The organism is Wolbachia endosymbiont (group B) of Gerris lacustris (assembly GCF_964028355.1).
Lineage (GTDB): Bacteria > Pseudomonadota > Alphaproteobacteria > Rickettsiales > Anaplasmataceae > Wolbachia.
Genome location: NZ_OZ034761.1, coordinates 807,401 through 865,071, shown reverse-complemented (window position 1 = coordinate 865,071; position 57,671 = coordinate 807,401). Strand labels below are relative to the sequence as shown.

56 protein-coding genes and 4 pseudogenes (2 of these 60 running past the window's edge) are annotated in these 57,671 nt (G+C 34.0%); 34 read left to right on the top strand and 26 right to left on the bottom strand.

Features of this window, described 5'->3' with window-relative positions; translation table 11 throughout:
* The 4 genes in view from ABWU62_RS04420 to clpB are tightly spaced (at most 27 nt apart) and all read right to left on the bottom strand, a layout consistent with a single transcriptional unit that may run on beyond the window.
* Positions 1 to 968 carry the 5' portion of a PleD family two-component system response regulator gene (locus ABWU62_RS04420; protein ID WP_353287667.1) on the bottom strand. Its footprint begins 409 nt before the window's first position, so only the first 968 of its 1,377 coding nucleotides appear in the window; its start codon is at positions 966 to 968; the stop codon falls past the left edge of the window.
* Positions 940 to 1,230: a hypothetical protein gene (locus tag ABWU62_RS04415; protein ID WP_353287666.1), complete on the bottom strand. Its 291-nt coding sequence runs from the start codon at positions 1,228 to 1,230 to the stop codon at positions 940 to 942. Before ABWU62_RS04415 ends, ABWU62_RS04420 begins: the two co-directional genes overlap by 29 nt.
* Before the next feature lie 4 nt (positions 1,231 to 1,234).
* Positions 1,235 to 5,869 carry an NAD-glutamate dehydrogenase gene (locus tag ABWU62_RS04410; RefSeq protein WP_353287665.1) on the bottom strand — a complete coding sequence of 1,545 codons (4,635 nt, stop codon included), beginning with the start codon at positions 5,867 to 5,869 and terminating at the stop codon, positions 1,235 to 1,237.
* Positions 5,870 to 5,896: 27 nt separating this feature from the next.
* Complete coding sequence (gene clpB, locus ABWU62_RS04405; protein ID WP_353287664.1) at positions 5,897 to 8,449, bottom strand: ATP-dependent chaperone ClpB; 2,553 nt, start codon at positions 8,447 to 8,449, stop codon at positions 5,897 to 5,899.
* A 347-nt stretch (positions 8,450 to 8,796) separates the two neighbouring features.
* Here clpB and ABWU62_RS04400 point away from each other — a divergent pair, with 347 nt between their 5' ends.
* A complete protein-coding gene (locus ABWU62_RS04400) occupies positions 8,797 to 9,060 on the top strand; it encodes a hypothetical protein (RefSeq protein ID WP_353287663.1) in 264 nt (87 codons plus the stop codon).
* Between the two features lie 221 nt (positions 9,061 to 9,281).
* Here ABWU62_RS04400 and ABWU62_RS04395 read toward each other — a convergent pair whose 3' ends face one another.
* Positions 9,282 to 9,440 (bottom strand): hypothetical protein, encoded by a 159-nt coding sequence (locus ABWU62_RS04395; RefSeq protein ID WP_353287662.1) that lies wholly within the window; start codon positions 9,438 to 9,440, stop codon positions 9,282 to 9,284.
* On the opposite strand from ABWU62_RS04395, the pseudogene ABWU62_RS04390 reads away from it, so the two are divergent.
* The 7 genes and pseudogenes from ABWU62_RS04390 to ABWU62_RS04360 all read left to right on the top strand — a co-directional run.
* Positions 9,434 to 9,742: pseudogene (locus tag ABWU62_RS04390) on the top strand (IS630 family transposase); the annotation flags it as partial. The gene ABWU62_RS04395 and the pseudogene ABWU62_RS04390 sit on opposite strands and share 7 nt — an antisense overlap.
* 83 nt (positions 9,743 to 9,825) lie before the next feature.
* A protein-coding gene (locus ABWU62_RS04385; RefSeq protein ID WP_353287090.1) for an IS630 family transposase occupies positions 9,826 to 10,831 on the top strand; the annotation gives its coding sequence in 2 pieces (ribosomal slippage) (positions 9,826 to 10,287 and positions 10,289 to 10,831; 1,005 coding nt in all).
* A 28-nt stretch (positions 10,832 to 10,859) separates the two neighbouring features.
* Positions 10,860 to 11,600 (top strand): hypothetical protein, encoded by a 741-nt coding sequence (locus ABWU62_RS04380; protein ID WP_353287661.1) that lies wholly within the window; start codon positions 10,860 to 10,862, stop codon positions 11,598 to 11,600.
* Positions 11,601 to 11,629: 29 nt separating this feature from the next.
* Entirely contained in the window at positions 11,630 to 12,310 is a 681-nt protein-coding gene (gene pyrF / locus ABWU62_RS04375; RefSeq protein WP_353287660.1) for an orotidine-5'-phosphate decarboxylase, read from the top strand.
* A 783-nt stretch (positions 12,311 to 13,093) separates the two neighbouring features.
* A protein-coding gene (locus ABWU62_RS04370; protein ID WP_353287151.1) for an IS630 family transposase occupies positions 13,094 to 14,099 on the top strand; the annotation gives its coding sequence in 2 pieces (ribosomal slippage) (positions 13,094 to 13,555 and positions 13,557 to 14,099; 1,005 coding nt in all).
* A gap of 144 nt (positions 14,100 to 14,243) precedes the next feature.
* Positions 14,244 to 15,407, top strand: coding sequence for a phage major capsid protein (locus tag ABWU62_RS04365; protein WP_353287659.1), 1,164 nt, complete (start codon positions 14,244 to 14,246; stop codon positions 15,405 to 15,407).
* Positions 15,408 to 15,546: 139 nt separating this feature from the next.
* The gene (locus tag ABWU62_RS04360; protein WP_353287658.1) at positions 15,547 to 15,885 is read left to right on the top strand and encodes a hypothetical protein; all 339 of its coding nucleotides are present in this window, start codon (positions 15,547 to 15,549) and stop codon (positions 15,883 to 15,885) included.
* Positions 15,886 to 16,133: 248 nt separating this feature from the next.
* Here ABWU62_RS04360 and ABWU62_RS04355 read toward each other — a convergent pair.
* Positions 16,134 to 17,139, bottom strand: a protein-coding gene (locus tag ABWU62_RS04355) for an IS630 family transposase (RefSeq protein ID WP_353287090.1) whose coding sequence is annotated in 2 segments (ribosomal slippage) — positions 16,134 to 16,676 and positions 16,678 to 17,139 — 1,005 coding nt in all. Because the reading frame shifts where the segments join, the coding sequence is not laid out codon by codon here.
* Positions 17,140 to 17,355: 216 nt separating this feature from the next.
* Between ABWU62_RS04355 and dapB the strand changes: the two genes are divergently transcribed.
* The 3 genes from dapB (at position 17,356) to ABWU62_RS04340 (ending at position 19,220) form a co-directional block, all read left to right on the top strand.
* Positions 17,356 to 18,150, top strand: coding sequence for a 4-hydroxy-tetrahydrodipicolinate reductase (dapB, locus tag ABWU62_RS04350; RefSeq protein ID WP_353288161.1), 795 nt, complete (start codon positions 17,356 to 17,358; stop codon positions 18,148 to 18,150).
* On the top strand, positions 18,147 to 18,905 hold the full coding sequence (gene pstB / locus ABWU62_RS04345) for a phosphate ABC transporter ATP-binding protein PstB (protein ID WP_353287657.1): 759 nt from the start codon (positions 18,147 to 18,149) through the stop codon (positions 18,903 to 18,905). The genes dapB and pstB overlap by 4 nt, the downstream gene beginning before the upstream one ends.
* 66 nt (positions 18,906 to 18,971) lie before the next feature.
* Positions 18,972 to 19,220: a hypothetical protein gene (locus tag ABWU62_RS04340; protein ID WP_353287656.1), complete on the top strand. Its 249-nt coding sequence runs from the start codon at positions 18,972 to 18,974 to the stop codon at positions 19,218 to 19,220.
* On the opposite strand, the gene ABWU62_RS04335 is transcribed toward ABWU62_RS04340, so the two are convergent.
* A protein-coding gene (locus tag ABWU62_RS04335; RefSeq protein WP_353287646.1) for an IS630 family transposase occupies positions 19,217 to 20,222 on the bottom strand; the annotation gives its coding sequence in 2 pieces (ribosomal slippage) (positions 19,217 to 19,759 and positions 19,761 to 20,222; 1,005 coding nt in all). The genes ABWU62_RS04340 and ABWU62_RS04335 overlap by 4 nt on opposite strands.
* Here ABWU62_RS04335 and ABWU62_RS04330 point away from each other — a divergent pair.
* Genes ABWU62_RS04330 through ABWU62_RS04320 form a run of 3 tightly spaced genes read left to right on the top strand, consistent with a single transcriptional unit; the run spans position 20,216 to position 22,058 of the window.
* Complete coding sequence (locus tag ABWU62_RS04330) at positions 20,216 to 20,338, top strand: hypothetical protein (RefSeq protein WP_353287655.1); 123 nt, start codon at positions 20,216 to 20,218, stop codon at positions 20,336 to 20,338. The genes ABWU62_RS04335 and ABWU62_RS04330 overlap by 7 nt on opposite strands.
* A gap of 23 nt (positions 20,339 to 20,361) precedes the next feature.
* A complete protein-coding gene (locus ABWU62_RS04325) occupies positions 20,362 to 20,796 on the top strand; it encodes a hypothetical protein (RefSeq protein ID WP_353287654.1) in 435 nt (144 codons plus the stop codon).
* A 29-nt stretch (positions 20,797 to 20,825) separates the two neighbouring features.
* Positions 20,826 to 22,058: an IS256 family transposase gene (locus tag ABWU62_RS04320; RefSeq protein WP_353287648.1), complete on the top strand. Its 1,233-nt coding sequence runs from the start codon at positions 20,826 to 20,828 to the stop codon at positions 22,056 to 22,058.
* Between the two features lie 504 nt (positions 22,059 to 22,562).
* On the opposite strand, the gene dxr is transcribed toward ABWU62_RS04320, so the two are convergent.
* Complete coding sequence (gene dxr, locus ABWU62_RS04310; protein ID WP_353287653.1) at positions 22,563 to 23,735, bottom strand: 1-deoxy-D-xylulose-5-phosphate reductoisomerase; 1,173 nt, start codon at positions 23,733 to 23,735, stop codon at positions 22,563 to 22,565.
* Between the two features lie 27 nt (positions 23,736 to 23,762).
* On the bottom strand, positions 23,763 to 24,257 hold the full coding sequence (locus ABWU62_RS04305) for a hypothetical protein (RefSeq protein ID WP_353287652.1): 495 nt from the start codon (positions 24,255 to 24,257) through the stop codon (positions 23,763 to 23,765).
* Between the two features lie 325 nt (positions 24,258 to 24,582).
* Between ABWU62_RS04305 and ABWU62_RS04300 the strand changes: the two genes are divergently transcribed.
* From ABWU62_RS04300 to ABWU62_RS04285, 4 genes are all read left to right on the top strand, one after another.
* Positions 24,583 to 26,019: a hypothetical protein gene (locus ABWU62_RS04300; protein WP_353287651.1), complete on the top strand. Its 1,437-nt coding sequence runs from the start codon at positions 24,583 to 24,585 to the stop codon at positions 26,017 to 26,019.
* A 55-nt stretch (positions 26,020 to 26,074) separates the two neighbouring features.
* On the top strand, positions 26,075 to 27,334 hold the full coding sequence (proS, locus tag ABWU62_RS04295) for a proline--tRNA ligase (protein WP_353287650.1): 1,260 nt from the start codon (positions 26,075 to 26,077) through the stop codon (positions 27,332 to 27,334).
* Positions 27,331 to 27,705 carry a holo-[acyl-carrier-protein] synthase gene (locus ABWU62_RS04290; RefSeq protein ID WP_353287649.1) on the top strand — a complete coding sequence of 125 codons (375 nt, stop codon included), beginning with the start codon at positions 27,331 to 27,333 and terminating at the stop codon, positions 27,703 to 27,705. The genes proS and ABWU62_RS04290 overlap by 4 nt, the downstream gene beginning before the upstream one ends.
* A 127-nt stretch (positions 27,706 to 27,832) precedes the next feature.
* Positions 27,833 to 29,065, top strand: a complete 1,233-nt coding sequence (locus ABWU62_RS04285) for an IS256 family transposase (RefSeq protein WP_353287648.1) — start codon at positions 27,833 to 27,835, stop codon at positions 29,063 to 29,065.
* A 37-nt stretch (positions 29,066 to 29,102) separates the two neighbouring features.
* Here the strand turns inward: ABWU62_RS04285 and ABWU62_RS04280 are convergent, their stop codons facing one another.
* The 3 genes from ABWU62_RS04280 to ABWU62_RS04270 are packed head-to-tail and all read right to left on the bottom strand — an operon-like array spanning position 29,103 to position 30,627.
* Positions 29,103 to 29,837, bottom strand: coding sequence for a hypothetical protein (locus tag ABWU62_RS04280; protein ID WP_353287647.1), 735 nt, complete (start codon positions 29,835 to 29,837; stop codon positions 29,103 to 29,105).
* A gap of 57 nt (positions 29,838 to 29,894) precedes the next feature.
* Complete coding sequence (locus tag ABWU62_RS04275; protein ID WP_007302803.1) at positions 29,895 to 30,284, bottom strand: phage tail tube protein; 390 nt, start codon at positions 30,282 to 30,284, stop codon at positions 29,895 to 29,897.
* Complete coding sequence (locus ABWU62_RS04270) at positions 30,259 to 30,627, bottom strand: DUF3168 domain-containing protein (protein WP_353288160.1); 369 nt, start codon at positions 30,625 to 30,627, stop codon at positions 30,259 to 30,261. Before ABWU62_RS04270 ends, ABWU62_RS04275 begins: the two co-directional genes overlap by 26 nt.
* A 29-nt stretch (positions 30,628 to 30,656) precedes the next feature.
* Between ABWU62_RS04270 and ABWU62_RS04265 the strand changes: the two genes are divergently transcribed.
* Positions 30,657 to 31,662, top strand: a protein-coding gene (locus ABWU62_RS04265) for an IS630 family transposase (protein ID WP_353287646.1) whose coding sequence is annotated in 2 segments (ribosomal slippage) — positions 30,657 to 31,118 and positions 31,120 to 31,662 — 1,005 coding nt in all. Because the reading frame shifts where the segments join, the coding sequence is not laid out codon by codon here.
* Between the two features lie 14 nt (positions 31,663 to 31,676).
* On the opposite strand, the pseudogene ABWU62_RS04260 reads toward ABWU62_RS04265, so the two are convergent.
* Positions 31,677 to 31,766 (bottom strand): annotated as a pseudogene (locus tag ABWU62_RS04260) (DUF3168 domain-containing protein); the annotation flags it as partial.
* A gap of 307 nt (positions 31,767 to 32,073) precedes the next feature.
* On the opposite strand from ABWU62_RS04260, the gene ABWU62_RS04255 reads away from it, so the two are divergent.
* Positions 32,074 to 32,866, top strand: a protein-coding gene (locus tag ABWU62_RS04255) for an IS5 family transposase (RefSeq protein ID WP_353287093.1) whose coding sequence is annotated in 2 segments (ribosomal slippage) — positions 32,074 to 32,337 and positions 32,339 to 32,866 — 792 coding nt in all. Because the reading frame shifts where the segments join, the coding sequence is not laid out codon by codon here.
* Positions 32,867 to 33,223: 357 nt separating this feature from the next.
* Here the strand turns inward: ABWU62_RS04255 and ABWU62_RS04250 are convergent.
* A protein-coding gene (locus ABWU62_RS04250) for an IS630 family transposase (RefSeq protein WP_353287090.1) occupies positions 33,224 to 34,230 on the bottom strand; the annotation gives its coding sequence in 2 pieces (ribosomal slippage) (positions 33,224 to 33,766 and positions 33,769 to 34,230; 1,005 coding nt in all).
* On the opposite strand from ABWU62_RS04250, the gene ABWU62_RS04245 reads away from it, so the two are divergent.
* The gene (locus ABWU62_RS04245) at positions 34,224 to 34,370 is read left to right on the top strand and encodes a hypothetical protein (RefSeq protein WP_353287645.1); all 147 of its coding nucleotides are present in this window, start codon (positions 34,224 to 34,226) and stop codon (positions 34,368 to 34,370) included. The two genes, ABWU62_RS04250 and ABWU62_RS04245, sit on opposite strands and share 7 nt — an antisense overlap.
* A 69-nt stretch (positions 34,371 to 34,439) precedes the next feature.
* Here ABWU62_RS04245 and ABWU62_RS04240 read toward each other — a convergent pair.
* Both ABWU62_RS04240 and ABWU62_RS04235 read right to left on the bottom strand, forming a co-directional pair.
* Positions 34,440 to 34,487, bottom strand: a pseudogene (locus ABWU62_RS04240) (hypothetical protein); the annotation flags it as partial.
* Between the two features lie 226 nt (positions 34,488 to 34,713).
* Positions 34,714 to 35,008, bottom strand: a pseudogene (locus tag ABWU62_RS04235) (hypothetical protein).
* Between the two features lie 686 nt (positions 35,009 to 35,694).
* Here ABWU62_RS04235 and dut point away from each other — a divergent pair.
* Positions 35,695 to 36,156 carry a dUTP diphosphatase gene (gene dut, locus ABWU62_RS04230; protein WP_353287644.1) on the top strand — a complete coding sequence of 154 codons (462 nt, stop codon included), beginning with the start codon at positions 35,695 to 35,697 and terminating at the stop codon, positions 36,154 to 36,156.
* 74 nt (positions 36,157 to 36,230) lie between these two features.
* On the top strand, positions 36,231 to 36,770 hold the full coding sequence (locus ABWU62_RS04225) for a hypothetical protein (protein ID WP_353287643.1): 540 nt from the start codon (positions 36,231 to 36,233) through the stop codon (positions 36,768 to 36,770).
* Positions 36,771 to 37,011: 241 nt separating this feature from the next.
* Here the strand turns inward: ABWU62_RS04225 and nusB are convergent, their stop codons facing one another.
* Genes nusB through yidC form a run of 3 tightly spaced genes read right to left on the bottom strand, consistent with a single transcriptional unit; the run spans position 37,012 to position 39,591 of the window.
* Entirely contained in the window at positions 37,012 to 37,479 is a 468-nt protein-coding gene (gene nusB, locus ABWU62_RS04220) for a transcription antitermination factor NusB (protein ID WP_410542190.1), read from the bottom strand.
* On the bottom strand, positions 37,476 to 37,904 hold the full coding sequence (locus tag ABWU62_RS04215) for a 6,7-dimethyl-8-ribityllumazine synthase (protein WP_353287642.1): 429 nt from the start codon (positions 37,902 to 37,904) through the stop codon (positions 37,476 to 37,478). The genes nusB and ABWU62_RS04215 overlap by 4 nt, the downstream gene beginning before the upstream one ends.
* Positions 37,882 to 39,591 (bottom strand): membrane protein insertase YidC, encoded by a 1,710-nt coding sequence (gene yidC, locus ABWU62_RS04210; protein WP_353287641.1) that lies wholly within the window; start codon positions 39,589 to 39,591, stop codon positions 37,882 to 37,884. Before yidC ends, ABWU62_RS04215 begins: the two co-directional genes overlap by 23 nt.
* Before the next feature lie 113 nt (positions 39,592 to 39,704).
* Between yidC and ABWU62_RS04205 the strand changes: the two genes are divergently transcribed.
* Positions 39,705 to 40,229, top strand: coding sequence for a TIGR02281 family clan AA aspartic protease (locus ABWU62_RS04205; RefSeq protein ID WP_353287640.1), 525 nt, complete (start codon positions 39,705 to 39,707; stop codon positions 40,227 to 40,229).
* Positions 40,230 to 40,262: 33 nt separating this feature from the next.
* On the opposite strand, the gene ABWU62_RS04200 is transcribed toward ABWU62_RS04205, so the two are convergent.
* A protein-coding gene (locus ABWU62_RS04200) for an IS630 family transposase (RefSeq protein ID WP_353287090.1) occupies positions 40,263 to 41,268 on the bottom strand; the annotation gives its coding sequence in 2 pieces (ribosomal slippage) (positions 40,263 to 40,805 and positions 40,807 to 41,268; 1,005 coding nt in all).
* Between ABWU62_RS04200 and ABWU62_RS04195 the strand changes: the two genes are divergently transcribed.
* The 3 genes from ABWU62_RS04195 to ABWU62_RS04185 all read left to right on the top strand — a co-directional run bounded on the left by ABWU62_RS04195 (position 41,262) and on the right by ABWU62_RS04185 (position 42,525).
* On the top strand, positions 41,262 to 41,429 hold the full coding sequence (locus tag ABWU62_RS04195; RefSeq protein WP_353287639.1) for a hypothetical protein: 168 nt from the start codon (positions 41,262 to 41,264) through the stop codon (positions 41,427 to 41,429). The genes ABWU62_RS04200 and ABWU62_RS04195 overlap by 7 nt on opposite strands.
* A 97-nt stretch (positions 41,430 to 41,526) precedes the next feature.
* Positions 41,527 to 42,319, top strand: a protein-coding gene (locus ABWU62_RS04190; RefSeq protein ID WP_087740684.1) for an IS5 family transposase whose coding sequence is annotated in 2 segments (ribosomal slippage) — positions 41,527 to 41,790 and positions 41,792 to 42,319 — 792 coding nt in all. Because the reading frame shifts where the segments join, the coding sequence is not laid out codon by codon here.
* Between the two features lie 71 nt (positions 42,320 to 42,390).
* Entirely contained in the window at positions 42,391 to 42,525 is a 135-nt protein-coding gene (locus ABWU62_RS04185) for a hypothetical protein (RefSeq protein WP_353287638.1), read from the top strand.
* A 33-nt stretch (positions 42,526 to 42,558) separates the two neighbouring features.
* Here ABWU62_RS04185 and ABWU62_RS04180 read toward each other — a convergent pair whose 3' ends face one another.
* The 3 genes from ABWU62_RS04180 to dnaA all read right to left on the bottom strand — a co-directional run bounded on the left by ABWU62_RS04180 (position 42,559) and on the right by dnaA (position 45,313).
* Positions 42,559 to 42,825: a hypothetical protein gene (locus ABWU62_RS04180; protein ID WP_353287637.1), complete on the bottom strand. Its 267-nt coding sequence runs from the start codon at positions 42,823 to 42,825 to the stop codon at positions 42,559 to 42,561.
* Between the two features lie 75 nt (positions 42,826 to 42,900).
* A complete protein-coding gene (gene secF, locus ABWU62_RS04175) occupies positions 42,901 to 43,773 on the bottom strand; it encodes a protein translocase subunit SecF (RefSeq protein ID WP_353287636.1) in 873 nt (290 codons plus the stop codon).
* A 157-nt stretch (positions 43,774 to 43,930) separates the two neighbouring features.
* Positions 43,931 to 45,313, bottom strand: coding sequence for a chromosomal replication initiator protein DnaA (dnaA, locus tag ABWU62_RS04170; RefSeq protein WP_353287635.1), 1,383 nt, complete (start codon positions 45,311 to 45,313; stop codon positions 43,931 to 43,933).
* 326 nt (positions 45,314 to 45,639) lie between these two features.
* Between dnaA and ABWU62_RS04165 the strand changes: the two genes are divergently transcribed.
* Positions 45,640 to 46,377 (top strand): glutamine synthetase, encoded by a 738-nt coding sequence (locus tag ABWU62_RS04165; RefSeq protein WP_353287634.1) that lies wholly within the window; start codon positions 45,640 to 45,642, stop codon positions 46,375 to 46,377.
* Between the two features lie 3 nt (positions 46,378 to 46,380).
* Here the strand turns inward: ABWU62_RS04165 and ABWU62_RS04160 are convergent, their stop codons facing one another.
* Entirely contained in the window at positions 46,381 to 46,947 is a 567-nt protein-coding gene (locus tag ABWU62_RS04160; protein ID WP_353287633.1) for a hypothetical protein, read from the bottom strand.
* A 161-nt stretch (positions 46,948 to 47,108) separates the two neighbouring features.
* Here ABWU62_RS04160 and ABWU62_RS04155 point away from each other — a divergent pair, with 161 nt between their 5' ends.
* From ABWU62_RS04155 to ubiA, 5 genes are all read left to right on the top strand, one after another.
* Positions 47,109 to 50,183 carry an efflux RND transporter permease subunit gene (locus ABWU62_RS04155; protein WP_353288158.1) on the top strand — a complete coding sequence of 1,025 codons (3,075 nt, stop codon included), beginning with the start codon at positions 47,109 to 47,111 and terminating at the stop codon, positions 50,181 to 50,183.
* Positions 50,184 to 50,270: 87 nt separating this feature from the next.
* On the top strand, positions 50,271 to 51,824 hold the full coding sequence (gene nusA / locus ABWU62_RS04150) for a transcription termination factor NusA (protein ID WP_353287632.1): 1,554 nt from the start codon (positions 50,271 to 50,273) through the stop codon (positions 51,822 to 51,824).
* Between the two features lie 7 nt (positions 51,825 to 51,831).
* A complete protein-coding gene (gene infB / locus ABWU62_RS04145; RefSeq protein WP_353287631.1) occupies positions 51,832 to 54,153 on the top strand; it encodes a translation initiation factor IF-2 in 2,322 nt (773 codons plus the stop codon).
* Between the two features lie 9 nt (positions 54,154 to 54,162).
* A complete protein-coding gene (locus ABWU62_RS04140; RefSeq protein ID WP_353287630.1) occupies positions 54,163 to 54,513 on the top strand; it encodes a ribosome-binding factor A in 351 nt (116 codons plus the stop codon).
* A gap of 3 nt (positions 54,514 to 54,516) precedes the next feature.
* Positions 54,517 to 55,404: a 4-hydroxybenzoate octaprenyltransferase gene (gene ubiA / locus ABWU62_RS04135; protein ID WP_353287629.1), complete on the top strand. Its 888-nt coding sequence runs from the start codon at positions 54,517 to 54,519 to the stop codon at positions 55,402 to 55,404.
* A 481-nt stretch (positions 55,405 to 55,885) separates the two neighbouring features.
* Here ubiA and ABWU62_RS04130 read toward each other — a convergent pair whose 3' ends face one another.
* On the bottom strand, positions 55,886 to 56,446 hold the full coding sequence (locus tag ABWU62_RS04130) for a latrotoxin-related protein (RefSeq protein WP_353287628.1): 561 nt from the start codon (positions 56,444 to 56,446) through the stop codon (positions 55,886 to 55,888).
* 198 nt (positions 56,447 to 56,644) lie between these two features.
* On the opposite strand from ABWU62_RS04130, the gene ABWU62_RS04125 reads away from it, so the two are divergent.
* Positions 56,645 to 57,650 (top strand): IS630 family transposase gene (locus ABWU62_RS04125; RefSeq protein WP_353287151.1). Its coding sequence is split into 2 segments (ribosomal slippage): positions 56,645 to 57,106 and positions 57,108 to 57,650, totalling 1,005 coding nucleotides; the frame shifts between segments, so codons are not numbered across the junction.
* On the opposite strand, the gene ABWU62_RS04120 is transcribed toward ABWU62_RS04125, so the two are convergent.
* Positions 57,613 to 57,671 carry the final stretch of an ankyrin repeat domain-containing protein gene (locus ABWU62_RS04120; RefSeq protein WP_353287627.1) on the bottom strand. It continues 715 nt past the right edge of the window, so only the last 59 of its 774 coding nucleotides appear in the window; the start codon falls outside the window, past its right edge; the stop codon is at positions 57,613 to 57,615. The genes ABWU62_RS04125 and ABWU62_RS04120 overlap by 38 nt on opposite strands.

Below are 57,671 nucleotides of genomic sequence, written 5' to 3'. Positions count from 1 at the left end.
TCTTTTTCCAAAGAATCCTTAACAATATTTCTTAAGTGTGCATCAAAATATCTTCTATTATAACAGTTAGTTAATGGATCCTTTATAGACATCTCCACATTATTAAATAAATTCATTCTCAAGGCATCTTGATATCTTTTGCGTTTCACTTGCGAATTAACCCTAGCTATTAATTCACTCTCATCTAAAGGTACTGTTAAATAATCATTAGCACCTACATCAAGTGCCTTTACTAAATTGCTTTTATCATAATCTTCAGAAAGGATCAGAATTGGTGTATAACGTGTTTCTACTTTACTACGAAACTTAGAACACAAACGTAGGCCGTCAGTTTTTGAAAATTGCATGTCAGAAATAATCAGGTCGTAATTATCCTTAATACCAACCTTCAATGCTTCTTTTGGATCGTGCAGTATTTTAATTGATCTGAAGCGTTGCTTTAGAACATTATGTATCTGCTCTGCTTGAAAGGTGTCTTCATCTACAACAAGTATGTTAGCATCAAAAATCTGATTAGAATAATCCATAATACTGCTTTCTGCTACTCCACCAATCTCAGCATTAGTTTCTCCTCTCAAGCACAACTCATCTATTATCATCTTTAAGCGTACAAGAGACTTAATTCTTGCAGATAAAGCAGTTTCATCTATCGGCTTAGTTAGAAAGTCATCCGCACCAGCATTAATTCCTTGCACTCTATCATGAGTGTCATGCAGCGCAGTTACCATAATTATTGGAATATAAGTCGTTAAGGGATCATTCTTTAGCTGCTTACAAACCTCAAAACCACTCATTTTTGGCATCATGACATCAAGTAAGATAATATCTGGCTGCTGTTCCGCTACTAAATCTATCGCCTCCTCGCCATCATGAGCTACAATAACTGTATAGTATTCTGCTTTTAGCTGAGCCTCCAAAAGCTTAACATTAGATGGTATATCATCTACTACTAGGATTTTTGCTGTCATTTTTTGTATTATCTACATTGTAAGTAGGATAAAGCTTGCCATCTTCACCAATTATGTAATTGACTTTTTTAACGTTATGCTCTTCATATAATTCTTTAATTCCAGTATCCTTCAACAATTTCCTAACTCTTGATTTTACAACCACAAAATACCTATATATATTTTTAATAAGATTAAGAAATACAGGTACTTTACTTTTATCAAGAACAATTATACTCACTAAAGCTACAACTAAAATTTCTGAAAGACCTATATTAAACATTTTCCTATGAAGCAAGTACTTTAACTCTCCTGATTATGAGTATTAATTTACTCAAATCAAGTTTAGAAGCAACCATCTCATCTAAAAAACTATTGTAACGTTCTATATCATCCTTATCATTAAGAACCCAAGTTTGTACATGATTATCAGCAGCTTTTATAACTTTAACGGCTAGCTTATGATGATAATTGCTTAAATCATCCAATAAGTCATTTATTAAGCTGCGATCCCAATAGGAAGAATGGCTTTTCATCTTGACAGCAAATGTTCTAATCATATAGAATTTTAGTAGCGACTTTAATTCAAAGTATATTCTACCAGCTTCAAAAATAGATAAAGATGTCTGTTCAGCAATAGATATAACGTCCAGCGCATAAATAAGAATACGTAGATCAGCAACTCTTTTTGCTAGATCTTTATTTATGTTAAGCTCTATCAAAGAGGTTAATCCATGATTATAGATCTTTAATAGGCGATCATCTAAAATATCATGGCCTAAAGTTTCAATTGTACCCCTAAATTTTGTAATATCATCTAGCTCTGCAAGATTAAGCTCACCAAGATTTTTTACTAACCAAAATGATACTCTACCAATAAATTTTTGCACGCTTCTCACTACTTGCAAGTACGAATCTGCATCAATTTTTCCATCTAATTCATCAATTCCCTGCCAAAGGCTATTTAAATTATATAGGTGATTAATAACAATATATATGTTAACTGCTTCATATACTTTAATGCCAGTACTCTCAACCAAATTATTAATAAATATACAGCCCATCCTATTTATTACATCATTTGCAATGCAAGTGGAAATAATTTCCCTGCGAAGTTGGTGTTTCAATATGGAATCCTTGAACTCTGTTACCATCTTTTGTGGAAAGTAATTTAGTAAGTAATCACGGCACAAGAAATCTTTTTCAGGTAGCTCAGAGTATATAATTTCATTTTTTATTGCTGTTCTTGAATAAGACATCAGAACAGAAAGCTGAGGAGAACTGAAGCCTTCTAACATTCTCGCTACCTCTTCTTCATCTGGAAGAAATTCTACATCTCGATTTAATAAACCAGATTTCTCTAAATTGAGTAATAATCTATGGTGCTGTTCCAATCTTTCTTTAGCTTGCAAGCACTCAAGGAGCAATGCTTTTGTTTCAATCCTATTATGGTTTTCAAGTACCTTAAATGCAACTTCATCTATCATGCTAGCCAGTATTTCATTCCTTTTTTCTAAGGAAATTTTCCTTCCTTTCATAAAAGCAATTTTGATATTAACTTCAAGGTCAGAACATATTACTCCTGCTGAATTATCAACAAAATCTGCATTGATATACCCACCTATTTTAGCATACTCTACCCTTCCAAGCTGTGTGCAACCAAGATTGCCGCCCTCTATAAACATAGAAGCTCTAATATCCTGACCATTTACTCTCAACTCATCGTTTGCTTTATCACCAACTATGCTATGGCTTTCACTCTTTGCCTTGACAAATGTACCAATTCCTCCATTCCATATGAAGTCCACTTTTGCTTTTAGCAGATATCGGATCAAGTCATTTGGAGATAACATATCTTCCGTTATATCAAAGCACTTTTTCATTTCTTGAGAAATATTTACTTGCTTGCTGCTACGCTCAAATACTCCTCCACCCTTAGAAATCAAATCTTTGTTATAATCCATCCAAGTTGAAAATGGTAACTCAAAAAGGCGTTTACGCTCTGCGAAACTCTTTTCTGCATCAGGGTTTGGGTCAATAAAAATATGCATATGGTTAAATGCGCCGATTAAATGTATATTTTTTGAAAGCAGCATGCCGTTTCCAAATAGATCGCCAGCCATATCTCCAATCCCAATTACAGTTGCATCCTGGCAAATATCCCTATTCATTCTCCAAAAATGCCTTTGTGCTGCAATCCACGCACCTTTTGCTGTAATACCCATCTTTTTATGGTCATAACCTGCTGATCCACCAGATGCAAATGCATCTCCAAGCCAAAAATTATATTCAGAGGCTATTTGGTTGGCATAATCAGAAAATGAAGCAGTACCTTTATCTGCTGCAACTACCAAATATGGATCATCTTCGTCATATCTAATGATATTCTTTGGTGGAATTATTTTACCATCAACCACATTATCAGTAATATCAAGCATTCCTCTGATAAAATTCTTATAACACTCAACACCTTTCTCTCTTAAAGTATCTTTGTCTTTATAAACTTGCTTAATTACAAACCCACCCTTTGCACCAACAGGTACAATAACCGCATTTTTTGTCATCTGGGCTTTCATGAGTCCCAAAACTTCAGTGCGAAAATCTTCCGTCCTATCCGACCACCTCAAACCACCACGAGCCAACTTCCCTCCTCTTAGATGTATTCCCTCAAAAAGGTTTGAATAAACATACAATTCACGGTATGGGCGCGGGTCAGGTAAACCATTTATTTTACTTGAATCAAATTTGATAGATAAGTATGGCTTATCATCTTGATAATAACTGGTTCTCACAATTGCCATTATCAAGTTAAATATCGAACGCAAAACGTAATCATGTGAAACGTTGCTGATCTCTTTTAGTAGTTCTTCAATTTTTTCCTGGAAAATGTTAGTAGTTTCTGCTCTATCAATATCTATATTAGGATTGAATCTTGCACGAAATAGCTGTATCAGATATTTCACTATTTTTGGGTACTCTGAGACCACTTTTTGGATATATTCTGGGTTATAGTTAAATAACGTCTGCTCTAGATAGGCACTTAGCACCCTAATAAGAAGCACTTCCTTCCATTTGAGCCCAGCAATAATGATCAAACTGTTGAAATAGTCATTTTTAATTTTCTTGTTGAACACTTTTGCAAGCGTTATTTCAAATTGCTCTTTCAGAGTAATGTCACTTATTAACTCATCGACTCTTGACAACACAAAGTGGTGTATCCATATTCCACCATTGATTTCTATGTAATAACCATTATGAGATAGAATTTTTGCTCCTAAATTCTTAGTAATTTTCAATATCTTTGATAATTCAAGACCACCATTGCTTGGAGTGTAAACTTTTAACTGATAGTTAAGATTGTCACAAGTAAGTCTCAAATCAACCTCACTTACTTCTTTCTTCCTTACTATCTCCAATTTTTTCATGTCGTAATATGCATCATGAGGTTCAAAATTCTCTTGGTAGCTTATCGGAAACGCCTTACAATAGCGGATGAATATGTCCTCAACGGTGCTAAAAGTATTATATAAATTGTCTATAAAACGATCTTCCCATTCTTCTGTAATGTTTCTTAATTTATTTTCTATACGATCATCAAAAACGCTAGCATTTTTGGCCTTTAGTACTACATGTAATTTCATCAAATCATATTCATTGATAATGTGATTGTTATAAATATCTGAACTTTCCGCATTCGTTTCATCTTTTAATATATCACGTATCTTAAACATTAGCCTTGCACTAGCATAACGCATCGGTATCAGTACTATGCAACTAATAAAGTTCCCTACCTTTCTCAAAAATAACTTGACTCTTGGTCTAATCGCAAGAGACATGATCGAGGTACAAGTTTCAAATAACTCGTCTTCATTTGATTGGAATAATTCATCACAAGAAAATGCCTGTAAAATGGAAACTAAAGCTTTATTATTATGGCCATCAGGAACAAATCCTGCCTTTTTTTCTATTGTTGTAACCTTATCCTTTATTACCGGAATAGTTCGAATATCTTGCACTTCTGCTATAGAAGTAAATAACCCGAAAAAACGCCGTTCCTTTACCACATTACCCTGGTCATTAAATTCTTTCACTCCTATACAATTTATATAAGTACGCCGATGAACTATTGAGATTAGGTCTGATCTTAGTATGTATAAAAAATTCAAACTTTCAGAAAAAATCAATGAATTCTGATACTCTTCACTTGCTCTCATTAAACCGAGATTTTCCCCATTACTTAGAACAAGCTTTCCATCTTTATTAGCAATGCATTCTTGATAACCTAAAAATACAAAATTGTTATTTTTCAACCAAGCTAGAAAATCTCTGCCTCCAACATCCAATGCCGGATGCTCAAGAAGCTTCTTGAGCATCAACTGCCAGTCTTTTACAACGCAGTTAACTGCTTTCAGCGTCTTTTGTAGAGATTCTTCTAATGTATCAACAAAACTATCACTTATGCCTTTAATGATTACATATATTACTGACTCTTTGATTTCATTACTTTCTTTCAAGGAACAAATCCTATCTATTAGGCTATTTTTTCTTTGAACATTAATTATGTTATTACTATAATAGCATATAGTTAAATCGTGTGATTTAATAGTGGAAATTACAGAATCCACTAAAAAAGGCATGTCATCATTTGTGATTTTAATTATAGTGAAATTGCCTTCTATTCCTGAAATATCATTTACATTACTTACTGCCAATTTACTTTCTTCTTTTTCTTTTTTAAGAATGAAGTTGTATGCATCTTCTGCAATGTATAAAAGAAATTTATCGTTGACTTTTAGATCGCTATTATAGACAAAATTGTAAAAGTATTTTATAAACTCTTTAATTTTTTCTTTCTCTTTCTTATTCCCTTGATCAACTAGCTTAAATAAAGACTCAGCATTAACATTATGATTTATACACATTTTTCAAAACAAAAATATACAGCGAATTTAGATCTTTTTAACTAAGATTTCGTTACCAGAAGCATACACTATTAGCTCATCTCCTTCTACTATTTCCCCTGATAAAATCAGCTTAGCTAGATTATTTTGAATGCATTCTTGTATTACCCTTTTCAAAGGACGCGCTCCATATTCAGGGTCATAGCCAGTTCGTGATATTAGCTCCTTAGCTTCTTGCAATAAACTAATACTCAGTTTACGCTTAGCAAGCATCTTTTGTAAATAAGAGAATCGAACATCTATAATTTTATAAATGTCATCTTTGGTTAAACTGTGGAATATAATAATTTCATCTAGTCTATTTAAAAATTCTGGACGAAATGCTGACTTAACTATTTTCATCACCTCATCTTTTACAGATTCAGCAGTTCCTCTGAACATCACCTCAGCACCAAGGTTAGAAGTTAGAATCAGTATGGTATTGCGAAAATCAATCAATTTACCATGGCTATCGGTAAGTCTACCCTCATCCAAGATCTGCAACAATATATTAAATATATCTGGATTTGCCTTTTCTATCTCATCAAACAAAATCACCTGATATGGTCTTCTCCTCACTGCCTCAGTTAACCTACCACCTTGTTCATAACCAACATATCCTGGAGGCGCACCAATCAGCTTTGAAACGGAGTGTTTTTCCATATACTCTGACATATCAAAGCGCAGAAGTGCTCCTTGATCATCAAACAGAAATTCAGCAAGAGCTTTTGCCAACTCTGTTTTCCCAACTCCAGTTGGACCTAAAAATAAGAATGAACCAAAAGGTCGATTAGTATCCTGAACACCAGAGCGAGAGCGCCTTACTGCATTACTTATCGCTTCAATTGCATCTTTCTGCCCTATTACTCTTCTTCCTATTTCATTCTCCATATTGAGAAGTTTTTCCTTTTCACTGTGCATCATATTATCAACAGGAATGCCTGTCCATTTCGAAACAATATTTGCAATATCATTCTCGGTAACTTCTTTCTTTAGGAAGCTATCAGTAACTTTCTCCTGATTTTTCAACTCATTTTCAAGTTGAGGAATCACACCATACATTAATTCCCCTGCCCTTCCTAAATTTCCATTGCGCTGAGCTAATTCCAGCTCCTTTCTCGCGTTATCCAATTTTTCAGCAGTTTCCTGTATTTTAGCTATTTTACTCTTTTCCATCTGCCATTTACTGTTTAAATCAGCAAATTTACTATTTAGACTTTCAATTTCCTCATTTATCTTCCTTAAGCGCTGTTTAGAATTCTCATCACTTTCTTTTTTCAAAGCTTCTGACTCAATTTTTAGCTGTATAATTTTTCTCTCAAGCTCATCAACAACCTCAGGCTTGCTGTCCATTTCAATTCTAACCCTACTTGCTGCCTCATCAATTAAATCGATCGCTTTATCAGGTAAAAACCTATCTGTTATATATCTATTAGAAAGCGTTGCAGCAGCGATTATCGCACCGTCTGTGATCCTAATACCGTGGTGCACCTCATATCTTTCCTTTAAACCCCTTAATATTGAAATGGTATCAGCCTCAGTTGGTTGAGAAATAAACACAGACTGGAAACGCCTCGCAAGCGCAGGGTCTTTCTCTATATGTTCACGATATTCGTCTAAAGTTGTAGCCCCTATACAGCGAATTTCTCCACGCGCAAGAGCAGGCTTTAGCAAATTTGAAGCATCCATTGCACCACTTGTTGCTCCTGCTCCAACTAAAGTATGAAGCTCATCTATAAATAAGATAACTTTCCCCTCTGCTTTTGAAATTTCATTGATCACTGCTTTTAGTCTTTCTTCAAACTCCCCTCTAAACTTTGTTCCAGCAATTAATGCACCAAGGTCCAAAGCTAAAATTTTTGCATCGTGCAAACCAAGTGGTACATCATTTGCAACAATTCTGTTTGCCAGCCCCTCAACTATTGCAGTTTTCCCAACACCAGGTTCACCTATCAGCACCGGATTATTCTTTGTTCGCCTAAGCGATACCTGCATAGTTCTTCTGATTTCTTCATCACGACCAATTACAGGGTCAAGCTTACCTTGCATAGCAAGCTCTGTAATATCTTTTGTATATCTCTTTGCCACATTTAATTTTTCCTCGCTATTTGGCGAGTCTGCACTGCTACCTTTTCTCATTTCTGCAATAACTGAGTTCAATTTTTGCGGTGTAACACCATTCTCCGCAAGAATTTTACCATCTTTTTGTGCAGCAAGGCCCTGCAGTAAACGCTCAACAGTAACAAATGTATCTTTATTCCTCCTCGCAATACCGATTGAATCCTCAAAAACTTTTGCTACCTCTCTTGAAAGCTGAAGGCCGCCACTCCCTGGCCCTTCAACTACTGGAAATTTTTTAATTGCACTATCAACAGCATTAGAAATATTCTGCACATTTCCACCACAGGCACTTATCAAGTCTTGAACTAAACTCGATTCATCTTCAAGCATTACTTTAAGTAAATGTTCAGGCATAAAAATCTGATGCCCGGTTCCCAATGCTTTCATTTGAGCACTTTGAATTAGGCTTCTTGCTTTTTCTGTAAATTTATTCAAGTCCATAATATAAATTTAACTCATACTTGCTGATATATATAGCAACCACTTCCTCAATTTTAAACCTAAAGTCATTTATCAATAAAAATTTTCTAAGCTCATATAAAACAAGAAAAAGCAAATTCTCTACAAAAGATAAACCTTATATTAAAATATTAATTTGTTTTTAAAACTAAATTAATGTTAAGATATAAAGCATATAGCTTAATTTTTTTACAAAAAAGTAATGAATATCAATAATTTTAACATAAAAAACTTAACAACAATGTCTATAGTGCAAGAAATAAAGAATGGCGTGAGGCTTGTTCCAGACATCTGGAATACAGGGTATATTTTACGCTGCAGGAGGAGTATTGTTCACATACGCTTATGGGTTTTTTGCACAACAAAAAAGTTATGAAGACGGTTATATGGAGGGCTATAAAAAAGGTTACAGTGAAGGCTTTAACACAGGTTACAACAAGGAAATCGCTTCCATCGCCGGAGCTGCTTGCGTTGAAGCCGCTGTTGCAGCTGCAGATGCTATCTGTTATACTCAATGCAGACAACAAAATACTCAAATTGCTAATGCTCAAACAAATCAGGTAACTTCTAATAATTTAGCTTTAGTTGAGTAAGATCAAGCTAAAAATCAATAGCATAGCCATTATACTGAAAAAAATTCAGTGTGTAACCAGAGAAAGATAGAGATGATGTTTTCTGATATGTTACAGTGAATTAGGTGCAGGTCCCAGTAGGAGCGAGTTTAAAGACTACATAGAAAGGCATAATTTGTAGCTTTTAGTGGTCTTTGCTACCTTTATTGTAAAAAGGAGCTGGCATACTTTTTTATGCGACACTAGATAATAATTTTAGTGAGGTCATAATGAAAAATATGTTTAATAAGGCTAATACGCCTTATCTTGTTATACCAATTCCCGCTATACAAGCAACGAATAGACAATAATGGAAAAAAAGCCATACTGGAGTAAGTAAAATAGCGAGGTTTAGATGGCATTAAGATCAAAATTATTGGATGAAAAAGTGGTGGAATCAGCAAAAGAGATGCTGAAGAAAGTAAGAAATAATGCGTATGTTGCAAAAAAACTAAATGCTGTAATTGCAGCAAAAAAGCACAGTATAACAGCTGTAGCAAAAATATGTTGCATTTCGAGAAAGGCAATTACTACATGGATAAAGCACATAAAATTTGGAAGAGAAGAAAAATTATTTTCTCCACCTCAACGCCGTAGAAAAACTATATTGAACCAAAGTCAACTTGAACAAATTGAGGTGTGGATAGAGGAAAATCCCAATATTATACCAATTCCCGCTATACAAGCAACGAATAGACAATAATGGAAAAAAAGCCATACTGGAGTAAGTAAAATAGCGAGGTTTAGATGGCATTAAGATCAAAATTATTGGATGAAAAAGTGGTGGAATCAGCAAAAGAGATGCTGAAGAAAGTAAGAAATAATGCGTATGTTGCAAAAAAACTAAATGCTGTAATTGCAGCAAAAAAGCACAGTATAACAGCTGTAGCAAAAATATGTTGCATTTCGAGAAAGGCAATTACTACATGGATAAAGCACATAAAATTTGGAAGAGAAGAAAAATTATTTTCTCCACCTCAACGCCGTAGAAAAACTATATTGAACCAAAGTCAACTTGAACAAATTGAGGTGTGGATAGAGGAAAACCCCAATATTACTATTAGAGAAATGAGAATAAGAATCCAAGAAAGATTTGGTTTGAATATCAGCAAATCCACAATACATCGTAATATGCAAAGAATGAAATTCTCATATATCACACCAAGACCAGTTCATAGTGGACAGGATAAAAATAAGCAAGAGGAGTTTAAAAAAAAACCTCAATGAAACTATTGTCATGCATTCTGAAAAAGAGCTATTTTTCTTCGATGAATCACGGTTTGGTACACATTCAAAAGTTGGACATGGGTGGTTTAAAAAAGGCAGTAGGACACAGGTTAAGGTAAAATTAGGTAGGGAAAATTTTTATCTCTATAGTGCAGTTAATCCCAGAAATGGAGAGAATTTTAGCTTATTTGCACCAAACGTCAACACTGCTTGTATAAATATATTCCTTGAACAGATGTCGCAATATTTAGGAATACGAAAGGCTTTTCTCGTGATGGATTGCGCTAGTTGGCATAAGTCAAAAAGTTTAAAGATACCTAAAAATATCGAAATTATATACCTACCACCATACTCACCTGACCTCAATCCTGTTGAGAGGTTTTGGTTATATATAAAACAGAACATTTTGCGCAATAAAATCTACGATACAATTGTTCTGCTTGAGAGCGCTTTGTGTAAATTTATTACCTCTCTTTCCCCTTCCACGGTTAAACAACTCTGCAATGCTTCTTATTTGGTTCATTAATAATGAGAGTTGGTATTACAATAGGAAAATGGAGAATAAATTTGATCAAAGAGAGCAAGAGTTAAAAAGCGAAATTGCAAACGAGGAAATAGAAACTTTGAAGAATAAATTGCATAAATTGACTCAAGAAAAGTACAATTTATACGAGGAATTAGAAAAGTTCAGTAATAAAGTAAGTGAGTTAGAAGTTGATAGAGAGTCTCTTCTTGAAGAAAAGAAATCTTTAAGAGAAAGATTGGAAGAAGAAAGTAACTTTAGATCTGAAATGACAAATGAATCAAGAAAAATAGAAAGGAAAATAGGTGAGTTGAATACAGGGCAAAAAGAATTATATCGTAAAGTTTTGTGTTTATGTGAACAGTTACGAGAAAAAGAAGAATCATGTAAGAAAATAAAAAAAGAATTTAAAGATAAATTGATGTTAAGCAGCAAAATAGAAGAATTGCATAGAGAAAAAGATGCATTAAATAAGGAATTGAGTGAACAGTGGTACAGAATTAGAGAGATTACAAAAAAAAATAAATATTTATCTAAAGAATTAAACAAGAAGTCTGAAGAGTTAGATAAGGCAAATGGCTTAATTGAAGATCAGTTTTCTGAGTTAGATAGAATAAGAGAAGATTGTGATAATAAGGTGAGAAGTTTAAAAAATTTACTCTTAAAACGAGACGCTAACGCAGAGCAACTTGAACCTAAACCTTTATCTCTATTATGTGAACAGAGTGTTTTCAAAATCTTAAATGAAGAGCTTGTACGATGTAATAGTTAGCCTTATTATAAAAAAAATTATACAAGATAATGAACCCAATAATATGCGCACTAGATACACAAGATTTAAATAAAGCCGTATCTTTAGCTAGTGCTCTGCGTGACAAGGTTGGTATGGTAAAACTTGGGTTAGAATTTTTTTCTGCACACGGCCCTTCTGGAGTTAAAGAAGTTGCAAAATGCAATGTACCAATTTTTTTAGATCTGAAATTTCATGATATTCCAAACACTGTAGCTAGAACAGTTGAAGCAATAAAAATTCTAAATGTTGAAATGCTAACACTGCACATCAGTGGTGGAACAAAAATGCTTGAAGAAGCACTAAATATAGTACAAGGCACTAAAATAAAGCTAATCGGAGTAACAGTACTAACTAGCATGAGCAATGAAGATCTAAGCGAGCTTGGAGTAGCAAGAGAAACAAAATCACAGGTAATTTTGTTGGCAAAGCTTGCAAAAAAGGTTGGACTGCATGGAATAGTTTGCTCTGCGCTAGAAGCTCAAGAGGTGCGCAAAGAATGTGGTAGGGATTTTAAAATTATTACTCCAGGAGTTCGTATGGACCCAGGTTATGATGACCAAAAAAGGACAGCAACACCAAAAAAAGCAATAAATTCAGGAGCTGACTATATCGTAATTGGCAGACCCATCACAAAAAGTGACAATCCCGCAAGTAGTGCAGAATTAATATGGAAATCTCTTGCTGATTGAAGCAGGAGAGCGGCAAGGTAGATAAGGTACCATAGAATAAAAGCAACAAACAGTATGTATCTGTTCAACATGGTGGAAAAACAAGGTAGACGAGAAAAGACAACTAAATGGATGTCATCCCAGTACTTGACCATTTTTCTTTTTTTTCTGGATTCCAGCGTCACGCGCTGGAATGACAGGGCTGTGAGTGTCATCGAAGTAGCCAATACAGGCCTTTTTCTTCTGTCATCCCAGTGCCCTGACACTGGGATCCAGTTAAATTTACAGGTATAAAAGTAATCAACGTTTCTGGTGATGATAGAAAAATGGATCCCAGCACAGGATACCATTTATTGTTTTGGCAAATAGCTACGTACTTTATTTGCACATTCTCCTGAATAGATACTCAGTGAAAAAAAAAGTGCTTGACACAAAAAAGTGGATGCTGTATAGTACTGACGATTAAGTATAATACTTAGCGTGGTGTAATACTACACTGCTTTTTTTACTTCAACAAGTAATCAGTATCATTTTTCTCTCGTTATTAAGTAGCTTACGTTCATTTGTATCTACCATGAAGCCAATGCTAGAATCCAGAAAAAAGACCGGTGAATGGCAGGTACGAGCATTATACGTATACAGTTGTATGAACGTTGTTTACCATGAGGGCGCCTCCCAGCACTGGGATCCATATTGTAAACAAAGCGTTTGAGTTATACTAATACCAATTCCCGCTATACAAGCAACGAATAGACAATAATGGAAAAAAAGCCATACTGGAGTAAGTAAAATAGCGAGGTTTAGATGGCATTAAGATCAAAATTATTGGATGAAAAAGTGGTGGAATCAGCAAAAGAGATGCTGAAGAAAGTAAGAAATAATGCGTATGTTGCAAAAAAACTAAATGCTGTAATTGCAGCAAAAAAGCACAGTATAACAGCTGTAGCAAAAATATGTTGCATTTCGAGAAAGGCAATTACTACATGGATAAAGCACATAAAATTTGGAAGAGAAGAAAAATTATTTTCTCCACCTCAATGCCGTAGAAAAACTATATTGAACCAAAGTCAACTTGAACAAATTGAGGTGTGGATAGAGGAAAACCCCAATATTACTATTAGAGAAATGAGAATAAGAATCCAAGAAAGATTTGGTTTGAATATCAGCAAATCCACAATACATCGTAATATGCAAAGAATGAAATTCTCATATATCACACCAAGACCAGTTCATAGTGGACAGGATAAAAATAAGCAAGAGGAGTTTAAAAAAAAACCTCAATGAAACTATTGTCATGCATTCTGAAAAAGAGCTATTTTTCTTCGATGAATCACGGTTTGGTACACATTCAAAAGTTGGACATGGGTGGTTTAAAAAAGGCAGTAGGACACAGGTTAAGGTAAAATTAGGTAGGGAAAATTTTTATCTCTATAGTGCAGTTAATCCCAGAAATGGAGAGAATTTTAGCTTATTTGCACCAAACGTCAACACTGCTTGTATAAATATATTCCTTGAACAGATGTCGCAATATTTAGGAATACGAAAGGCTTTTCTCGTGATGGATTGCGCTAGTTGGCATAAGTCAAAAAGTTTAAAGATACCTAAAAATATCGAAATTATATACCTACCACCATACTCACCTGACCTCAATCCTGTTGAGAGGTTTTGGTTATATATAAAACAGAACATTTTGCGCAATAAAATCTACGATACAATTGTTCTGCTTGAGAGCGCTTTGTGTAAATTTATTACCTCTCTTTCCCCTTCCACGGTTAAACAACTCTGCAATGCTTCTTATTTGGTTCATTAATAATGAGAGTTGGTATAAGCTGCCATTCACTGGTCTTTTTTCTGAATGCAGGTTGCATGACAACAAAAAGGTACTGAGATTACTGATAAAGATTACCTTCAAATTACAATAACTATTCTAATTTTATTTTTAAAGGAGGCTATTATGTCACTTACTGATATCGCTCACCGTGTTAATGAACTTGCTTCATCATGGGAGCAATTTAAATTAATAAATGATCGCAAACTAAAAGAAATCGAAAGCAAAGGACCTGAGCAGCTATGCAAGATAAATAGTAATATTGATAATTGTAAAGAGCGCTTAGATTTTATTGAAACCTCAGCTCAACGCCCAGAGATTAGCACAGATTTTAATACAGGTGATAAATATTTTTCTGATTATATTCGCAAAGGAATGGAAAACAGGTTATCACACAAAACCCTAAGTGGAGATGACAATGATATTGGAGGGTATTTAGTTACTCCTCATATTGTAAAACGCATAAACAAGCGTATAACTGATTCATCTCCAATGCGGCAGATATGTTCTAGTCAAAGAATCTCTACTGAAACATTGGATTATATTATAGAGGATTGTGACCGTGCTGGTGCAGGTTGGAGTGGTGAAGTGGTAGACGACGAAGATGGTGGCTATAAATCCAAGTATGATTTTGCACAAGACACAAGTACACCTAAAATTCAAAAGATTTCCATCACAACTTATGAGCTCTATGCTCAACCGCAAATATCACAAAAATTGCTCGATGATGCATTTGTCAATGTTGAAAATTGGCTTGTAGAAAAGGTTGCCGAAACTTTCAATAAGAAGGAGAATGAAGCCTTTATTAAAGGTGATGGCACTTTTCAGCCTAAAGGAATTTTAACTTACGAAAATGGAAATGGTCATAATAAGATAGAGCAAATTAAAGCTGATAAGCTAGACAGCGACGCCATAATGATATTGTACTACTCTCTAAATGAACATTACTCTAAAAATGCATCATTTTTGATGAACAGGAGTACGTTAAAGGAAGTGAGGCTACTAAAATCTGATACAGGTCAATATCTTTGGCAGCCGAGTTTATCGCTTGAAACTCCAGATACTTTGATGGGAATACCGGTATATCAATCTGCTGATATGCCACCTACAATGATTGCAGTAGCAGATTTCAAACAAGCTTATAAGATCGTAGATAACAGAGGAATGAGAATATTGAGAGACCCTTATACAAACAAACCTTATGTTAGATTTTTTGTCACTAAGCGTGTAGGCGGGGAAGTTGTAAACACCAGTGCTATTAAATTGTTGAAAATTGCAAATAAGTACTAATATTTTATACTATTTTATAAAATAATTGACATACTATACTTTTTATATAATAATTAAATTATTATTAATTTAAGGAGTAAAATATGTGGAAAAGCATAAAAAAGTTTTTTAAGTGGATTGCTGATCATACAGGAATTTCATGGATTGCAAGAAAAATTTCATCAGGTGGAATTGGTTGTTTAGCAGTAAAGCAAATACTACTCAAGAAAATACATCACCAGAGAAACCTTTAGATGATAAGAAGCATGTAAATGATCAATCAAAAGGTAATACGGCTCGAATAGTTAACAATGAGGAAGTGACTACTGAATCAGAAAAGTTTTATGATGCAGAAGAGGAATTAGATGATGATTTTCATGATGCACGAAAGGAGGACTTTTGTAATGTGTTAAAGGCACAACCTCGCTCAATAACTGGAGAACCAGAAGCACAAATACATTATATCTCTAATCCGAGCAAAGTAGGAAACGGTTATTAGCAAACCAAACCCTTCATAAAAGAGCACCTGGAGAGGTGCTCTTTTTTTCTTTATAAGTTTTCTCCATAAGAGAAAATTGACAAATTAAACTTTATATGTAATAATTAAATCCTTATTAATTTAAGGAGTAAATATGTTAAAAAAAATAAAAAACCTTTTTAAGTGGATTGCTGATCATACAGGAATCTCATGGATTACAAAAAAAGTTTCATCAGGTTGGAATTGGTTGTTTATACCAACTCTCATTATTAATGAACCAAATAAGAAGCATTGCAGAGTTGTTTAACCGTGGAAGGGGAAAGAGAGGTAATAAATTTACACAAAGCGCTCTCAAGCAGAACAATTGTATCGTAGATTTTATTGCGCAAAATGTTCTGTTTTATATATAACCAAAACCTCTCAACAGGATTGAGGTCAGGTGAGTATGGTGGTAGGTATATAATTTCGATATTTTTAGGTATCTTTAAACTTTTTGACTTATGCCAACTAGCGCAATCCATCACGAGAAAAGCCTTTCGTATTCCTAAATATTGCGACATCTGTTCAAGGAATATATTTATACAAGCAGTGTTGACGTTTGGTGCAAATAAGCTAAAATTCTCTCCATTTCTGGGATTAACTGCACTATAGAGATAAAAATTTTCCCTACCTAATTTTACCTTAACCTGTGTCCTACTGCCTTTTTTAAACCACCCATGTCCAACTTTTGAATGTGTACCAAACCGTGATTCATCGAAGAAAAATAGCTCTTTTTCAGAATGCATGACAATAGTTTCATTGAGGTTTTTTTTTAAACTCCTCTTGCTTATTTTTATCCTGTCCACTATGAACTGGTCTTGGTGTGATATATGAGAATTTCATTCTTTGCATATTACGATGTATTGTGGATTTGCTGATATTCAAACCAAATCTTTCTTGGATTCTTATTCTCATTTCTCTAATAGTAATATTGGGGTTTTCCTCTATCCACACCTCAATTTGTTCAAGTTGACTTTGGTTCAATATAGTTTTTCTACGGCGTTGAGGTGGAGAAAATAATTTTTCTTCTCTTCCAAATTTTATGTGCTTTATCCATGTAGTAATTGCCTTTCTCGAAATGCAACATATTTTTGCTACAGCTGTTATACTGTGCTTTTTTGCTGCAATTACAGCATTTAGTTTTTTTGCAACATACGCATTATTTCTTACTTTCTTCAGCATCTCTTTTGCTGATTCCACCACTTTTTCATCCAATAATTTTGATCTTAATGCCATCTAAACCTCGCTATTTTACTTACTCCAGTATGGCTTTTTTTCCATTATTGTCTATTCGTTGCTTGTATAGCGGGAATTGGTATTACAATTAGTATCTTCCTCGTATCAATTTTCAATAGATTCATCGATGTATAGCTATAGTTTTATCAGTGTAAGGCTAAATATGCTAAGCTTATAAAGATGACAAAGCTCGAAAAAGGGCCTAATATAAGCTTTATGAAAATCAAAGTTGGAGTAATAGGCTGCTTAGGCAGAATGGGTAAGAAAATACTCAATGAATTAATTACGAATACCAAAGTGGAAATAGCAGGTGCTGTTGCTCGCTTGGGCAGTGAGTATATAGGTTTAGATATTGGACCTATTGTAGGCCATAGTTCCAGTTTAGGAATTGAAGTTACAAGTTCTATTAGTGGCATATTTGAGTCATCTGACGTTGTAATAGATTTTACAACTAAAGAATGTATGCTAGACTGTCTTAAGGCGGCCGTGAAATTTAAAAAACCGCTAGTTAGTGGCACAACTGGAATAGAAGGTCTAAATTTAAAAGAGTACGCTGCTAAAGTTCCAATATTATGGTCAGCAAATATGAGTATAGGAGTTAATGTGTTGCTGAAGTTGGTAAAAGAAGCTGCCAAGCTTTTAGGTAATGAGTATGACGTTGAAATTTGGGAAATGCATCACAACTTAAAAAAGGATTCACCATCTGGAACAGCTATAGAGTTTGGTAAAGCAGTTGCTAACGCTGCAAAAGTGGATTTTGAGCTCAATCAATATTCACATACTAATTCAAATATAAGAGGGAAAGGGAAAATAGGCTTTGCAGTATCTCGTGGAGGTGGAGTAATAGGAGATCACAGTGTCATGTTTGTCAATTCCGATGAACGAGTAGAATTAAATCACAAAGCAATTGATCGCACAACGTTTGCTAGAGGGGCGGTTCAAGCAGCAATATGGTTGTGCGAGAATAAAAAGGAAATACCAGGACTTTATTCAATGCAGGATTTAGTATGAATGATAAATACGCTTTCGTTAAAAATTTAAATCTTTGGTATGGCTCTAAACAAGTTTTATTCGATATAAATTTGAATATTTGCAAAAAGAAAGTCACAACTTTTATCGGACCTTCTGGGTGCGGTAAATCAACATTCTTGCGTTGTTTTAATCGTATGAATGATTACGTACATGGATGTAAAGCGACCGGTGAGCTGGTAATCGATGGGCTGGGTAATATATATTCACGTGATATGGATGTTGTATTGCTCAGAGCAAAAGTTGGTATGGTATTTCAAAAACCCAATCCTTTTCCAAAGTCAATATATGATAATGTTGCTTATGGGCCTAAATTGCATGGCATGGTGAAAAATAAGCAAAAATTGAATGAAATAGTAGAAAGTAGTTTAACTAAGGTTGGTTTATGGGAAGAGTTGAAAGATAGATTGCAAGATAGTGCACTAAATTTATCTGGTGGCCAGCAACAAAGATTATGCATTGCTCGTGCAATTGCAGTAAAGCCAACTATTTTATTAATGGATGAACCATGCTCTGCTCTTGATCCAATGGCAACCAATGCAATCGAAAATCTTATACAAGAATTGAAATTGAGGTTCACCATAATTATGGTAACTCATTCGATGAAGCAAGCTAAAAAATTATCTGACAGCATAGTTTTCTTTTGCAATGGCAAGATTGTTGAATCCGGAAGTACTCAAGAAATATTTGAAAATGCCCAATCTCCGTTAACGAAGGAATATATTCTGGATCATTAGTTTAATAGTTGATATTTTAACTTTTTCTGTGTATAATTTATCAAAGTTTTAATTATAGGAGGTAAAATGTTTAGTACAAGTGAGGCAACAAAAAAGTTGTTTAAAGCTATTGAATTTCAAAATGCTAGTGGTGAAAGAATAACACCTGAGGAAGCCTGGAATCATTTTCAACAAGCATTGAAAGAAGGAGCGAATGTTAATGCTTTTGAAGATGGAATGACACCTTTGATGTGCATTATTTCAGCTTTTGTTACTAGTAATAACGACGAACATCAATATTTAGAGCTTATGGCTAATACCAACTCTCATTATTAATGAACCAAATAAGAAGCATTGCAGAGTTGTTTAACCGTGGAAGGGGAAAGAGAGGTAATAAATTTACACAAAGCGCTCTCAAGCAGAACAATTGTATCGTAGATTTTATTGCGCAAAATGTTCTGTTTTATATATAACCAAAACCTCTCAACAGGATTGAGGTCAGGTGAGTATGGTGGTAGGTATATAATTTCGATATTTTTAGGTATCTTTAAACTTTTTGACTTATGCCAACTAGCGCAATCCATCACGAGAAAAGCCTTTCGTATTCCTAAATATTGCGACATCTGTTCAAGGAATATATTTATACAAGCAGTGTTGACGTTTGGTGCAAATAAGCTAAAATTCTCTCCATTTCTGGGATTAACTGCACTATAGAGATAAAAATTTTCCCTACCTAATTTTACCTTAACCTGTGTCCTACTGCCTTTTTTAAACCACCCATGTCCAACTTTTGAATGTGTACCAAACCGTGATTCATCGAAGAAAAATAGCTCTTTTTCAGAATGCATGACAATAGTTTCATTGAGGTTTTTTTTTAAACTCCTCTTGCTTATTTTTATCCTGTCCACTATGAACTGGTCTTGGTGTGATATATGAGAATTTCATTCTTTGCATATTACGATGTATTGTGGATTTGCTGATATTCAAACCAAATCTTTCTTGGATTCTTATTCTCATTTCTCTAATAGTAATATTGGGGTTTTCCTCCATCCACACCTCAATTTGTTCAAGTTGACTTTGGTTCAATATAGTTTTTCTACGGCGTTGAGGTGGAGAAAATAATTTTTCTTCTCTTCCAAATTTTATGTGCTTTATCCATGTAGTAATTGCCTTTCTCGAAATGCAACATATTTTTGCTACAGCTGTTATACTGTGCTTTTTTGCTGCAATTACAGCATTTAGTTTTTTTGCAACATACGCATTATTTCTTACTTTCTTCAGCATCTCTTTTGCTGATTCCACCACTTTTTCATCCAATAATTTTGATCTTAATGCCATCTAAACCTCGCTATTTTACTTACTCCAGTATGGCTTTTTTTCCATTATTGTCTATTCGTTGCTTGTATAGCGGGAATTGGTATAAGTTGCTTGTAGAGCATAAAAAATTGATGTAAATATTAAAAGCAAGCAAGCTGTTATGGAGAGAAGACCAAAGGAACATGATGGTTATCCAGTTTACAAATTTGAGGAGAGAGAAGTAGTAGATAGGAGTCCATATCTTCACTGCATATACTTTGACAATTTACAACCTGTTAATAAAGGATTTATACCTCAAAATTATGCTCGTGTAGAGGAGGAAATTGAGACCGGCAAGAAGAAAAAAAATACAGCTTTACACATTGCTTGCGAGATGGGAAGTATAGATATGGTAGAAATATTACTTACACATCCAGATATAAAAACTAATATTGAAAATTATAAAGGTAAAAATCCCAAAGATTGTATTGCAGGACATGTCAAGAAAGCAATAGAATCAGAGTTCCTAAAGGTAGAAGCAGTTGCTCAAAAAAGGAAACAAACTAAGGTGTGCGGGAACGTTCAAAAAAGTGTGTCAAACCGAAAAAAAAAGTAATAAATTGATATAAAAAATGGAGGTTTGATATGAGTCAAGCAAATAGAACTACTGGTTTGGTAGATTATAAAGAATTAGAAACAAATATCCTGTCATCTATACGAGAAGGAAGACCATTGACAGGAAGAGATGGAGCATTAACACCGTTTATAAAAAGGTTGCTAGAGGCAAGTCTGGAAGGTGAAATAGAAAGCTACATGTCAGCTGAAAGTGAAGAAAATAACCGAAGAAATGGGAGAAACGCAAAAACTTTACGCACGAGTGCAGGCTCATTTGAGCTGCTAACACCAAGAGATAGGGAGGGAAGCTTTGAACCACAAATAGTCAAAAAAAGGCAAACAAGCCTACATCCAGAACTTGAAGCAAAGGTCTTAAGCACATATGCCAGTGGCATGGGATACAGAGATATAGCTTCACATGTTGAGGAAATATATGACCACAAAATATCAGCAGCAGAGATATCTAGTATTACCGATAAACTGCTACCAGTAATCAATGAATGGCGCAGCCGCCCACTGCAATCAGTGTATCCAATAGTATTTATGGATGGCATGTTTTTTAAGGTCAAGGAGGACGGACATTGCATAAGTAAATGTATGTATAATATATTGGGCATAAATCAAAATGGCAGAAAAGAAGTATTAGGTTTTTATTTGGCTGAAAGTGAAGGAGCTAACTTCTGGTTGGGAGTACTAAATGACCTCAAAGAAAGAGGAGTAGAAGATATTCTAATTGCCTGTATTGATGGGCTAAAAAGCTTTCCTACCGCTATAAATAGTGTATTTCCTAAAGCAGAAGTACAGCTATGCATAGTGCATCAGATAAGGAATTCACTGAAGTATGTATCTAGCAAAGATGTAAAAGTTTTCATAAATGATTTGAAAAAAATATATCGTGCTTCAAGTAAAGAGATTGCTGAGAATTATTTGCTTGAGCTGGAAGAAAAATGGAGTGAAAAATATCCCTTGGTTACAAAATCATGGCAAAACAATTGGGAAAATTTGTCTGGTTATTTTAAGTATTCTGGACCAGTTAGGAAGCTGATTTACACCACCAATCCAATTGAGGGATTGCATAGACAAATTAGGAAATTTACTAAAACTAAGGGCTCATTTACTAATACAAATGCCTTGTACAAACAGGTATATTGTGCTATAAAAAAGGTAGAGCAAAAGTGGACTACAGCTTTGCCTAATTGGGCATTAACTATGTCTCAGCTTGACATTTTCTTTCCCAACAGACTGAAAATTGAGTTGAACTAAAAATGCGGCTTGACACAGTTTATTTAACACTCCCAAGTGTGCTTGTGCTTTTTTGTTATATGGAGTACTTGCTGCTGGTCTATGTTTCACAGTTTATAACCCAGTTTCACTTGCTGTAACTTCGTTGCTTTTTTTTTGCAATAGGGTGTGGTTTTCTGTATAGAGCAAATACAATTCTTAATGATGTAAACTCCTCTCAGGTTAGTGGTTGCGAACATACTGTATCTGTTCAGGTAAGGTGTCATTCCAGCACTTGATGCTGGAATCCAGTTTTTCATTTAATCTCATTGAACTTAGCATAAGCTTTGTAAATTTTTCTGGATCCCAGTGTCAAGCACTGGAATGACATTATGGAATCTGGATCCCAGTTAGGATGACAAAAAGGCAAGGTACTGGGATGACAGGAGTATGAAATGGGGTACTTGAATGACACCTATTTCGTTGTCTTTTCTTGTCTACCTTTATCACGTTGCTGAACGGATACCTAAGTGATTAGGATTAATTTTAGCTACAAGCAAAAACTTTGCTTTCAATAATTTTATTGGCAATAATACGGCTTTCAAAGTTAATGTTGATTATACCAGATAGTGAGTTAATATCAGAGTACTTGTCAAAATTTTCTATTGTTGATTTTATCACCTCTAATATTTCTAAAAAACCGATTCGTGATTTCAAGAATTCATTGACAGCTATCTCATTTGCAGCGTTCAAAACAATACTATTTGTATGTGGAGAAGAGGAATTTAACACTTCCATACTGAGCTTTAGTGCAGGAAAACGTTTATGATCTGGTTCTTGAAAGGTCAATTTTTTTTGTTTTGTTAAGTCTAACTTGTAATTCAAAGTTGATCTTTTTGGCCAAGACAAAGCATATGCAATGGGAATTTCCATATCAGTTTCTGCAAGCACAGCAAAGCTAAACCCATCCTGGTAAACTACAACTCCATGTACTATCGATTCAGGGTGCACTACTGCTTCAATTCTATTTGGGCTGATATTGAACAAATGATGTGCTTCTATTATTTCTAGTGCTTTATTCATCATTGTTGCACTATCGACTGAGATTTTCTTTCCCATTTTCCAAGTAGGGTGACTTAGTGCCTGATTTACTGTAATATTTTTTAATTGTTCAAGGCTATAATTTAAAAATGGTCCACCAGAGGCAGTGAGTATAATCTTTTCTACACATTTATCATCATTTTGCAAAACTTGAAAAATTGCGTTGTGTTCAGAGTCGATGGGAATTATTTGTACGCTCCTTTCTTTAGCTTTTTCAAGCAGTAACTTGCCACCACAAACAATGCTTTCTTTATTTGCTAGGGCAATAACTTTAGTACCACTTTCTATAACCTTTATAACTGGCTCAAGGCCTGCGATGCCAACTACTGCAACAACTGAGAGATCAACAGGTAGAGAAGCAACATTTGCTAGACCTGGAGCGCCAACTTCTACTTTAACGCTTGTACCAAGTAGATTTTCTTTTAAATCTTTGTAGAACCTTTCATCAGAAATGGCAACATATTTTGCATTAAGTAGATTTGCCTGTTGTGCTAGCAGAGCAAAGTTAGAATTGGCACTTAGTGCTTCCACCTGACATTCTTCCTTTCTCTTTAAGAGCAAATCTACAGTCTTTTTTCCAATGCTTCCTGTTGACCCTAAAACTGAAACTTTTTTCACTAATTACAATAAAATCCTCTTAGTTATTTAGTAACCAAGCTCATGATCATCACCAATAGATGGTGAAGGACCAGGTGAAAAAGATTGGCCATGATGATCACCTGCATCATGCATATCATGCAAACCATCAGCACTTTGAGCTATTTCATTGTTAGAGTGGGGATAATCATCCGGATGAGGGCCTCCATCACCTTGATCCATACCCATTCCTTCTGATGGCATATCTTCTCCACCACCACCTGAAAAATATTCAGCAAGGCTTTCAAAAAGTTTTATGCCAAACATATTACCTGATTTCCCAAATAACGTTACTAAACTGCTACCACTTACCAAACCTTCAAACACATTACTATAAGCAGCAATTGCTCCTTCATGAAAGTTGAACATCCACTTCATCCCATCCACAATTGTTGAAACAGAGTCACTATGACCAAGACCGAAACCACTTTTCTCACTAGCGGCTTCCTGGTGTTGCTGCTGTGCCTGCCATTCTGCAATATTTGGACCTTGTGCTTCACTCATAAACTTTTATTCTAAGCCTTAAGCTATTATTTTACCAAAAAAACTGTAAAATATCAATTGTTTAAGAGAGGTTATCATAAAAATAGCTGAGTATCAGCTATTTTTATGATTCTGATTACTCTATACCAAAACATCGATGATGTGCTGTAATAACAAAGTGATGAAGGAAGGTCTTGAGGTTTAAGACACTTCTATTTCTTCTTAGAAGACTTCTCCTCTCTCTTTTCTTTTTATATATTATCTTAGTATTAACTTATTCATAAATTTTTGACAAATACTAATAATTTAGGTATTATTGGTGTTATATTAATAATAAGGAAGAAAAATGACTGGTGAAATTTCATCTAATAGTAGCAGTTTGTTATCAGCTCCGCCACCTCCCCCGCCTCTACCACCTGCAGATTGGGTAAAAAATTGTGGGCAAGCGGAAAGTAACGATAAAAATGAAAAAACTTCTGGTAGTATTGCATCAGAAAATAGCAGTAGCACTAAACCAACAACAGTTCTATCTGAGGGTCCTGCTCAACTTGCAACAGAACAAAAAATCGATACTCCCATTTTGGTTAATACTTCAATTGGCATAAGCAAGGCAACTGCCTTAAAATATTCAATTGCTACTTTATTGCTATGTATATCTAGTGTTACAGCTGGGATATATACTTATCTTGCGATTTCAGCAACACTAAGTGCTCCAGTACTTTTCATAGTCATTGCTTCTGTTTCTTCATTGGTTGTGTTGAACTTAGCTGTATATCTTATTAATTCATTTGTTTCTGCAATAAACAGCGAGAAAGGAGTTGATCCTGGTAGAGAACAATCACAAGATAGTGGTTTACAGAAAGCAAAAGAACTTGAACATAGCAATACTCCTATACCATCATTTCCAGTAATGTCTGGAATACCCATTGTACCACTACTACCTCTGCCACCTCCTTCTCCATCTTTAGGGAATAATTTCCCTTCTGGGCCTGCAACGGATGCTGGTATGTTTGCAGAGATGAAGAGTAAGACACTAAAGAAAACTGATTCTTTTGCAGGTAAACCTGGGGGTCATAAAGAAACTGATGCTTTGTTTGAAGAAATAAAAAAAGGAAAAAACCTCATGAGCAAGGAAGAGCGTGACAAGATTGAGAAGAAGAGGTTAAAAGAACAGGAAGCAAAGAAGTCAAGCAATAAAGGAGGTGGGCAACAAGAAAAAAAAGAAGATCATATAGCTGATTTGAATAAAGTACTTCAGAAACGAAGGGCAGGCCTTCATGGAAAGCAAGGGAGCAACGTACAACAGCCAAGTAACCTGGATGGGGCATTCAGTAAAATGTCAGCTATGATCTCACCACCACGGAGTCGTAGTAGTAGTGTATCGAGTAGCAGTAGTGAAGAGTCTGAACAAGATTGGAGCGATAATGAAAGTACATATTCAACACCTCTAAACCCTCAACTAGACAATAAAAAAAGAAGGGATAGTTCTGACAGTGGTCATGAATCTGATGATAATGAAAAATCTAAACCTACATCTCCGTTACATTCTGTGCCAAAAGCAGGTAAGCCACTGGTACCGCCTAAGAATGCTGGTTTACAAACGAAATCTGAAGCTTCTCCTGGAGCACAAGCAAATAATGTTGACCCAGTGAATAATGAGGTGCAAAAACCATCTTCTTTGGTTAGTCAAAAGATTAAATTTTTTGGTGAAAAAGCACACGCATGTCAACTTAAAAGTGTCATAGATCGAGGTAAGAGCAGTAGTGCACCCTTCTTAAAATAAGTTTACCTACAGGTCTGATTGTATTAAGATTACTTAGTACAATCAGATTTATCAAATGCGTTTATCTCAATATTACCTGCCAACTTTAAAAGAAACTCCAGCTGGCACTGAAACTATCTCTCATCAATATTTATTACGTGCGGGCTTAATCAAGCAAATAGCGTCGGGCATTTACTCTTGGTTACCGCTTGGTCTTTTGGTACTTAGAAATATTGAAAACATTATCAGAGATGAAATTGGTGCGATTGAAGTGTTAATGCCTTGTGTGCAGCCAGCAAGTATTTGGCGAGAGTCAGGACGTTACAATGATTACGGCAAAGAAATGCTGCGTATTAAAGACAGGCATGAAAGCGATATGCTTTTTGGTCCAACACATGAGGAGGTGGTGACTGATTTGATTAGAAATACAGTAAAAAGTTACAAAGATTTGCCACTTTGTTTATATCAAATTCAGTGGAAATTTCGTGATGAAGTAAGACCTCGTTATGGTGTTATGAGAGGCAGAGAATTTCTGATGAAAGATGCGTATAGTTTTGATTTAGATTATGAAGGTGCACTGAATTCATATAATTTGATGTATAAAACTTACATAAAAATCTTCAAGCGAATGGGACTTACTCCAATTGGAGTAAAAGCGGATACAGGACCAATTGGAGGAGATTTAAGTCATGAGTTTCATATATTGGCAAACACTGGTGAAAGCACTCTATATTATGACAATAAATTTTCTGAACTACTAGAGAGTGAAGATATTGAAAGTCTGAAGAGCATATATGCAGTTGCAGACGATATGCATGACCCTAAAAGTTATCCTATACCGCAAGAACAGTTAAATGTTAGTAAAGGTATTGAAATAGGACACATTTTTTATTTTGGTGATAAATATTCGAAACCTATGAAGGCAAGTGTTACTTCTCAAGATGGAAAAAATGTTAACATGCATATGGGTTCGTATGGCATTGGGGTTTCAAGGCTTGTTGGAGCAATAATAGAAGCTTTCCATGATGATAAAGGAATTATCTGGCCGGAGGCAGTAGCTCCTTTTAAAGTTGGTTTGATCAATTTACAAACAAAAGTACCAGAGGTTGCGAATAAAATATACAAAGCTTTGAAAAGCGATGAAGTGCTTTATGATGATAGGGAGGAAAGTATAGGAGTAAAGTTTGCTAGAATGGACCTGATAGGCTTGCCATGGCAAATAATTGTTGGAAAGAAAGCAGTAAGTGAGAATATAGTTGAAGTAAAAAATAGAGCAACTGGCGAGGTAGAGGAAATGCAAATTGAAGAAGCAATAAATCGTTTTAGCGCAAAGTGATATACGGTATTGGCACTGATATAGTATATATACCAAGGATATTGAGAATATTACAAAAATACGGGGGGAAATTTCTCAACAAAGTCTATACCAAAAAAGAAATGGAGCTAAGTAGAAAGTATAATAGTCACGAAATGCAAGCAAAGTATTTTGCTAAGCGCTTTGCTGCAAAGGAAGCTTTTGTTAAAGCGCTAGGCATTGGATTCAGCCAGGGAATTATAATGAAAGATATAGAAATATACAGTGATGTGAAAGGCAAGCCATGTCTTGCTGTCAGAAAGGATTTTATCTCAAAAGACTATAAGATTCACCTTTCTCTGAGTGATGATCAAGATTATGCTACTGCGTTTGTTGTAATTTGCGTTGAGTAGATATTGTTTAGTACGTATAATTTCAAAAATTTTTTTGAAATTATACTTTGACCTACAGGGAACGTTCAAAAAAGTGTGTCAAACCGAAAAAAAAGTAATAAATTGATATAAAAAATGGAGGTTTGATATGAGTCAAGCAAATAGAACTACTGGTTTGGTAGATTATAAAGAATTAGAAACAAATATCCTGTCATCTATACGAGAAGGAAGACCATTGACAGGAAGAGATGGAGCATTAACACCGTTTATAAAAAGGTTGCTAGAGGCAAGTCTGGAAGGTGAAATAGAAAGCTACATGTCAGCTGAAAGTGAAGAAAATAACCGAAGAAATGGGAGAAACGCAAAAACTTTACGCACGAGTGCAGGCTCATTTGAGCTGCTAACACCAAGAGATAGGGAGGGAAGCTTTGAACCACAAATAGTCAAAAAAAGGCAAACAAGCCTACATCCAGAACTTGAAGCAAAGGTCTTAAGCACATATGCCAGTGGCATGGGATACAGAGATATAGCTTCACATGTTGAGGAAATATATGACCACAAAATATCAGCAGCAGAGATATCTAGTATTACCGATAAACTGCTACCAGTAATCAATGAATGGCGCAGCCGCCCACTGCAATCAGTGTATCCAATAGTATTTATGGATGGCATGTTTTTTAAGGTCAAGGAGGACGGACATTGCATAAGTAAATGTATGTATAATATATTGGGCATAAATCAAAATGGCAGAAAAGAAGTATTAGGTTTTTATTTGGCTGAAAGTGAAGGAGCTAACTTCTGGTTGGGAGTACTAAATGACCTCAAAGAAAGAGGAGTAGAAGATATTCTAATTGCCTGTATTGATGGGCTAAAAAGCTTTCCTACCGCTATAAATAGTGTATTTCCTAAAGCAGAAGTACAGCTATGCATAGTGCATCAGATAAGGAATTCACTGAAGTATGTATCTAGCAAAGATGTAAAAGTTTTCATAAATGATTTGAAAAAAATATATCGTGCTTCAAGTAAAGAGATTGCTGAGAATTATTTGCTTGAGCTGGAAGAAAAATGGAGTGAAAAATATCCCTTGGTTACAAAATCATGGCAAAACAATTGGGAAAATTTGTCTGGTTATTTTAAGTATTCTGGACCAGTTAGGAAGCTGATTTACACCACCAATCCAATTGAGGGATTGCATAGACAAATTAGGAAATTTACTAAAACTAAGGGCTCATTTACTAATACAAATGCCTTGTACAAACAGGTATATTGTGCTATAAAAAAGGTAGAGCAAAAGTGGACTACAGCTTTGCCTAATTGGGCATTAACTATGTCTCAGCTTGACATTTTCTTTCCCAACAGACTGAAAATTGAGTTGAACTAAAAATGCGGCTTGACACAGTTTATTTAACACTCCCGACCTACACAGATCGACCTTTTTGTGAATCCTGGTTTCTGCTTTCTTCAACTTGTTTTGCAAAAGACGTCTCTTGTGTATTCATATGTTGAAGTGGTTTAGCAATTTCGCGTACAACGGCAGTAACTGCAGTTAAAAATGCTTTCAGAAGTGCACCTAAAGCTCCACCAACTGCTTCCCTACCATGTATACGAGCTTGCCTTTCATTGTCATCAGCAGTCTCCCCTGCCCTCCTTCTTGGATCCATTCTATGAGCAATAACTGAAAACAACACTCCCCTAATTGAAGATTTCATTCGTGCTTTCGCCTTCTGAACATCCCCATCACTTACTGCTTCATGTTTTTGCCTATTATTCATTAGCTCCTTTTGTTGTTGAGCACTTAAGATCTCTTCTATCAATTGTTTTCTTCTCTTTTCCATAACTCTTTTCTTGGATTCTGTCTTATCACGAGTGTGCTTTGTGGTTTCAAGCTCTGTATCAATATCCTCAGATGCTGCTTGGCTATACAAGGTTTCTATCAGCCTATCTATGCTTCGCTTTACTTGCATAGTCCTCTCGTAGCTATCTAAATTATCAACTCCTTCATCAATTTGACTTAAAATATCCTCAAAAGGTTTTAAATACTCTTTGCACTGCTCTTCCAGCTGATTTTCATTCTTCAAATTCCTTTCTCTTCTGTCATCGCTATTCTCTTCAACATTATCATCGCCTTCTTCGAAAAGATCCTCATCGTTCATAAATTTTTTTTAATTTACTCACCTGCTATCATTGTATATGAAAAAATTAAATTAACACTAATGAAAAGTGTTTACAACTTCAGCACTGGCTAAAACTACAGTAAAGCTGTCAAAAGTGGCAGGATCGTAATATCTCTCATATAATTCAACCGAACACCTGAGTTTTATCTTCTCCTTAGCATTAAAGCTAATCTCATAATCATTATTAGAATTTAACATTGCAGAATTACGCAATAATTCATCAGCCAATACTGAATTTAAAATGCCATTAATTTTTATTGTAATCTTTCTACTCCCAGCACAATCAAGCACTTTTCTCCAGCCAAAAGAGGAAATATCTTTCATCTCTTCTTTGTTATTACGCAAAGTAAACCTTAAGTTTCGTATATTATTCAGCACAACAAAATTATTGTCATGACCTTTAATTTTCAGCTGTAATTTGCTCATCGCTACCTCCTTGTATTAAAATATCAAAATTAATTGTTGAATGTAAAACTTCATCATGCTGATTCATAGCACAATTACTTTCCAAAATGGTCTCACTACTAATGCTCTTTATCACCAAGCTAACATGCTTTATAGCAGCAAGCATGCTGCTTATATGATAAGTATATATGTCGCATGAAAATCTTACTTTTGTAGCAAAGTTAGATAGCATATGCAGGTTAATATAATTTACTATTCGCAATCTCAGATAAGGAATAGTAACTTGCTTAGGTAGGTAATCATAAATGTTATACCAATTCCCGCTATACAAGCAACGAATAGACAATAATGGAAAAAAAGCCATACTGGAGTAAGTAAAATAGCGAGGTTTAGATGGCATTAAGATCAAAATTATTGGATGAAAAAGTGGTGGAATCAGCAAAAGAGATGCTGAAGAAAGTAAGAAATAATGCGTATGTTGCAAAAAAACTAAATGCTGTAATTGCAGCAAAAAAGCACAGTATAACAGCTGTAGCAAAAATATGTTGCATTTCGAGAAAGGCAATTACTACATGGATAAAGCACATAAAATTTGGAAGAGAAGAAAAATTATTTTCTCCACCTCAACGCCGTAGAAAAACTATATTGAACCAAAGTCAACTTGAACAAATTGAGGTGTGGATGGAGGAAAACCCCAATATTACTATTAGAGAAATGAGAATAAGAATCCAAGAAAGATTTGGTTTGAATATCAGCAAATCCACAATACATCGTAATATGCAAAGAATGAAATTCTCATATATCACACCAAGACCAGTTCATAGTGGACAGGATAAAAATAAGCAAGAGGAGTTTAAAAAAAAACCTCAATGAAACTATTGTCATGCATTCTGAAAAAGAGCTATTTTTCTTCGATGAATCACGGTTTGGTACACATTCAAAAGTTGGACATGGGTGGTTTAAAAAAGGCAGTAGGACACAGGTTAAGGTAAAATTAGGTAGGGAAAATTTTTATCTCTATAGTGCAGTTAATCCCAGAAATGGAGAGAATTTTAGCTTATTTGCACCAAACGTCAACACTGCTTGTATAAATATATTCCTTGAACAGATGTCGCAATATTTAGGAATACGAAAGGCTTTTCTCGTGATGGATTGCGCTAGTTGGCATAAGTCAAAAAGTTTAAAGATACCTAAAAATATCGAAATTATATACCTACCACCATACTCACCTGACCTCAATCCTGTTGAGAGGTTTTGGTTATATATAAAACAGAACATTTTGCGCAATAAAATCTACGATACAATTGTTCTGCTTGAGAGCGCTTTGTGTAAATTTATTACCTCTCTTTCCCCTTCCACGGTTAAACAACTCTGCAATGCTTCTTATTTGGTTCATTAATAATGAGAGTTGGTATTAGTAACATATTTTTTTAAATCAGAGTTTGCTTTTAATGCCGCATAAATAGTATTATACAACTCATTTATAACTTGAATTTTTTCCATAATTAATCCTTGCGATTTGCAGATATAATAGAGGTTGTTACTCCAGTGGCCCCTTTGGTGTCATTCCAGTACTGGAATCCAGTTTTATCTAAATGAATTAACTATTCTTCTTGTTGGTCATTTTATTGAAAATGTTTGCTCATTTACAATCAATTTTCCTGAATACCAGTACTGGGATAACACCTTTCCTTAAGAACGTAAGTTACAATATTCGTACAGAAGCATTGGGATGACACCTTCCCTTAGAACCTGTACATGATCTCAAGAAAGGAATAAACTAAGAGATAATGTATATAAGTTAGGATATATGAGGAGTGTATACCCAAGTGATATAAGTCGGGAAAGATTTGAGATTATATTACCAGATCTAGAATCCTGTAGAAAAAAAACAAAACCAAGAAAACTGGATTTATATGAGTTATTTTGCGGTGTACTTTATGTGCTAAAAAGTGGCTGTCAGTGGCGAATGCTACCAAAAGAGTTTCCAAAATGGCGCAATTGTTACGATTACTTCAAGAGATGGAGTAAAAAACCGAATGAAGATAGAGAAAGTGTTCTAGAAATTGTCTTAAAAAAAATTAGTTGGAGAGGTTCGTTTCAACAGTGGTCGGAATACAAAAACAAGCTTCTGCATCATTGATGCTCAAAGTGTAAAAAACACCGATATTGCTGAAGAAAAAGGTTATGATGCCGGCAAGAAAATTTCAGGAATAAAGCGTCATATTGCAGTAGATACGCAAGGTTTGCCACATGCAATTTATATTACTACAGCTAATATCGGAGATCGTACTGCTGCTGTAGAGATGATTTGTAACGCAAGAAAAAATCTTTCCGAAGTTCAAAATATACTAGTTGATGCAGGTTATACAGGAGAAAATTTTGCAACTCAAATAAAAACGACTATTGGTGCAACCGTTGAAGTAATAAAACGAAGTGAATTACATACCTTTGTTGTATTGCCAAAAAGGTGGGTTGTAGAGCGTTCTTTTGCTTGGCTGGAAAAGTGTAGACGGTTATGGAAAAATTGCGAGCGTAAACTCAATACTAGACTACAAATGGTCGTTCTAGCTTTTACTGCCTTGCTCCTCAAAAGATTATGAACAGGCTCTTATGGAATTAAGTTACAATTTTTGTACAGTCAGCACTGGAATGACACCGAAGGGGCTACTTGGATCTGTTGTATCTGCTATCGAATGACAAACAGGAACTACAAAACAACCTTTGGTTCGCGAAATGGAGAATATACCTTCTTCACTTCAGATAAGTGGCTACTTACTTCTGATTCACGATTTTTATAAAGAGCAGAAACATGCTGCATAATGCCTAGCTTTATTTGCTCAGGAACACTATCATAACCAGCTTCATATACAAAATCAGCTCTTATTATGCTCAAATAATTGAAAATTCAATATAGCTCCCTACGTCACTAAAATAATAACTAATACCAACTCTCATTATTAATGAACCAAATAAGAAGCATTGCAGAGTTGTTTAACCGTGGAAGGGGAAAGAGAGGTAATAAATTTACACAAAGCGCTCTCAAGCAGAACAATTGTATCGTAGATTTTATTGCGCAAAATGTTCTGTTTTATATATAACCAAAACCTCTCAACAGGATTGAGGTCAGGTGAGTATGGTGGTAGGTATATAATTTCGATATTTTTAGGTATCTTTAAACTTTTTGACTTATGCCAACTAGCGCAATCCATCACGAGAAAAGCCTTTCGTATTCCTAAATATTGCGACATCTGTTCAAGGAATATATTTATACAAGCAGTGTTGACGTTTGGTGCAAATAAGCTAAAATTCTCTCCATTTCTGGGATTAACTGCACTATAGAGATAAAAATTTTCCCTACCTAATTTTACCTTAACCTGTGTCCTACTGCCTTTTTTAAACCACCCATGTCCAACTTTTGAATGTGTACCAAACCGTGATTCATCGAAGAAAAATAGCTCTTTTTCAGAATGCATGACAATAGTTTCATTGAGGTTTTTTTTTTAAACTCCTCTTGCTTATTTTTATCCTGTCCACTATGAACTGGTCTTGGTGTGATATATGAGAATTTCATTCTTTGCATATTACGATGTATTGTGGATTTGCTGATATTCAAACCAAATCTTTCTTGGATTCTTATTCTCATTTCTCTAATAGTAATATTGGGATTTTCCTCTATCCACACCTCAATTTGTTCAAGTTGACTTTGGTTCAATATAGTTTTTCTACGGCGTTGAGGTGGAGAAAATAATTTTTCTTCTCTTCCAAATTTTATGTGCTTTATCCATGTAGTAATTGCCTTTCTCGAAATGCAACATATTTTTGCTACAGCTGTTATACTGTGCTTTTTTGCTGCAATTACAGCATTTAGTTTTTTTGCAACATACGCATTATTTCTTACTTTCTTCAGCATCTCTTTTGCTGATTCCACCACTTTTTCATCCAATAATTTTGATCTTAATGCCATCTAAACCTCGCTATTTTACTTACTCCAGTATGGCTTTTTTTCCATTATTGTCTATTCGTTGCTTGTATAGCGGGAATTGGTATAAGTTTTCTATTCTTATCAGTAGCCAATATTATTTTATTCACAGGACCATAGCTTAAATAGATTCTACGAGGTATATAACCTTCATATGAAACTTGCCACGTTTGCTTTACTAGAGACTTTTCCATATGCCACTGAGCATAATCAGTTGCCATAAAAATAAAACTTGAAAACAACTTATCATCTTGATCATTTTCAATTCGTAAAAAAAGATTTAACCTCTCCTAAAGTTACTGGAAAAGATTTTAGGCTTAGACTTACGTTGTATATTTATGATTGGATACTTTAGTCTTGTTGACATAACAACCCTCCTTTTCTATATATAGCTAAAATAAGTAAGACTTATCCATAAAAATCTTACTTATTTTAGTTATCACTTAATATTAAATTGCAGCAGCAACTCTATCGTACAAGTATATTGAGAAGAGAACGTATTAACGCTGTTTCTCCTTTTTTATTGATCAAGTTTACTAAGCCGGATTTTTAGTAGATTGACATTCTGAGAATGAATGTTATTGAAAGTGGAGTTTATCTCTTTAGCAAGTAGACTGCGAAATTTCTGCACACTTTCATATGCGATATTTTCAAGTTCATGTGCAAACTTATCTTGAGCTACAGCTGATATGTCTTCAACTTTCTCATTGAACTCTTCTAGCTTTCTTTCCTTACCTTTAAAATTTTTTGTAAAAGCTTTCATATTAATTGGCCTCAACTATTCTTAATTATTATAATGACAACAAAAAAAACTACCGAAGTAAAAAATTCGTACTATGAAACTGCAAACAAAATCAGCACACCAAACCGGTTCACTTTATAGCGTGAATTCAAGTAGCTCCCTCTTGTCCCGGTACTCTTTTCTGTCATCCAAATAGCCTCTGTAGTGTCATTCCAGTGCCCAGACACTGGGATCCAAGTTGCTTACAAGCAAACTAGCATAGAAAGTGGTACAACGTTTTCGATGAGGTTGCAGAAGGGCTGGATTCCAGCATCAAGTGCTGGAATGACATCTCTATAGGACTCCTAACCAATCCAAAATATTAATAAATTTACTAATTATAAAAAAGGCAAAAGAACCCCCGTACAGCGAGTTTTAATAATTTAAGTTGGCGCTGTAATAATGTGCTAACGCTTAAAATAAGCGCGTTTTGGCTGAATGTAGAAAAAATAAAAAAGACACGCAGCCGCTATAATTTTTATGTAATTTGCCAACAAATATCTGAGTTTTTTGCTGAATTTTGTTATTGAACCCGCGCAGATCGAAAACAAGGATAAATACTCCTATTTTCATAATAAGGAAGCTGAAAAATTTGTCAAGTAGTTTTCTTATCTTTTACAGGCATAATTTACATGCTACAATCAAATTTTCATAACTGGTGAATAAAAATGCAAAGAGATAAAATTAAAGTAGAAATAAAAAAGTTATCACATGGAGAAAGCTTGCCTCTTCCCTATTATGCAACTATGCAGAGTGCTGGCATGGATCTTTATGCTGCATTGGACACCTCTGTTATTTTAAATCCACTTGAAAGGTTACTTATTCCAACTGGCATTGTGATTGCAATACCAAACGGTTTTGAAGGGCAAGTACGCCCGCGTTCTGGACTTGCTGCAAAAGATGGAATCACTATCTTAAATTCTCCAGGCACTATAGACTCTGATTATCGAGGTGAAGTTAAAGTTTGCCTAATTAATCTAAGTAATCATTCATATGAGATAAAAAGAGGAGATAGAATCGCGCAAATCCTCATTACTCCTGTACCTCAGATAGTTTGGAACAACACAGAAGAATTTTATGCAGAAGAAACTGGTCGCAATTCAGGGGGCTTTGGCTCAAGTGGTAGATAATTTATTGTTTATAAGTTGACAGTAATAATTTTTCACATATAACTTTAATCAATTTAAATTTTAATAAGGGAATTATGTTAATTTCTAAAAACCACCGTGGCCAGCTCCACAAAACAAATACTGCACTTTTAGTACTTACTTCTCTATGTGTCATAGGTGCAGCAACAGCACTTTCAGCTCCATATTGGGTGTCTTCAACTTCTATTCTAGAGCCACTTGCAGTTTTTGCAGCTACACCACTTGGAATAAGTGTTTTAGCATTTGTTGCAGTTTCATTGGTTATTTTAGCAACATATTCCATCATGAAAAACAATGAAATATCTGAGCTTAAAGCTCCGAGGATTGTTACTGGTAGCTGTCAAAGATACCTGATGTTGCAAGTAACAGATAAAGATCTTGAATTTATTGAAGAGAACTATGAGAACGAAAATCGTGAATATACCATAGACTTTACTAACTCAAAAGGCGAAGTATTCAAAGCTGCAAGTTATAGCCAGATTAAATACAAGGATAATCCTGAACCGATGATCTTGCTTGGCAACACTAAACTCCTTGATCTGCATCAGCTATACAAGAAGAATGGTGATGGTATATTTGAAGAGATAATTTGTTGACAGGAGTTAGAAACGTTAGGTTTAGGCGTTGAAGAAAATAATGCTAAAGAAGTAATCATTGAATTTGTGCCAGGCTCAATTGTTAAGTTACCAAAAGTTGAACACGAAGAGCCAGAAAGATCATTAAGCAGCCAAGTATAAAAGGAATAAGTCTTCTCTTCATTTTTTTAGTGTTAATGACTTAAACTTATTGTAGAAACTGTCTCAAAAAATAGATATTCACATAATTGTAAGAAATTTGCTAAGGATTTTTATTTAATTTAACTGCATCTTTTGCCTTATCCAATAACCCATTAATAAAACCAATTTCGCTTGATTTATCAAGTAAATCAGATGCAATGTTAGTATACTCATTGATAACAACTGGAACTGGTGTATCACAATTAATTAACTCACATATTGCAACACGCAAAATAGATAAGCTTATAAGATTTAATCGCGAAAGAGACCAGCTTGGGTGTAAATAAGACTCTATTATTTTATCATATTCTTCACTACTTTTTATAACTTTATGCAACAAATTTTCTAAGAATTGATGGTCATATTCTTCAAATTCAAATATATCATTCAGCTTACTTATGTAATCCTTAAGCCCACAATTTTCCAATTTAAAATTGTAACCTATGAAAATATTTGAATAAATAACCTGTACGGCAAGAAATCTTGCTGTGCTTCTCTTTATGCGCCAACTTTTATCTACTTCCATCATTTTAATTTATTGTGTAGATCTATCATATGCAAAACAGTTGAGGCTGCATGGCCACCAACGTTCTTTTTATTTTTGTCAGCTCTAATTAGTGCTTTATCTTTGCTACCTGCTGTAATTATGCCCATACCAAAGGGTATTGCATAATGCATAATAACTTCATTTAAGCCTTCGATTACTCCTTTACAAACGTATTTATAATGATCAGTTTCACCACGAATTACACATCCAAGAGCTAAATAACCATCATAATTAGCATTCTTGCTTTTGACTGCAAAGAGAATTGTAGCTGGTATCTCAAATGCACCAGGAACTTCAATTATATCATAGCTTGCATGACTTTCTTTTAATCTATCGACTGCACCTTCAAGCAAAAGGTTCGCTATTTCAGTGTGGTAAATTGAATTAACTATTAGTATTTTCGACATTCATCCCCACTTTTTTTGTTAAAAGCAACTTTATTAATGATTGTTGAACCAGAGTTATAATATTACTAAATATCCAATATATTACCAGGCCGGCAGGAAAAGAAGAAAAAATAAAGACAGAAATGTAAGGTAAAAACTTCATAACATTTACTTGAATATCATCTTTACTGGTTTGATCGTTCTCACTTAGCTTCTGCTGAATTATCATGGTAGCGCCGAAAATTATAGGTAAAATGCCTATAGAAATAGGAAAGTTATAATTAAACAACCCAAATAATGTAAAAATGTTTGTTGGATCAGAAGCTGAAAGATCCTTAATCCATAAATAAAAAGGGGCGTGTCTCATCTCTATAGTAACAAATAATACTTTATACAGAGCAAAAAATACTGGTATTTGTATGAGCATAGGGAAAATGCTCGACATTGGATTTACATTGTTTCTCTTGAACAACGCAATTGTCTCTTTGTGCTGCTTTAAGCTGTCATTTTTGTACAACTCTTTTATACGAGTTAATTCAGGCTGCAGGCTTTTCACCTTGAACATCGAAATATATGATCTATTAGATAAGGGAAGCATCAAAAGTTTGATTACTAAAGTTAGCAATAATATTGCTAAGCCAAAATTTTTCAAAACAAAGTTAAAATATTCAAGCAGTAAAAACACCGGCTTGGTTATAAAATAAAGAACACCAAAATCTACAGCCTTATCAAACAAAGGTATATTGAGAGTGTCTTTATAAGAATCAAGTAAATTCAATTTCTTTGCCCCAGCAAAAAAGTAGTTCAGAGTAGAAGCACTTGTACCAGGGAGTATGTGTGTGTACGGTCTAACAAAATCTGCTTGAAACTTATCAATGTTATTAACATTCGTGTGTTTAATGCTCACATTTATTTTATCTGATTTCTCAGGTATGATGGCTGTAAGCCAGTATTTATCAGCAAAACCAAACCAATTTTTTTCACTCGTGCTTGCCTTTATTAAACGCTTCTTAGAAATATCCTTATATGTCCACTCCTCTAGCTTATTGTTAAATGCACCTAGTACTCCTTCATGTGATATCCAATAGGATTCGTTAATATTATCACGTTTACGATTGATTTTACCATAGGGAACTAAAACTACATTATCTTTTGTATTGTTTTCAATAATTTGCTCAACTTTAAACATGTAGTTATCGTCAAGGCTAATTTTCATTCTAAATAAAATGCCATTTTCATTATCCCAAAATAAATTGACCTCTTTTTGATTGGGTTTATTTGCTTGCCATACTGTTTTAGAATCTGGAACTTTAATCTTTTCATTCGGATCGAGCCACCCAAATTCTGCGAAATATACATCTTTTGATTCTGCAGGTGACAGTAACACCACTTGTGGAGAAGAAGAACTCGGTTCTAAGTGGTAGTTAGTTAGGATTAAGTCATCAAACCTTGCACCTTTCAGAGAAATTGATCCTTCAAGCATGTTATTGGTTAAATTAACTCTCTGTTCTCTAGTAGAATTAATAATTTCAGAACGATTTTGGTATATAATAGGAGCAAGGTCGTTAGAAGATTCGATATGTTCAATATTTTCAATCGATGGTTGGCTTTGGCTCATGTTAAGAAAATTATCATATATAATATGCCATAATACTATAATCAATATAGAAAGAATTGTTGCTAAAATTAAATTTTTTGCTTCTGACATGAAATTAAATCGAACATACCTCCTTAAAGTATATATTAAATATTGTACTAAAACAATAAAATTTACTTATTTTTAATAATAGCTTTTAACGCTAATCTTAAAAACTTACTCTTATGGCTTCAAATTTTAATAATATGAATGCAGCAAAAAATTTAGTTATTTGGCTACTGATAATAGTCATTACTGCAATGTTTATTGATTCACAAGGGGATAAACTAAGCAATAGGTTTCTGAGCACTTTTCTACCGTACAAAGGAAGGGTTCAAAATGGCGGAAGTATTGAATTTACAAAGTCATACGATGGACACTTTTATATTCAAGCTCAAGTCAATGATCGTAATATAACGTTTTTGCTTGATACCGGAGCAACTGATATTGTTCTATCGCAAAAAGATGCGTTACATGCTGGTATTAACTTACAAAACATTCAAGACTTTAAAATATATGAAACTGCAAAAGGTCAAATAAAAGCTGGAGTGGTTCAAATACCTCAAGTTAAAATAGGAAATTTTTTAATTAATGATGTGCACGCTAGTGTTAATACTCACTCTATGTCCCATTCATTACTTGGCATGAGCTTTTTGAGGTATTTCCATTTCACTATAAGAGATAACAAGCTGATATTATATCGTGGCTAAAGAATACTACTTATATAATACCAACTCTCATTATTAATGAACCAAATAAGAAGCATTGCAGAGTTGTTTAACCGTGGAAGGGGAAAGAGAGGTAATAAATTTACACAAAGCGCTCTCAAGCAGAACAATTGTATCGTAGATTTTATTGCGCAAAATGTTCTGTTTTATATATAACCAAAACCTCTCAACAGGATTGAGGTCAGGTGAGTATGGTGGTAGGTATATAATTTCGATATTTTTAGGTATCTTTAAACTTTTTGACTTATGCCAACTAGCGCAATCCATCACGAGAAAAGCCTTTCGTATTCCTAAATATTGCGACATCTGTTCAAGGAATATATTTATACAAGCAGTGTTGACGTTTGGTGCAAATAAGCTAAAATTCTCTCCATTTCTGGGATTAACTGCACTATAGAGATAAAAATTTTCCCTACCTAATTTTACCTTAACCTGTGTCCTACTGCCTTTTTTAAACCACCCATGTCCAACTTTTGAATGTGTACCAAACCGTGATTCATCGAAGAAAAATAGCTCTTTTTCAGAATGCATGACAATAGTTTCATTGAGGTTTTTTTTTAAACTCCTCTTGCTTATTTTTATCCTGTCCACTATGAACTGGTCTTGGTGTGATATATGAGAATTTCATTCTTTGCATATTACGATGTATTGTGGATTTGCTGATATTCAAACCAAATCTTTCTTGGATTCTTATTCTCATTTCTCTAATAGTAATATTGGGGTTTTCCTCTATCCACACCTCAATTTGTTCAAGTTGACTTTGGTTCAATATAGTTTTTCTACGGCGTTGAGGTGGAGAAAATAATTTTTCTTCTCTTCCAAATTTTATGTGCTTTATCCATGTAGTAATTGCCTTTCTCGAAATGCAACATATTTTTGCTACAGCTGTTATACTGTGCTTTTTTGCTGCAATTACAGCATTTAGTTTTTTTGCAACATACGCATTATTTCTTACTTTCTTCAGCATCTCTTTTGCTGATTCCACCACTTTTTCATCCAATAATTTTGATCTTAATGCCATCTAAACCTCGCTATTTTACTTACTCCAGTATGGCTTTTTTTCCATTATTGTCTATTCGTTGCTTGTATAGCGGGAATTGGTATCAGTATCTACAACATTTGGACCACTATTTGCAGAGCTATGACTTTCTACATTATCTTCATTATCAAGAGGACTATTAAGTGACTCTAGATCAACATTAACTCGCTTACTTTCAGAACCTGTACATGATCTCAAGAAAGGAATAAACTAAGAGATAATGTATATAAGTTAGGATATATGAGGAGTGTATACCCAAGTGATATAAGTCGGGAAAGATTTGAGATTATATTACCAGATCTAGAATCCTGTAGAAAAAAAACAAAACCAAGAAAACTGGATTTATATGAGTTATTTTGCGGTGTACTTTATGTGCTAAAAAGTGGCTGTCAGTGGCGAATGCTACCAAAAGAGTTTCCAAAATGGCGCAATTGTTACGATTACTTCAAGAGATGGAGTAAAAAACCGAATGAAGATAGAGAAAGTGTTCTAGAAATTGTCTTAAAAAAAATTAGTTGGAGAGGTTCGTTTCAACAGTGGTCGGAATACAAAAACAAGCTTCTGCATCATTGATGCTCAAAGTGTAAAAAACACCGATATTGCTGAAGAAAAAGGTTATGATGCCGGCAAGAAAATTTCAGGAATAAAGCGTCATATTGCAGTAGATACGCAAGGTTTGCCACATGCAATTTATATTACTACAGCTAATATCGGAGATCGTACTGCTGCTGTAGAGATGATTTGTAACGCAAGAAAAAATCTTTCCGAAGTTCAAAATATACTAGTTGATGCAGGTTATACAGGAGAAAATTTTGCAACTCAAATAAAAACGACTATTGGTGCAACCGTTGAAGTAATAAAACGAAGTGAATTACATACCTTTGTTGTATTGCCAAAAAGGTGGGTTGTAGAGCGTTCTTTTGCTTGGCTGGAAAAGTGTAGACGGTTATGGAAAAATTGCGAGCGTAAACTCAATACTAGCCTACAAATGGTCGTTCTAGCTTTTACTGCCTTGCTCCTCAAAAGATTATGAACAGGCTCTTACTTTCTTCAGCATCTCTTTTGCTGATTCCACCACTTTTTCATCCAATAATTTTGATCTTAATGCCATCTAAACCTCGCTATTTTACTTACTCCAGTATGGCTTTTTTTCCATTATTGTCTATTCGTTGCTTGTATAGCGGGAATTGGTATAACAACATTATTACCTTCTCCTTGAAAAGCAATGGTAGCATTTAGACTTCCACTCGTACCTGACTTTGAATTCGGATATTATACATTGTAAGTTACTTTCATATCACCTGTAACTTTAGAATCAAATGTCTTATTAGTTTTGCTATTAGCTTCTTTTTTACTAGGCTTGAGCTCGATATTTTCTATTTCTATCTGTTCATTAAATCTCTGAGTATTATATGAACATTTTAAATCATTTTTGTCAAAACTACACCCTGCACCATTTTTTAATTTAACATAAAAACTATCTCCCGATGAACCAAAATTATCAATATCTTTCAACCGCAATTCTAAAGTATCTACCATAAAAAAACTCCTTTATAATGTGAATAATGAAGAAATTTTATACTAATTTTAGTATAAATAATTAACTCTTATGCTTCACCTGCTTATTAAAGCCCTGCAGGTCAATATAGGAGCAGAGATAAATATTGCGGAACAGGTGCCGATTGCAATGCCAAAAGAAATGATTAAGCAGAAGTCTCTGACCACACCTGTACAAATCAGCACTAAAGGAAGAGCGGCAAGAAGAGTAGTACCTGAAGTTAACATAGTACGAAATAGTGTAGAATTAATGCTAGCATCAACTATTTCATCCATTTCTACATCTTTTCTATTTTTTTGATACTCTCGAATCCGATCGTATATAACCACTGAATTATTAATTGAATAGCCAATCACGGTAAGTAGAGCTGCAACTGATGAAATATTAAACTCAATACTCGTTAAGCTGATAAAGCCAAGAGTTAAAATCACATCATGGATCAGTGCCGCTGTTCCACCCAATCCACATTGCCAATTAAATCTAAGCCAAACATAAAAAAATATTCCAACAATTGCAATCAACATGGATAATATTCCTTCAAATATCTGTGTTGAACCTATTTGTGGACCAACATAATCTATTTTGCGATAAGTTACTAAATTACCTAATTTGCTTTCTAATATACTTTTAACCTTTTTAATTTTATCTTCATCTCCCTCATCTTTAAACCGCACAACTAAATTATCACCAGCTTTTGAATTCTGTATTGCAAATCCATTCTCTTTTAGTATATCAAGAATAGTATGATCCTCGCTTGAGGATTTTATCTCCATCAAAATCCCACCTGTAAAGTCTATGCCTAAATTCACTCCATGTAGTACAACAGTAAGCACTGAAAAAATGATGAGAATAATGCTAATGAATGCTGTCAATTTTCCATATTTACTAAATTTGATATTAAGATTGTCTGGAATAAGTCTAATGGCCATATTTCCTACTTAAATTGTGATTTTATATACTTTTTAAGCAATCGACTAGCTATTTTCTCTTAGCTTATACTAATACTGATCTTTGATTTACTTAATCTACTTGAAAAAGATATTTGATCAAAGAAATGAAACCAGCCTGGTTGTCATTAATAAAGTGCTACTTAAACATCTTTCTTAATCGATTGATTTCATCAGCAAATTTTGGGTCAGTTCTTATGAAATTTTCCACTTGTTTGACTGCGTGTATAACAGTAGCATGATCTCTACCACCAAAATTTCTTCCAATATCTGGTAAACTTTTTTGCGTAAACTTCTTTGCGAAATACATAGCTATTTGTCTCGGCCTCGCAAGACTGCGGAGCCTTCTATTAGATTGCATATCTGCAATCTTTATATTGAAAAATTCAGCTATTTTTTTCTGTATTTCTTCTATTGTGATTGACCTATGATTTGACCTAAGAAGATCAATTAGGGTCTCACTAGCTGATTCTACTGTCATGCTTCTTCCAATTAACGAGGTATGAGCAACCTTATTTAATGCTCCTTCTAGTTCTCTTATATTGGATTTTATATTCCTTGCCAAAAATTCTAGGACATCCTTTGGAACATACATATTCATTCGCTCCACTTTCGCCTGCAATATACCAAGTCTTAATTCAAAAGTTGTTTCGTTAATATCTGCAACTAATCCCCAACCAAGTCGTGATTTTATTCTTTCTTCTACTCCATCAAGATCACTAGGAGACCTATCAGCTGATATAACCAATTGTTTATTTTGGTCTATCAATGCATTGAAAGTGTGAAAAAATTCTTCTTGTGTACTATCTTTACCACTGATAAATTGCACATCATCTACCATCAATACATCTACTGATCTAAATTGCTCTTTAAATAACATAATATCTTTGCTCCGCAGCGCCGTAATATATTGATACATAAATTTCTCTGCTGATAAATATACCACTTTTCTTTTTGCTGACAGAGAATTGACTATGTCCCAAGCTATAGCATGCATTAAATGTGTTTTACCAAGTCCCACTCCACCATATAGAAATAAAGGGTTGCTTCCTGATATTGGATCTATAGATTCCGCTACACGCTTTGCTGCTGTAAATGCTAACTCATTTGACTTTCCTACCACAAAATTATCAAAAGTGAATCTGGTATCTAGTGGTGAACCAAGATTATGATTATTTTCCTCTCTATTTTTTAGTATCGTATTAGAATTTGAATTTCTTTCTTCAATTAATTGAATATCAATAGAACATACACTTTGATCTTCGCTTTGCCATAATGATAATATTTTTTCCATGTAGTGAATTGTAATCCACTCCTTTATAAATCTTGTTGGTACAGACAACAAAACTTCTCCATTTCTGTTGCTGATAAATCTTAGTGAACTCAGCCAGCTGTTATATGTTGCTTCTCCATAGAGATTATGGAGACAATTTTGGATTTTTTCCCAAGTAACATTGTGGTCCGTTACTGTAATAATCTGATCAAAAAACATAGTAGAAACCTTAGGGTTAGTTAAGTTCATATACCACACCAAGAAAGAACAATAATTAGAAAGATGTAAGATAATCAATAGCTTACTGTAAGATAAAAAGCTAACACTACTTAATATATACTTAAAATTATGAGGATTTTTTGACGAGTTGTAAAGAGTATAAAAGCACTAAAATTGATCATTTTTTTGAAATAAAAACAATCAATTTATAAATGTTGCTTGTACCGAGGATTAGAAGTATGTTATTAAAAAATAGTAATATATTATGTATAAACAAGATATTAAATTTACTGATAAATAAGTAAAGTACTTGTATAAATACATCTGATTTAATATAAATTTATTGAAGTAAATTTGTGATTATATTAAGTAATTTGAGCCATAATACTGTATTTGGTATTGAACTGGAGTTTTACACTGAGGGAATAAAAAAAGAATATTTATTTCTGAATAGCATCAAAAATAAAATAGCTTCTCTTGGATTTTTTTGTGAGAAAGAGAGTTCTTTAAACCAATATGAGATAAAAAGTGACTGTTATACGGGCTCTGATAATTTAATTATGCATTTTGAGTTGGCAAAACAATTACTTACTGAAGTAGCACAAAAACTTGGGGGAAATGTTTCTTTTAAAGCAAAGCCTTATCTGGATAGAGCAGGCAGTGCATTAAATGTGCATGTTAACCTTATGAATTCAAATAACGATAACTTATTTTACAGCAGCAAACAAAAATATAGTGACTACCTGATTCACAGCATAGGTGGACTATGTGCAATGATGAAAAAATATATGCTATTTTTTGCTCCAAATGATGAATCATATTTAAGGTTTCAATATCCAGATATCCATACCCCAACTACGATTAGCTGGGGAGTAAATAACAGAACTGCTGCAATAAGAATCCCCTATTTTGGCAACGATTTCAAAAGGTGCCGGCTGGAGCACCGTGTTCCCGGAGCAGATTGCAACCTTGAAAAGGTGCTTGCAGCAATAGTTGAAGGCATGGCTTTCGGTATAGAGAACAAAATCATTCCACCAAGTAGAGTCTACGGCATTGCATCTGATTCTCAATATAAGATGGAGAGTTTGATATAAACTCTAACCACGCTGGTTAACAATATCTTCTATAGTTAGCCGCTTTGGTACTATCATTTGATCATTACTTACAGAAGTTCTCGGAGCATTAACCTCTTTGATTTCTCGGTAATATCCATCCATATGCATAGGAGGGGATCGCATTAAATCCATATAATTCGTTGCGCATTTAGTCTGATTTGTATCATCATCCCCAGCAAGTGAGTTACCGTCAAGGTCCATATGTTCAGGTAGTCCATTTTTCATTTTTTCTTCTGCTCTTTTCCTTATTATTTCTTCTTCTAGCTCAGCTTCAGCTTTTTCTAGTTCTTCTACGGTATCTTTTTCTTCACTTTTACCAGCACTGCTATGCACTTCATCTTCTGATACATCGGCAATTTTAGCAGACTTAGCTCTTGCTTTATTAATCAATGAGAGTAATGCGTAAGTAACTGCAGCAGCAGTAACTATAATGGCTATCTTTGCAGCAATGTGAATCACTGTTAAAAATACTAAAGTTGATGAAACACCAACCAACCCAGATACGATCACTTTATTCTTGCCTTCTGTCACACTTAGAACTGCTACCATAATAATCCCTCAAATACCATACTAAAGTTATATTATATAGAAATTTTCTTACGCTTGCAAAACTGTAAAAATTTTAATCATTTACATAAAGCTATATAAGGATTAATTAATATATAATTTATCTTAGCTATAATATGATGTAAATACGTATAATGTCCGAAATGAAAAGCTTAATTATAGAGAGGAATAGAACAGTAATGTTATTGCTCATCGTGATTTTTACCTTCGGCTCATACACTTATATAAAAATGCCAAGAGAAAGCAATCCTGATATACAGATTCCTATAATTAGCGTATTTGTCGGGTTTCCTGGTATTTCTGTCGAGGATAGTGAAAAGTTATTAGCTATTCCAATAGAAAATGAACTAAGGTCCATTGAGGGCGTGAGAGAGCTCAAGGCGCTTGCAACTAATGACGGTGCTCATGTGATACTTAAATTTGGCACAGAGTATGATAACAAAGAAGTACTCGATAATGTCCGTTCAAAGCTTTTAAACATAAAATCAAAATTACCTATTGAAGCAGAATCTCCGATAATCAATGAAATAAACTTGAGCTTATTTCCGATACTAAACGTTGGCTTGATTGGTAATTTGCCGGAAAGAGCTTTAACTGAAATAGCACGCAAACTAAAGAAAGAAATAGAATCTCTGCCAAATGTTCTTAAAGTTGAAGTGGCAGGTATGCGTAAAGAAACAGTGGAAGTTATAATTGATCCCACAGTTCTAACAAAATATAACATTCAATCAAATGAGATATTTCAAGCTATATCAAACAACAACAGATTGGTAGGATCCGGATCACTAGAAAATGATACCGGTAAATATTCGATTAAAATATCAGGGTTATTAAAAGACATAGAAGATATTATGAATATTCCTATTAGATCTCAAAGTGACGCAGTTTTGAGAATCAAAGATATAGCAAAAGTATACCTTGGGTTTGAGGATCACCAAGGATTTGCTCGTATTAATGGACTACCTAGCATTGTACTAGAAATTTCAAAACGCAATGGAAAAAACATAATAGACACGGTAAATCAAGTAAAATACTTAATGGACAAAGCAAAAGATCAATTACCTGAAAATTTAAAAGTAGTTTATTTGAATGACCAGTCAAAAAATGTACGTGATGTGCTTGACGACTTGGAAAATGGTATAATATTTGCCGTATTACTAATATTAACCATAATAATGCTCTTTATGGGAACAAGGGCTGCTATTCTTGTTGCACTATCAATACCTGGCTCCTTTCTCATAGGAATAATGGCTCTTTACCTAATGGGTATTACTCTAAATATAGTTGTGCTCTTCAGTTTAATTATGGCAGTTGGCATGCTGGTTGATGATGCAATTGTAATCAGCGAATATGCTGATAGAAAGATGATTTGTGGCATGGATAAAGTAGAAGCCTTTTGTACCTCAGTTCATGATATGTTCTATCCAGTTTTATCATCAACATTGACTAAATTAGCAGTGTTTTTCCCTCTGTTACTCTGGCCCGATACAGTCGGTAAATTTATGCAGTACATACCAATTACAATAATTCTAACTTTAACTGGATCTCTAATTATGGCTTTGGTTTTTATACCAACACTTGGTGCAATATTTGGTAAACCTTCAATAACTTCAAAAAAAGAAATAATAAGAATGAGTGCTATAGAAAGTGGTGAGGTAAAAAATACTGGGCTTATAATAAGAACTTATGTACGTATGTTAGAGAAAGTCTTAGATCACCCCAAAAAATTTGTATGTGTTGTTGTATTTGTTTTATCTTTGTCTAGTATATTATATTTTACTTTTGGTCCTGGATTAAAGTTCTTTCCGAATGTAGATTCAGATAACATTTTAATCAGCGTTAAAGTAAAAGAAAGCTTATCAGCCAAAGAACGAGATTTGATACTTAAGAAAGTAGAAGAACGTATTTTGGGTGTTGAAAAAGAAATTTATGTTTTTTATGCTCGATCAGGAAAATTTTCAGACAACGTTATTGCCAAAATTCAATTGGAACTTGTAGATTGGCGCTGCAGGCGCAAAGCTAAGCAAATATTAAATGATATAAGGAGCAGTGTGCAAAACATAAAAGGAGTAATAATTGATGTACAGGAACAAAAGTCAGGACCATCAGCTGACAAGCCAATACAAATTAACTTAAGCGGAAGTGCATCCAACTTGAATTCAGTAGCAGAGGAAATCCTAAAAATTATGGACCAACCTTCGTCTGGATTTATAAATATTCAAGATAGTAGATCAGCACCTGAAATAGAGTGGAATATGAGTATTGATAAGAGTAAGGCTACAAGCTCTGGAGTAAGTGTTGCAACCATTGGTGATTTTATAAAGATGGTTACAAATGGAATATTAATTGGAAAATATAGACCAAATAACGCAGATGAAGAAATTGATATTGTACTACGCTTTCCCAGAAAGAATCGCAACATGAAAACTATAGATAACCTTTTTATTAATACAGCAAATGGACCGTATTCTATGAGTAGCATAGTGAAATACGTTCCCGAAAAAAAGGCAAATAAACTAAGTAGGATTGATGGATCACGCACAGTAACAATCTCTGCTGACGTTGATACTGGCTATCTTGTTGATGAAAGAGTTAAGTTCATTCAAAATTCGATTACTCAAGACTGTAGTAAAGGAGTAAAGATTGATTTCAAAGGTGACAAGGAAGATCAACAAAAATCAGGAGCATTTTTATTAAAGGCTTTTATATTAGCAATTACATTGATGATATTGGCGCTAGTGGCACAGTTTAACAACATATACTATACATTTATCGTAATGACAGCAGTGTTTTTATCAACAACATGTGTATTTTTCATTTTCTTTCTTATTCAGAAAATTTTTGTAGTTGTCATGTGTGGAGTGGGGATAATTGCTTTAGCAGGAATTATAGTGAATAATAATATACTATTGCTTGATGCCTTTCATCAGCAAATTAAGGTGCGCAAAAATAACATTAAGCAATGTATAATAAACGCTTCAATTTCTCGCATCAGGCCAATACTACTTACCGTTGCAACTACAGTTCTTGGTTTAATACCGATGATTACTAAGTTAAATATCAGTTTTTTTACGCTACAAATCACATATGATGCTCCATCAAGCCAGTGGTGGGTTGATATTTCAGCAACCATAGCAAGTGGAATATTGGCTGCAACGGTCTTAACTTTATTCTTTACTCCGGCATTGCTTATCATACAAAGACATGAAAAAACTTGACTTAAATTAGCAATCATTTAACATTTAAGATAGCGTTCTTTACCTGTTGAAGCTATAATTATAACTAATTAAATTGGATTTATTTATATGATTGCTAATCGTAAAAGCAGTGTTAAGCAGAAAAGCAACAAGAATAACATAGTTGGAAGCCTTGATGTAATAAAAACAGCGAGAGAGCTCTCACTTCAAAAAGGTTTGGATTTTAATATTATAATAAATGCACTTAAAAGTGCTATCGAAGCAGTTGCTCAACAAAAGTATGGTAGCAAAAGTAAAATCGTAGTTAATATAGATAGAAACACAGGCAAAGTTACCTCATATAGACAACTAAAAGTCATTAATGATGAATCAAATGAAAATGAGTGTGACTTAATTAAGTTGACACAAGCTAAGTTAATAAAAGAAGATGCAAAAGTTGGAGATACTATTAGTGAGTTGATTTCTCTTAACACTGATCTTGTTTCAGCAAGAATTGCCCAGCAAAAGATTTCTCAAATAATCAAAGATGAAGAGTTAAAAAAGCAATATGAGGAATTTAAAGATAAGGTAGGAGAAATGAGGTATGGCATCGTTAAACAAGTAGAATATTCAGATCTTATTATAGACATAAACGGAGTTGGAGCATACCTCCCTTTACGGAACTTGATTGGTGGTGAGTCATTTCGTGAAGGCGATAAGGTTAAAGCTTACATACAGGCTGTTAAGCGCTCTGATGATGGACGTCAAATCATTCTTTCTAGGGCTCATGAAGGCTTTTTAGAGGCATTGTTGAATCAAGAAGTACCAGAAGTTGCTGATGGATTGATAACAATTAAAGGTATAGCTAGAGACGCTGGTTCAAGATCTAAAGTTGCTGTTTTTTCATCTGATAAGAATATCGATCCAGTAGGTGCTTGCGTTGGAGTTAAAGGAGATAGAATAAAAACTATTATACACGAATTAAACGGTGAAAAAATCGACGTCATACATTACTCATCAGATTTGGGTCAATTTGTTATTAAAGCCATTACTCCTGCAGAAGTATCAAAGGTCATTATTGACGAAAATGAAAATTGTATAGAGTTAATAGTTGCTGAAGATCAATTGAGTTTAGCTATAGGAAAAAAGGGTCAGAATGTAAGATTAGCTTCAGAGCTTGTTGGATGGAAAATTGAGATATTAAGCACTCAGCAAGAATCAGAAAGAAGAAATAAAGAATTTAGTCAATGTTCAGTTTTATTTGCTGAAGCTTTAAACTTAGAAGAGATTATGGGCCAATTATTGGTAACAGAAGGTTTTTCAAGTGTAGAAGATATATCTAACACTTCAATTAAGGAGCTTGCTTCAATAGAGGGCTTTAATGAAGATATTGCAAATGAACTTCATAATAGAGCAAATAATTACCTGAAAGCAGAGAATGATAGAAAAATAGAAGAGCTAAAAAATTTAGGTATGGAAGACGATATAATCAACTTAACCTTATCAATAGATAATAAAATTGCGCTTAGTAAACATAATATTAAAACTTTAGAGGACATAGCAGATTTATCAAATTATGAGTTTTATAGCATACTCTCTTCCTCAACTAATAATAAAGACAATCTAAAAGATACAGCAGATTTAATAATCATAGAAGCACGTAAAAAGCTTGGATTAATATAAAAACAATATGAATAATGAAGATATCAGTAATAAAAAATTAACCCTACAGGGCTTAAGCAAGCTTAAATTAGACATTAATTTAAACTCTTTAGCTAGTCAAAGTGCTGGTACTACAATAGTAAAAAAAAGAAGAAAAATTCATTCTGCAGAAGAATATAGTTTATTTGACGAGAGTAAATTAGGCTCTTTAACTGAAAAAGAACAAATTTCCCGCATTAATGCTGTACAGAATGCTACTTTGCTAAAAGCAAAAAATCATAGAGAAGAAAAAGAGAAAATAATAAAAGAAGAAAGTAATAAAGAGGTTGAAGATAAAAATGAGGCAGACTCTTTACCTAAAGAAATAAATAAGGAAGTTTTAAGTAGTACTAACTCAGTTGAAAAAAAAGAAGATAGCACTGAATATGAGAACAATGATAAAAAGTCTCTTAAGGCTAGTAAAGATATATACTCTAAGCATTCTAAACTAGTCATTACACAGTCAATAGATGAAAGAAATGAACACCTCCCTGTATTTAAGCAAAAATTTGGTATAAGAAGTAGACAATCAAAGTTTACTAAAGGTAAAAATATATCAAGAGAAGTTGTTATACCAGATATAATAACTATTAGGCAGTTATCTATTTATATGGCAGAAAATAGCAAGAGTGTGCTAAAAATGCTCAAAGAAGAAGTTGGGGAGAGTTATAGAGTAGATGATCTAGTAGATCCAGATATAGCATGCGAAATAGCAAAAAAATTTAATCATACTGCTAAACGAGTAAGTGATGCTGATAAAGAAAAGAATTTACTATTTATAAGCAACAGGGAAAGCTTACCTAAAAGACTAAAACCACCTATCGTTACTTTTATGGGACATGTGGATCATGGTAAAACCTCATTGCTCGATGCATTTCGTGAATCCAATGTTGCAGAAAGAGAGTCAGGTGGCATCACTCAACATATAGGTGCTTATCAATTAACGACAAAAAATAAGCAAAAAATTACTTTCATTGATACACCAGGGCATGAAGCGTTTACTGCAATGCGTGCACGTGGTGCCAATATTACTAATATAGTTGTAATAGTAGTTGCAGCTGATGATGGAATCATGAAACAAACAGTTGAAGCAATCAACCATGCAAAAGCAGCAAATGTCTCTATTATAGTTGCCATTAATAAAATTGATAAATCACAACCTGGTGATGTAGAAAAAATAATTAATAGTTTGCCTCAGTATGATCTTATCCCTGAAGAACTTGGTGGTGATGTTATAATTGTGCCAGTATCAGCAAAAAAGAAAATCAACTTAGATAAACTAGAAGAGGCAATTTTATTAATTGCTGAATTAATGACGCTAGAAGGAATAGAGGATTGTCGAGCACTTGGATGGGTAATAGAGTCTAAAATAGATAAAGCTAAAGGAATATCAGCTACATTAATAGTTGAAGAAGGAACATTAAAGATTGGTGACATATTGATAGTTGGTACAACATACAGCAAAGTACGCAGTATGGTTAATCACCTTGGTCAAAGAGAAAAAGCGGCACTACCTTCTACTCCAGTTGAAGTTACTGGTCTAAACGGTGTACCAAATGCTGGAGATAAATTTGTTGTTGTAAACTCTGAAAGGCAGGCTCGTGAAATTGTTGAATACAGGTTAGAATTAATTAAGAAAAAGCAAGAAGATTTAGACGACAATAATTTAGATATATTCAGTCGTAATGATAGTGAAACAGAAGAACTATCTGTAGTTTTAAAGTGCGATGTCACTGGTTCTATTGAAGCAATATCAAGCTCAATTGATAAGCTTGGTAAAGATCAAGTGAAATTAAATATTCTACACAAAGCAGTAGGAGGAGTAACAGATTCGGATGTGCTGCTTGCAGAAGCATCAAGCGCAGTAATTTTAGCTTTTAATGTAAAAGTGGATTCAAAAATAAGAGAATTAGCAAAACAAAAAGGTATAGAAATACATACTTACAATATAATATATGAGCTTATTGAAGACATGAGGATGTATCTAACTAAAATGTTAAAGCCTGTTACACGAGAGGTTCGTGTTGGTTCTACATCTGTAAGGCAAATATTTAATGCATCCAAAGTCAGTAATATAATTGGATGTTATATCACTGATGGAGTTATAAGAAAAGATTCTTTAATTAAGGTAGTGCGTGGCGGCAAATTGGTACATGAAGGAAAGTTAAAAGCACTACGTAGATTTAAAGATGACGTTAAAGAAGTAGGTGTAAACTTTGAATGCGGAATATCGCTAGAGGGTAATATCGATATTAAAGTTGGAGACATTTTGGAAGCTTATCAATTAGTACAAGAAGAAAGGACGTTATAGTAGCTGGATATGAAAAAAGAAATTAGAAACCTAAAAGTAGCATCGGTATTACATAGGGCAATATCAAAAGTCTTAATGGAAGGTAATATTCTTAATGAAAAAGTAGTGGTATCTGATGTAAAGTTAAGCAAAGATTTGAAGAAAGCAGATGTATATATTGTGTTATCTTCATTGGACATCCAAAATGATAATGATGATATCAGCACTGTTATTAATGAAATGAACCAATCTGCATGGTCAATGCGTAAATCTATATTGCGTTATGTTGATCTACGATTTATACCTGAGTTAGTTTTTAAGCCTGATTTAGCATTCGATAATTTTGTCAATGTAAGCAAAATATTACATAATCACACTTAATTAATGTATTTCAACCATTATTTCTCATTAATGAGAATACACAGTTTAACAGGTTTATGGCTTGTGCTATTTTCTAGCTTAAGCGGCATTCTTTTAGCCTCAACTTCTCTATCGTATCAGGCTCTTTTTTTCCTTGTTTTGTTTACTATAGGTGCATTTTTAATGAGACCCGCAGGGTGCATAATCAATGATATCTTCGATAGAGAAATAGATGCACATGTTGAACGAACAAAATACAGACCACTTGCAAGTGGTGCATTAAACATAAAGCAGGCTTTGGCTTTACTTTCACTGTTACTGTCTATTGCCCTGGTAATCTTATTATTAACCAATAAAACTACTTTTATACTTGGAATAATTTCAATGTGCATGATAGTTATCTATCCCTTGCTAAAGCGTTACATTTGGTGGCCACAATTGTTTTTAGGGTTTACTTTCAACATGGGATCACTCATGGGTTCAGCAGCAATAACAAACCAGATTAGCATAGAATCTTTGCTATTTTATATAGGATGCGTCTTTTGGACGCTTAGTTATGATACTATATACGCTCATCAAGATAAAAAAGATGATGAGAAATTAGGAATGAAATCTACTGCATTATATTTTGGCAATACAACAAAATCTTGGTTGAAAAGATTTTATTTAATATCCTTAATGGCATGGTTGTACGCTGGCATACTATCATCATTAAATAACATCTTTTATATTGCTTTACTTGCCATAGGATTCATATTTCACCACCAATACAAAAATTTTAATCCAGACGATTCTAATCAATGCATGTCCATATTTAAAAATAATTCCCAGATAGGACTCCTGCTCTTTTTCGGTATCCTTTTAGATAGAATTGTAAATTCTACTTTTGTATCCGTTCAGATGCATGGCTAATGTGTAAATACCGAAGCAAAAATGGTGTCATTCCAGTGCTTGACACTGGAATGACAGAGAAAGCATTATATTGGGATGACACCATTTACTTCTATAGCTGTCTTTTCTATCTTATTTTGTCACCCTGCTGAACAGATTCTACTTTTTAGAACATATCTTGAAAGGAAATCAGGAAGATAATATGATAGGATCAGTAAAAAATATACCCAGGTGATGTAAGTGACAAAAAATGGAAATTTCTTGAGCCAAGAGTTGCACAGGGTGTGGCCAAGAAAGCACAAAATCAGAACAATTATTAATGCTATACGATACATAATGAGAGGTATTTGTCAGTAGAGCAAAAGATTTTCCTCTATGAAAGACAGTGTAAATTATTTTTTAGGTGGAGTAATAGTCACGTATTGCTTGAATGCATACAAAATAAAGGCCGGTGTCTCTATAGATGTTATCACTGAAATCACTGGCCTTTCGGTAGATGAGATTAAAAAATTAATTTAACCTTATCCTGAATTAAACGACCTTGAACAGAAGTATTACTTAAACAACTTTGAGGCTCTAAGTTTATTTGCTGTTCTTCAACTTCTAATGTATTATCTCTATTGTATAATATCTGTTGCATTGATTGATTTACTATTAAATCTAGTTCCTTATTAAATACAACCATAAATTTGTTAAACTTCTTTGGACTTAACTTACCTGTTTCTCTATCGTGGCATGCTTGCTCTACATATGAGTTTAAAAATCCTGAAATCTCATTAAACTTACCACCCGTGATTTTTGCAGTAACCTCTTTCTGCATTTCTACACAATCAATATTTAACCGATGTATTGATATCCCACTTTTTAATGCAGCTTGCTCTACTACTTTCTCAAATTCCTCTATAATATTTAATGCATAGCCCTGTGCTTCTAGTGAACACATAGACTGATTTACTGTAGAAATGTATTTCTGACCTGTGATTTTGCTTATAAATACACCTAATAAAAGAAGTATACCATCCGTATCAATACCTTGGACTGTAATAGCTTTAGAAGGTTGCATACCTATGGCTGCCTTAAAAGGAGAAGAAATAAACTGAAAAACACCTTTAACAGTATCTACTGTAGTGTAAGCAAAAATATTGATAAATGAAGATGGCTTACTTGTTCCGCTTGTAATACCAATTCCCGCTATACAAGCAACGAATAGACAATAATGGAAAAAAAGCCATACTGGAGTAAGTAAAATAGCGAGGTTTAGATGGCATTAAGATCAAAATTATTGGATGAAAAAGTGGTGGAATCAGCAAAAGAGATGCTGAAGAAAGTAAGAAATAATGCGTATGTTGCAAAAAAACTAAATGCTGTAATTGCAGCAAAAAAGCACAGTATAACAGCTGTAGCAAAAATATGTTGCATTTCGAGAAAGGCAATTACTACATGGATAAAGCACATAAAATTTGGAAGAGAAGAAAAATTATTTTCTCCACCTCAATGCCGTAGAAAAACTATATTGAACCAAAGTCAACTTGAACAAATTGAGGTGTGGATAGAGGAAAACCCCAATATTACTATTAGAGAAATGAGAATAAGAATCCAAGAAAGATTTGGTTTGAATATCAGCAAATCCACAATACATCGTAATATGCAAAGAATGAAATTCTCATATATCACACCAAGACCAGTTCATAGTGGACAGGATAAAAATAAGCAAGAGGAGTTTAAAAAAAAACCTCAATGAAACTATTGTCATGCATTCTGAAAAAGAGCTATTTTTCTTCGATGAATCACGGTTTGGTACACATTCAAAAGTTGGACATGGGTGGTTTAAAAAAGGCAGTAGGACACAGGTTAAGGTAAAATTAGGTAGGGAAAATTTTTATCTCTATAGTGCAGTTAATCCCAGAAATGGAGAGAATTTTAGCTTATTTGCACCAAACGTCAACACTGCTTGTATAAATATATTCCTTGAACAGATGTCGCAATATTTAGGAATACGAAAGGCTTTTCTCGTGATGGATTGCGCTAGTTGGCATAAGTCAAAAAGTTTAAAGATACCTAAAAATATCGAAATTATATACCTACCACCATACTCACCTGACCTCAATCCTGTTGAGAGGTTTTGGTTATATATAAAACAGAACATTTTGCGCAATAAAATCTACGATACAATTGTTCTGCTTGAGAGCGCTTTGTGTAAATTTATTACCTCTCTTTCCCCTTCCACGGTTAAACAACTCTGCAATGCTTCTTATTTGGTTCATTAATAATGAGAGTTGGTATAACTC

Excerpts from the sequence above, each read along its gene's own strand:
- ABWU62_RS04415 (WP_353287666.1), bottom strand. The coding sequence starts at position 1,230 with ATGTTTAATATAGGTCTTTCAGAAATTTTAGTTGTAGCTTTAGTGAGT.
- ABWU62_RS04410 (WP_353287665.1), bottom strand. The coding sequence starts at position 5,869 with ATGTGTATAAATCATAATGTTAATGCTGAGTCTTTATTTAAGCTAGTT.
- clpB (WP_353287664.1), bottom strand. The coding sequence starts at position 8,449 with ATGGACTTGAATAAATTTACAGAAAAAGCAAGAAGCCTAATTCAAAGT.
- ABWU62_RS04395 (WP_353287662.1), bottom strand. The coding sequence starts at position 9,440 with ATGCCATCTAAACCTCGCTATTTTACTTACTCCAGTATGGCTTTTTTT.
- ABWU62_RS04380 (WP_353287661.1), top strand. The coding sequence starts at position 10,860 with ATGGAGAATAAATTTGATCAAAGAGAGCAAGAGTTAAAAAGCGAAATT.
- pyrF (WP_353287660.1), top strand. The coding sequence starts at position 11,630 with ATGAACCCAATAATATGCGCACTAGATACACAAGATTTAAATAAAGCC.
- ABWU62_RS04365 (WP_353287659.1), top strand. The coding sequence starts at position 14,244 with ATGTCACTTACTGATATCGCTCACCGTGTTAATGAACTTGCTTCATCA.
- ABWU62_RS04360 (WP_353287658.1), top strand. The coding sequence starts at position 15,547 with ATGGATTGCAAGAAAAATTTCATCAGGTGGAATTGGTTGTTTAGCAGT.
- dapB (WP_353288161.1), top strand. The coding sequence starts at position 17,356 with ATGAAAATCAAAGTTGGAGTAATAGGCTGCTTAGGCAGAATGGGTAAG.
- pstB (WP_353287657.1), top strand. The coding sequence starts at position 18,147 with ATGAATGATAAATACGCTTTCGTTAAAAATTTAAATCTTTGGTATGGC.
- ABWU62_RS04340 (WP_353287656.1), top strand. The coding sequence starts at position 18,972 with ATGTTTAGTACAAGTGAGGCAACAAAAAAGTTGTTTAAAGCTATTGAA.
- ABWU62_RS04330 (WP_353287655.1), top strand. The coding sequence starts at position 20,216 with ATGCCATCTAAACCTCGCTATTTTACTTACTCCAGTATGGCTTTTTTT.
- ABWU62_RS04325 (WP_353287654.1), top strand. The coding sequence starts at position 20,362 with ATGGAGAGAAGACCAAAGGAACATGATGGTTATCCAGTTTACAAATTT.
- ABWU62_RS04320 (WP_353287648.1), top strand. The coding sequence starts at position 20,826 with ATGAGTCAAGCAAATAGAACTACTGGTTTGGTAGATTATAAAGAATTA.
- ABWU62_RS04305 (WP_353287652.1), bottom strand. The coding sequence starts at position 24,257 with ATGAGTGAAGCACAAGGTCCAAATATTGCAGAATGGCAGGCACAGCAG.
- ABWU62_RS04300 (WP_353287651.1), top strand. The coding sequence starts at position 24,583 with ATGACTGGTGAAATTTCATCTAATAGTAGCAGTTTGTTATCAGCTCCG.
- proS (WP_353287650.1), top strand. The coding sequence starts at position 26,075 with ATGCGTTTATCTCAATATTACCTGCCAACTTTAAAAGAAACTCCAGCT.
- ABWU62_RS04285 (WP_353287648.1), top strand. The coding sequence starts at position 27,833 with ATGAGTCAAGCAAATAGAACTACTGGTTTGGTAGATTATAAAGAATTA.
- ABWU62_RS04280 (WP_353287647.1), bottom strand. The coding sequence starts at position 29,837 with ATGAACGATGAGGATCTTTTCGAAGAAGGCGATGATAATGTTGAAGAG.
- ABWU62_RS04275 (WP_007302803.1), bottom strand. The coding sequence starts at position 30,284 with ATGAGCAAATTACAGCTGAAAATTAAAGGTCATGACAATAATTTTGTT.
- ABWU62_RS04270 (WP_353288160.1), bottom strand. The coding sequence starts at position 30,627 with ATGGCTTTTTTTCCATTATTGTCTATTCGTTGCTTGTATAGCGGGAAT.
- ABWU62_RS04245 (WP_353287645.1), top strand. The coding sequence starts at position 34,224 with ATGCCATCTAAACCTCGCTATTTTACTTACTCCAGTATGGCTTTTTTT.
- dut (WP_353287644.1), top strand. The coding sequence starts at position 35,695 with ATGCAAAGAGATAAAATTAAAGTAGAAATAAAAAAGTTATCACATGGA.
- ABWU62_RS04225 (WP_353287643.1), top strand. The coding sequence starts at position 36,231 with ATGTTAATTTCTAAAAACCACCGTGGCCAGCTCCACAAAACAAATACT.
- nusB (WP_410542190.1), bottom strand. The coding sequence starts at position 37,479 with ATGATGGAAGTAGATAAAAGTTGGCGCATAAAGAGAAGCACAGCAAGA.
- ABWU62_RS04215 (WP_353287642.1), bottom strand. The coding sequence starts at position 37,904 with ATGTCGAAAATACTAATAGTTAATTCAATTTACCACACTGAAATAGCG.
- yidC (WP_353287641.1), bottom strand. The coding sequence starts at position 39,591 with ATGTCAGAAGCAAAAAATTTAATTTTAGCAACAATTCTTTCTATATTG.
- ABWU62_RS04205 (WP_353287640.1), top strand. The coding sequence starts at position 39,705 with ATGGCTTCAAATTTTAATAATATGAATGCAGCAAAAAATTTAGTTATT.
- ABWU62_RS04195 (WP_353287639.1), top strand. The coding sequence starts at position 41,262 with ATGCCATCTAAACCTCGCTATTTTACTTACTCCAGTATGGCTTTTTTT.
- ABWU62_RS04185 (WP_353287638.1), top strand. The coding sequence starts at position 42,391 with ATGCCATCTAAACCTCGCTATTTTACTTACTCCAGTATGGCTTTTTTT.
- ABWU62_RS04180 (WP_353287637.1), bottom strand. The coding sequence starts at position 42,825 with ATGGTAGATACTTTAGAATTGCGGTTGAAAGATATTGATAATTTTGGT.
- secF (WP_353287636.1), bottom strand. The coding sequence starts at position 43,773 with ATGGCCATTAGACTTATTCCAGACAATCTTAATATCAAATTTAGTAAA.
- dnaA (WP_353287635.1), bottom strand. The coding sequence starts at position 45,313 with ATGAACTTAACTAACCCTAAGGTTTCTACTATGTTTTTTGATCAGATT.
- ABWU62_RS04160 (WP_353287633.1), bottom strand. The coding sequence starts at position 46,947 with ATGGTAGCAGTTCTAAGTGTGACAGAAGGCAAGAATAAAGTGATCGTA.
- ABWU62_RS04155 (WP_353288158.1), top strand. The coding sequence starts at position 47,109 with ATGAAAAGCTTAATTATAGAGAGGAATAGAACAGTAATGTTATTGCTC.
- nusA (WP_353287632.1), top strand. The coding sequence starts at position 50,271 with ATGATTGCTAATCGTAAAAGCAGTGTTAAGCAGAAAAGCAACAAGAAT.
- infB (WP_353287631.1), top strand. The coding sequence starts at position 51,832 with ATGAATAATGAAGATATCAGTAATAAAAAATTAACCCTACAGGGCTTA.
- ABWU62_RS04140 (WP_353287630.1), top strand. The coding sequence starts at position 54,163 with ATGAAAAAAGAAATTAGAAACCTAAAAGTAGCATCGGTATTACATAGG.
- ubiA (WP_353287629.1), top strand. The coding sequence starts at position 54,517 with ATGTATTTCAACCATTATTTCTCATTAATGAGAATACACAGTTTAACA.
- ABWU62_RS04130 (WP_353287628.1), bottom strand. The coding sequence starts at position 56,446 with ATGCAACCTTCTAAAGCTATTACAGTCCAAGGTATTGATACGGATGGT.